Below are 57671 nucleotides of genomic sequence, written 5' to 3'. Positions count from 1 at the left end.
GCAGCAGGTCGGTGCCGATGATGGCGTACGACGTGGCGCCGAGCATGAACTGGAAGCGCCATACGATCTCGGCGCGAGGCACGTCGGGCAGGGCTGCGAACAACGCGTTGCGGTAGCGCTCCAGTACGTCCGCGTATTCCTCCGCGAACAGCGCGCGGATGAAATCCGAGGGGTCGGTCATGGTGCGTTCAAGCAGGGGCAGGAAGGTGCTGCCGGCCTGGGCGGGATCGGCCGCCAGGCGCAGCAACGTGCCGAAAAAAGCGTCCACGATCTGCGACGGCTTCAGGGGCTTGCCTTCGGCTTGCGCCTCCAGTTCATCCAAAAGGCGCAAACGCTCGCGATTCAGCACTTCCAGGCGCCGTTTGAGCACCGCCTGCACGAGTGACTCCTTGGAGCCGAAGTGGTAATTCACCGACGCCAGATTGACGCCGGCGGCCGTGGTGATCTGGCGCATCGAGGTGCCATCGTGTCCCTGCTGGGCAAACAAGGCCTCGGCGGTGTCCAGGATGGATTCACGGGTGAGGGATGGTCTGATTTCTTGCATAAGGTTGAATTCAAACGTTCGTTTAAAAACAATTATGCGTGAGAGATGGCTGAGACGCGAGCCTCGGCTATCCCCAATAGGGTTTACCACTAGCGGCACGCGCGTCGCACATTCTGGACCGGCCGGATTTTCGCCCGGCTCCACCAGAGGGATGACGAATCTCATGCGTAGGTAGTAGCGATTTCCTAGTGTATGCGCATGATTCTGAGCCATTCGTCCTCGGACTGCCGACCTAGGATGAATGTGGTCTGGAAGGGACGCGCAAAACCCCGCAGTATCAGCGCGAAGACAAGAATCTGTCGCGCCCCTGAATACGCACTGGCTAGCCCGTTCGCCGTACCGGACGGAAGGCCGATAAGCCCTGGCACAGGAGCAGGAGAAATGAAAACCTACAGAGTGGGACTGCTGGTTGACGGGTACGAGCAACCCGGCTGGATGCATGAGATGGTGGATTGGCTCACGCATAGCCAGGATTTTGAAGTCGCTGCTTTGCTGGTGATGAACCTGGAAGGCGGGGATAAGTCTCCTCGCCTGAGTACGCGCGCCCTGTTTGGCGTCTTGTCGCGCTTGGAAGCGCGGCTGTTGCCGGCCAAGCAGCGGCAGGCGCTGGCCTGCCGCGACATGCGCGCAAGCATGCCGCCGGATACGGCCGCCGTCCTGTCGCTGGCGCCTGGCATGCCAGCGGCCGAGGCGCAAAGCCAGGTCGCGGCGCAGGCCCTGGATCTGGTCATCACATTGGGCGCATCGCCGGCTACTCGCGAGCAAATGGCGGGTTGGGCGCGCCTGGGCGTGTGGCAACTGAGTTATTCCGATATTGCGGTGGCGACCAGCCGCTATGCCGGCTTCTGGGAGGTCTTCCAGCGCGAGGACCACACCACGGTGAAACTCTGGCGCGTGGGCGCGCGGGAGGATCAGGACGAACTGCTGGACCAGCGCAGTTTCAACACCGAAGTGTTCTGGTTGAAGAATCAGGCGCGCGCGTTCAGCCTGGGAAATTTCATGGTGTACGACGCGTTGCAGGCGCTGGCCCGCGTCAAGCAAGGCGTGGCGCCGCCCGCCATGCAGATCATGAGCGGCCTGCGGCGCGAGGATCCGGTGGAGTGGGATAGCGCCGCATATATTGCGCGCCAGGCATGGTTAATGTCGGATTTGGTTGTGCGGCGCATCATGAAGCGCAATGTGCGCTGGCGGATTGGTATGTTTCCGTCTGCCCGGCAGCAGGCGGTCGTGTCCGAGGCCATGGTGTTGCAGCCGCCCAAGGGCAGATTCTTCGCAGATCCGTTTGTATATACCCAGGATAAAAAGCCATATATATTTTTCGAGGATTACGATTTTACCTCCCGCAAGGGGACGATCTCGGTCGCGACCTACTCGGACGGGGCTTTCCGCCTGCTGGGGACGGCCTTGAACCTACCCTATCATTTGTCGTTTCCGTATATATTCGAGCACGAAGGCGTTACCTACATGGTGCCGGAAACCTGCGGAAATCGCAGTATAGAGCTATGGAAATGCACCGATTTCCCGCTTAAGTGGGAGCTTGATGTAAATCTCATGACTAATATATCCGCCGTCGATACCATTATTTTCAAGCACGGAGAATATTGGTGGTTATTAACAAATATCGACCGGACCGACGGCCAAAGCCATTGCGATGAGCTCTTCGCGTTTTTCTCGGATTCGCCGCGCTCGACCGAGTGGACGCCGCATGCCTGCAACCCCATCGTCCGCAACCCCATGCGGGCCCGCAACGCCGGAATCGTTGTGTCGCCTGGCGGAGAGGTGATCCGTTGCGCCCAATACCAAGGCTTCTGCCACTACGGCAAGGGCGTGTCGCTGAACCGGATCGAGGAGTTGTCGCCCTCCACCTACGTGGAAACGGACGGCGAAATCCACTACGCGAGCTTCCTGAGAAAACGCCATGCTTCAATGCACCATTGGCATCATCAGGGCGGCCATACGGTATTTGACTTCGCCTATATGGAGTAAATCGTGCCGGAAACGCAAAAATAAAAATGTTACCTATATTTCGATTACGAGAAAGACGCACGGGCTTGATGTGTCCGCGGAAACATATAGACAGTTGTTGCCTTGATTCCGGAACTTCCAGGCCGCGCCCGGCGGATGCCGCGGCGCGGCTTTTTTACGGCTGTAACAATGGCCTGCCTTAGCCGGAAGCCCGTGCCCGCACTGCATGTTCCATAGGGAAAGCGCAAGCTCCGTATGGGGAATTGCTGGTGAAAACCCTAGCGCCGGAACGGCTGAGGAGCGCGTCTCCTCCGTATTTACGATGATGATTAAGGCTAACGAATGATTTCTGTTTTTGTCGGATTATATCGAGCCGAAACGTCTTGATTTTGACAATTTCGAACCATAAGATGGGTCCATGCCATCCGTTATGTTGGCTACCAAAGTCTCCCAGCCCAAATGCCCCGGGCCAGCTTCATTAGATACTCCGGGATATTGCAGACTCGCACTGCGGGGCTGGAAAAAAAATAGTCTTCAGCACAGCGAAGATCCCTTCTAGGCCCGTCGAAAAACCGGGAGGACACCATGGCCAAGATGGTCCTGATTGAAGCCCATCCGCTCCTGCGGTTGGGGTTGTGGCAGATTCTGAGCAAGTTGGATGATGTGTGGGAAATCGAGGGGATGGGTTTGGCTGACATCTCCAAGGCGGACGGCGTGCACGCGGGCGCCGATCTGCTGATCTACGGATTGCCGGTGGATACCGACGAAGCATGGAGCGCGCTGCATGAAATCCAGCGCGTGCTCACGCCCAAGCGGATTCTGCTGCTGACGGACGTGATGCCCCTGCCCATGCCGGTACAGGGCCTGCCCGGGGCCAGCGTCTACGGTTGCCTGATGAAGACGGCTTCGGTGGAGATTCTTGAAGCTGCCATTCGCCTGGTCATGGCGGGCGGGCAGTGCTTCCCCAGCGAACAGGCGTTGCAGGCTCCGGCGCAAGCGGTCTGCGCCTTGCCGGCAAGGGAAGCCGACGATGCCGCCGCCAGCAAGGGCTCCATGCCCGTCAGCGCCGGCGCGCAGCTGTTGCAGATCACGCCGCGCCAATACGAAGTGCTGGTGCTGCTGGCGCGCGGTTATCCGATCAAGACCGTCAGCAGGATGTTGAACATTTCGGTGGCCACGGCCAAGACGCATGCGTGCACGCTCTACCAGCGCTTGCATGTCAAGAACAAGGGCGAAGCCGTATACGCGGCGCTGCAGCGTGGCGCGACCTTGGAATGGCATGAACCCAATGGCAGGGATGTGGACGCCGGGCAGCTCTATGGGCGCAAGCTCGGGTAACCGAGGCAGGTTGCGCTGCCTGCCCGGCAGCCTGGGACGTTCGCGTTCCATTGCTGCCGGGAATGCGCATAGCCATCCTGGCTAATTCATACACAGCAGTATCCGCGGTCGCAGTGCTGCTGCATTCCTCCACCAATCATCCTCCTGAACGAGATTCAGCGAACGTAGCCGCTGATAGCATGGGTTGTGTCCGCAAGTCTGGATCGAGAAGGCGAACCACTCCGCCTCGCCATCGCGATCCAGCGCCGCGGACGAGATTCCCGTGAGGTCGGTGACGCCAGCAGCCTGCCGTTGCAGCAATGATGCGCCAGCGTCATGGGAACCGTGTATGGGCCATGCGTCACAAGGTTCCCCCCGGGATGACAACCGTACTGATCGAAGACTACGCTCTGCTCCGTGTCGCGATCCAGCATGTGCTGGAGCGTGCGCGGAACACCGATGACATTCTGGCCATCTCGCCAGCCCAATTGCTCACCATGTCCAGTTCGATCAACCGCCCAGTCGAGTTGCTGGTGATGGGTTGCAGCGGCCTGGCCGAGCAGGACGTTGGCCTCCTGTCCCAGTCGATGGCGTTCTTCATGCCGCGGCTGGTGCTGGTGCTTTACTCGGTGCTGGACCCGGGCGTCATGGCGGCGTGTGCGCGGGCAGGGGTCGCGGGCTACATGCCCAAGGCTTCCAGCCCCGATGCGCTGGCGGCTGCGGTCAGCCTGGTGATGGCGGGCGGCGAATGCTATCCGCAGCCCGCGGCCCGACCTCAGGGCGCATCGCATCCGCCAACCCAGGAACTGAGGGAATTGACGCAACGGCAGGAAGAGATCCTGCAATTGCTGGTACAGGGCAAGACCATGCGGGAGATCGGCCAGCAGGTCGGCATTTCCGTGGCCACGGTAAAAAGCCATGCGCGCACCCTGTACTGGAAGCTCAATGCGCGCAACCAGGCGGAGGCGGCCTACATCGCGGTGCAGATGGGGTTGGTCAGAAGCGGCAATGGCTCGACGCCAGCCAAGCACGATCCCGACGCGTAGGATGGCGCAAGCGCGGAAGTTCCGATGCAGGAACTCCGCCTGCGGACGCTCGCAAGCCATCGACAAGCGCAGCCAGGAAATTGAGCCCCGCAGGGCGTCGATGGGTCAGGCGCGCGATCAGGCGCCTGTGTTTGCGTCGGATTGCGCCGCGCGGGCGGCACGTTTGCCCTTGGCGCCGATGAGGTTCTCGAATTCCTGTTCGGCCGCAGCGAGCACGCTGTCCACATGCAGGTGCGCCTGCGCATACTGGCGCGCCGCAGCGCCCAGCGTTTCGCGGATCTGCGCGTTGTAGCTGAGCTTGCGCACGGCCTCGGCCATGGCGGCGCCGTCTTCGGGCGGGGTCAGCAGGCCGCAGCGCGCCACCACGCCGGCCAGCTCGGTGCCGGGCGACGCGCCGCACACCACGGGCCGGCCGCTGGCCAGCATGCCGGTCAGTTTGGACGGCATCACCAGGTCGGCGGCGCCAGCGCGTTGCGGCAACAGATGGATGTCGGGGGTGTTCAACAGTTCACCGAGGCGTTCGGCTGGCTGCAGGTCCAGGAAGACGACGCGGGCCAGGCCCTCGCATTGCTGTTGCAACGGCGCGCGCTCGGGCCCCTGGCCGCAGAACACGAACCACAGGCGCGTCTCGCGGCCGAGCCTGCGGGCCACGTCGGCCAGGGTCTGCAAGCCTTGCTTGCCGCCCATGTTGCCCGAGTACAGCGCGACGATGGCGTCGTCCGGTATGCCCAGTTCGGCCCGATACCGGCCGCCGGCTTGCGGCGTGATCGCATCCACGTCGATCCAGTTCGGCAGCAGCACGGCGCGCCCTGGGTCCACGCCCTTGGCCCGTGCCAGGTCCAGCATGCGATTGGAGATGGTGGAGACGCGGTCGAAGCGGCGCATCAGCCAGCGTTCGGCCCTGAGCACCATGGCGCGCAAACGGGCGCCCTTGAGCAGCCCCAGTTCGAAGGCGGCGTCGACTTCGTAGTCCTGGATGTGCAGCCAGGCGCGGGCTCCGCAAAGCCGCGCGGCCAGCCAGGCGGCGGGCGCGCAGAAGAGCGCGGGTTCCACCACCAGGATGATGTCCGGCCGCCCGGCGGCGGCGCGCAACAGCGACGGCAGGCTGGACAGGGCGAAGCTGGCCAGGTGGATCAGGCGCTTGAGGCCGCCCGGCCGTCCCGGCACCCAGAGCGGGGCGCGGCGCACGGTGACGCCGCGCAGGATTTCCTTGCGGTAGCGGCCGGCGCGGTAGCCCTCATGCACCTGCCATTGCGGGTAGTAGGGCGGGGCCGTGACCACGCTGACCTCGTGGCCGCGCGCGGCCAGCCATTCGGCCAGCTCGGCGCTGTACTTGCCTATGCCGGTGAGTTCGGGCGCGTAGTTGATGCCGTAGATAAGGATTTTCATGCCGGGCCAGCCTGGCGCGGGCGGATGGGACGGCACGGGTTGCCGTGGCAAATCATGGCGGGCGGCATGTTGCGGAACACCGAACTGCGCGCGCCGATCACGGCTTCGCGTGCCACGGTCACGCCGGGGCCGATGAACACGTCGGTCGCCACCCAGGCGCCGTCCTCGATGCGCACCGCGCGCTCGCGCAAGGGGAATTCAGGCTGCCCCGCATCGTGGTCGGCGGCGCACAGGTAACTGCGCTGCGACACCACGGCGTGGGCGCCGATATGGATCGGGCCCAGGCTGTAGATGACCGCGTCGTCGCCGATCCAGGCGTAGTCGCCGATTTCGACTTTCCACGGATAGGTCACGGTGGCGGTAGGCCGGATCAGCACCTTGCGGCCGACCTGCGCGCCAAAGCAGCGCAACAGCCAGCGGCGAAAGCCATAGGCCACCTGCGGCGACCAGCGGAACAGCGTCGCCTGCACCGTCCACCAGAGCTGCACGGTCAGGGCGGAGCGGCCGCGCTGGCCAGGCGCCAGCGCGAAACGGTCCAGACGTTGTAGGGCGCTCATTTGGCGGCCCCCGCCACGGCGTCGTCGCGCGCGGCGGCAGCGCTGGCCTGCCGCGCCTTCTGGATTTCCTCGGTCTTGATGCGGATCTGCCAGTAGTACATGGCCCGCGCCACCGCGTAGTCATAGCCGGCCTTGCCGTCCAGGAAGCCCAGGCGGAAGACATAGGAATGCAGGAACGAGGTGAGCGCCTTGAACGGCATGGCCTGGAAGATGCGCTTGAGCAGGGCGCGCGCGCCCACATTGGCCTCGCGCGGATCGTTCATCAGGCCCTTGGTGCGCAGGTTCGCTTCCCAGTCGGAATAGCGGTTGTGCTTGTCGAAGTAGTGAAACAGCGAATCATGGTCGTTGTGCACCATGCGCTGGCGCAGGGCGAAGGTCTCGCCTTCCACCTGCGGCTGATAGTGGCCTTCCACTTCCCACATGTGAGCCACGTCCAGGTCATCGTAGTCCAGGAAGCGCGAGCGGTCGCGGGCCAGCAGCGCAAGCTTGTAGACGCGGTGTCCGTGCTCCAGCTTCTTGCCGCAGAACACGTAGTCGAACGGCACGAAGGCGCCGCCCGTGCCCGCCGCGAAGCGCGGCAGGACTTCGCGGATCTCGGCGGCCAGGCCCGGCGTCATCTCTTCGTCCGCGTCCACGTAGAGCACCACGGGATGCGAGAACGGCAGCTGCTCCAGGCACCACTGCTTCTTCTTGGGATACTTGCCGTTCCACTGGAAATTCGAGACCTTGGCGCCCAGCGCCGTCGCCATCGCGCAGGTGGCGTCGGTACTGTTGGAGTCCACCACGAAAACCTCGTCGAATTCGACCAGCGCCTTCAGGCATTTGTTGATGTTGCGTTCCTCGTTCTTCGTCATGACGACGACCGATACCGGTATCTTCTGCATGATGCTGTCCTGTTCAGGGCGTGCCGCGCTGCATCAGCGGGCGGAAGAGGGCGATGACGTTGCGGCAATGCCGTTCCAGGGAAAAGGCGTCGGCGCGTTCGGGCCCCTGGACCGCAAGCCTCTCGCGCATCTCCGCGTCGTAGGCCAGGCGGCGAACCGCCTCGGCCAGGGCGGCTGCGTCGCCCACCGGAACCAGCAAGCCATAGCGGCCGGAATCCAGGATTTCGGCGGGGCCATGCGGACAGTCGGTGGAAATGACCGGCACGCCCAGGCATAGCGCTTCCACCAGCACATTGCCGAAACTCTCGCGCAGGGAAGTCAGGGCGAAGGCGCCGGCGCCCGCGATCACCGGAAACGGGTTGTCGATATGGCCGGCCAGGGTGACCGGGGTGCGGGAGCCGCTTTCATCGATGCGTTTCTGCAGGGCGGCGTGCTCGGACCCTTCGCCCAGGATGGTGAAGCGGATCCCGGGGTCGTCCAGCAGCGTGGCCGCGTCTATCAGCGTCGCATAGTCCTTCACCGCTTCGAGCCGGCCCACGGCCACCACATGGTAGGGCGCGGGTTGCAAGGCTTCGTCCGCGCCGCGGCCGCCCTGCGCGCGGACATTGTCCAGCGGCACGCCGTTGTAGATGGTGTGGACCTTGCCGCGCAGCGGCGGAAACATGCTGACCAGGTCTTCCTTGACGCCGCGCGATACGCCGACCACCGCATCGTGGCGGCGGTAGGTCTGGCTGACCAGCCAGCATTTCAGGCGCCGCATGCGCGAGGCGCCGTAATGGATGGCGGGGCTGCTGTGCTCGAAGGCGACCGTGCTGAACTTGCCGCGCAGCAGCTTCTTGGCCACGATGACCAGCATGTTGCACAAGAGGCCGTGCGAGCAGACGATGGCCGGCTTGTCGCGCCGGATCTGCCGGAGCAGCTTGAAGAAGGCCACGGGCAGCATCAGCCGCAGGGCGGCGGGAGATTCGTTGACAGGGAGGGCTCGGGTGACCTTGGGGTTGGAGACGGGGTATTCGCGGATGCGCGAGCGCAGCAGGAACAAGGCGGAATCCACCCCTTGTTCCGGCAAGGCATCCACGATGAAAGCGACACATCTTCCTACGCCGCCGTGCAGGTCTGGCGCAACAAACAAGACATCAGGCATGTGGGATCACTCGAGTTGGCGTCCGGCGCGCAACGTCCGGACGGTGGCTGGGGGCGGATGTCGTTCCTTGTTCTGGCACGGGCATGAGCTGGGCATTGCGCATGAGCGACAGGCAATAGCACAGCAGGAAGCCGGTGAAGGCGGTCTTGGGCGCGTAGGCCAGGCCGCCGGAAAGCGAGTCGATGAAGATGTAGATGGGAGCGGTGGCCAGCAGGTAGCGCCGGTGCAGCTCCAGGCCCGGATGCGCATATCGTCGCAGCAGGGTCAGCAGCAGGATGAGCACGGGCGGCAGCATGATCATGATGGTCCCGACCACGCCGAACTTCATCAGATAAAAGGCCCAGGAGTTGTGGGCGAAGGTGCTTAGCTCGAAGCCGTTCTCGCCCATGACCCAGCTGCGAAAGCCCGCGCCCTTGCCGAACACCGGGCTTTCGGCGAAGAAGTCCATCTGCCCCTGCATTTCCTGGACGCGCGCGCCATAGCTGGAGTCTTCGTCCAGGCGCTCGACGCTGAAGATGCGGTTGGTCAAAACGTCCAGGTAGCCGATGCTGGCGAACACCAGCACGCCGGCGACCGCGGCGGGCGCGAAGACCAGGACGGCGCGCCGCCGGATTTCGGGGCCCGCGCCTAGCAGCACGGCGATGATTACCGAGATCGCCAGCTGCAGGTACTGGCTGCGGTTCAGCGAAAACACCAGGGCCAGCAGCATGTAGACGGTCAGCGCGTAGGCCTTGGGTCCGGAAACATTGAGGGTGCGCCGGAAGTACAGCAGCGACACCACGCCGAACGGAATGGCCCAGACGCCCAGCCGCACGTTGCGCAGCGGATTCGCCACGCTGAAGCCCTGCAGCTGCTCGGCCAGCATCAGGGTGGCGACGGCCAGGCAAGACGCCACGATGTATTTCTGCAGCACCGCATAGGCCGCCGGGCTGTCGATGTCCTTGTAGCAAAGAAAGGGCGTGCACAGGAAATAGAACACGATGCGCAGGTCGCGCGCCACGTCGCCGGTCTCGATGCCCGGGTGGTGTAGCGATACCAGCAGCAGGTAGATCACCGACAGGGCCTGGATACCCAGCAGCATGCCCAGCGGGCCGCGGGGAAGCGCGTAGGCCGCGGGGTCCGCGAGCCGCAGCGCCTTGACCACCAGCATGGCGACGAACAGGAAATCGAAGGGCGACAGCTTGAAGCTGCCGACCCCCAGGACGAAGCGGTCGTCGTTCAGGGCCAGCGCCGTGAAGGCGAACAGGCCCAACAGATGCAGGGTGGAAAGGCGGCGGTGCGTGCTCATTGCGGCTCTTCTCTGTTTGGACGGGCGCTAGTGCGAAGCCCAGTCGTCGCGTCCGAATATCTTGGTGGTCAGCTTTTCGAACAGATAGGACAGGTCTCCTTGGCGCGCATGCGCGGCCACCTTGGACGCGCGGCAGGACAGCTCGAACAGCTTGCCCAGGCCCGGTTCCGTGCGGCGGATGCGCGTGACGATCTGCTCGCGCTCCTCCAGCAGCACGTCCTGCATCAGCGCCGTCTTGGTTTCGTCATGGGCGGTGTACACGCCCATGGCGTCCGGCACGATCAGGTTCTTGCCTTCACGCAGTAACCGGCTCCAGAGTTCCAGGTCCATGCAGTAGCGCATGCTCTCCTGCAGCAGTCCGTACTTCTGCAGCAGGTCGCGGCGGAAGATCGCCGACTGGTTCGGGATGGACGCCTTCACTACTGTCAGCGTGCCGCGATTGACCGGGGTGTAATGGATCTTGCGGAAGATCTTGTTGTCGGCATCCGCGACGAACAGATTGCCGCTGACGATGGGCGCGCGTCCCTTTGACGCAGCCGCGCCCAGCTTGCGCAAGGCGCCGGGGAAGTACAGGTCGTCGGAGTTCTGCCAGCCCACGTAATCGCCGGTGGCGCGTTCGAAGCCCTTGTTGATGGCATGCGACTGGCCGCGGTCCGGCGTGCTTTCCCAGTAGGTCAGATAGCGCTCGTACTTGCGGATGATGTCCACGCTGCCGTCGGTGGAGCCGCCATCGATGATGATGTACTCCAGCCGCGGATAGCCCTGGTTCAGCACGGACAGGATGGTGCGTTCCAGGAAGCGGGCCTGGTTGAACGAGGGTGTCACGATGGTCACTTTCGGCAACAGGCTGCCGGCAATCGGCGCCGGCGGCCGCAACTCGCGGACGAAGTCGATGAGCTGACGTGAATACTCGTTATGACGCTTGCGCATGTAGGACCTCAGCATGTGAGTTAACGGGTGGCCGCAGGCAAGGCGCCCGGAAAGTCGGGCCGGGATTGACGGATGGCGAGGGCCACGCCGGCCAGCGTGATCGCCGCGTAGGCCATGCGGCCCCAGGCCGCGGCGTGCTCGCCCGCCGCGTGTACCAAGCCCGCCATGACGCACAGCATCGCCAGGCCGCCCAGGCCGTTCAGGATGGCGACCGCGCGGGAATTGCCGAGCCCGAGCAGCGAGAAGTGCGCGGCGGCGTTCAGGGACAGCAGCCCCGAGGCCACGATGAGCAATCGGAAGGTGCCCAGATGGCCGCTGGCGACGTTGTCCCCCAGCAGCAGGTTCAAGAGCGGATGGCTGACCGCCAGCACTGCCAGCGTGGCGCTGGCCGACAGCACCAGGTTCCACAGCATCATGCGGCGGATCTCGTGTTCGACCGCGCCAGGGTAGGGCGGCGAAACCGACAGGCGGGTGACGCGCGGCATGGCCTTCTGGAAGATGGCGACCGACGCGGTATGGATGATCTGGCCGACCTGCACGCCGACCGTGTAGATCGCGAGCGCCGCCGGCCCCATGAGGCTGCCGACCAGCACCCGGTCCACCGAGCCGAAGGCCAGGGCGCTCAGGCTGTTCAGCCAGGACCAGCGGGAGAACTTGAAGGCGTCCATCATGGCGCCGCGGTCGCGCACCGGGCGCACCAGGATGCGGCCATAGGCGCGCGCGAACACGCGCATCTTCACGCTGCCTGCCACCAGCAGCCCCAGCGCCTGCGCCAGTCCGGTCCAGGTCGGCGAGGCCGTCAGCCAGGCCGTGGCGCAGGCCAGCGCCATGGTGCCGGTGCGGCTGAAGACTTCGCATAGCGCCGTGGCGCGGAAGTCCTCGCGGCCCTTCAGGCAGCCTGAGAACAGCTGGTCATATTGCTGCGTCAGGTAGATGGCCAGCGCGGGCATGGCCAGCATGGTCACTGCCACGCCGCCGAAGGTCGCCTCTGGCCAGCCCAGGCCCACGACGCCCCACAGCAGCACCGCGGCCAGGGTCACGACCGCCAGCGCGCAGCCGATCAGCGACATGCTCACGCCGGCTGCGCGATAGGCGCCGCCCGGCTCGTGCATGCGCTCCGATACCAGCTTGGTCGCGGTCACGGCCGCGCCCAGGTTGGCGGCGTTGCCGAAGCCGGCCAGGGCGATGATCATGGAGTACTGGCCGAAGCCCACGGTCCCCAGCTGCCGGAACAGGATGGGCAGGGCCACCAGCGCCGCGACCGGGCCGATGCCATACTCCACCAGCCCCCAGAAGGAGGCATTGCCGGCGACATGTTTCCTGAGGAATCCGAGCATGGCTGGGGCCTGTAGGCATAAGGGTTCTGGCGAGGCCGTCAGGCCACGGGCAGCGCATGCTGGGTGCGTTCACGCAGGAAATGCCCGTAGGCCAGCGTGATGCCATGCGTCAGCGAGATCTCCGGTTTCCAGCCCAGCGCCTGCACGCGGGCCGAGTCCATCAGCTTGCGCGGCGTGCCGTCGGGCTTGCTGCTGTCGTAGACGATATTGCCTTCGTAGCCGACGACGCGGGCCACCAGCCTGGCCAGGTCGGCGATCGAGATGTCCTGCCCGGCGCCGATGTTGTACATGCCTTCGGCTTGCGGATGCTCCATCAGCATGACGCAGGCCTGGGCCAGGTCGTCCACGTACAGGAACTCGCGCAGCGGCGCGCCGGTGCCCCAGATCGACACGCTTTCCTGGCCGGCTTCCCGGCCTTCGTGGAACTTGCGGATCAGCGCGGGCAGCACATGGCTGCTTTGCAGGTCGTAGTTGTCATGCTGGCCATACAGATTGGTCGGCATGGCGCAGATGAAGCGCGCGCCGAATTCGCGCTGGTAAGCCTCGCACAGCTTCAAGCCCGCGATCTTGGCGATGGCGTAAGGTTCGTTGGTGGCTTCCAGCGGCCCCGTCAGCAAGGCGTCCTCGCGGATCGGTTGCGGAGCTTCGCGCGGGTAGATGCATGACGAACCCAGAAACAGCAGCTTGCGCACTCCGGCCGCATAGGCGGCGCGGATCACGTTGCACTGGATCATCAGGTTCTTGTACAGGAACTCCACCGGATGCGTCTGGTTGGCCAGGATGCCCCCGACCTTGGCCGCGGCCAGGTACACCACGTCGACCGGGGTGGTCGAGAAGAAGCGGTTGACCTGGTTCTGGTTCTCCAGATCCAGCTCGTCCCGGCCGCGGGTCAGCACGTTGCGGTAGCCGCGGCGCTGCAGTTCGCGGGTGATCGCGGCGCCCACCATGCCGCGATGGCCCGCGACGAAGACGCGTTGCTCCAGGTTCGTCATGTCGTGCTACTCCTTGTAGGCGTAGATTTCGTAGCCGTTCTGCTCGACCAGGGCATCGCGCCGCGCGTCGCGCAGATCGCTTTCGACCATTTCCTTGACCAGTTGCGCGAACGAGGTGCGGGGCGACCATCCCAGCTTTTCGCGCGCCTTGGTCGGGTCGCCCAGCAGGGTTTCCACTTCCGTCGGACGGAAGTAGCGCGGATCGACTCGGACGATGACCTGGCCCGGCTTGATGTCGTGGACTGGAGAGAACAGCACGGTGGCGGTCTCTTCCAGGCCTTCGCCTTCCCAGGCCAGCAGGATGCCCAGCTCGCGCGCCGCCGTATTGATGAATTCGCGCACGCTGTACTGCATGCCGGTGGCGATGACGTAGTCCTCGGGCGTGTCCTGTTGCAGCATCAGCCACTGCATTTCGACGTAGTCGCGGGCATGGCCCCAGTCGCGTAGCGCGGACAGGTTGCCCAGGTACAGGCATTCCTGCAGGCCGAGCACGATGCGGGCCAGGCCGCGGGTGATCTTGCGCGTGACGAAGGTCTCGCCGCGCTTGGGCGATTCGTGGTTGAACAGGATGCCGTTGCAGGCATACATGCCATAGGCTTCGCGGTAGTTCACGCTGATCCAGTAGGCGTACAGCTTGGCCGCCGCATACGGGCTGCGCGGGTAGAACGGCGTGGTTTCCTTCTGCGGCGTTTCCTGCACCAGGCCATACAGCTCGGAGGTGGAGGCCTGATAGAAACGGGCCTTGTTTTCCAGCTTCAGGATACGGATGGCTTCCAGCAGGCGCAGGGTGCCCAGGCCGTCGGCGTTGGCCGTGTATTCGGGTTCCTCGAACGAGACGCCGACATGGCTTTGGGCGGCCAGGTTGTAGATCTCGTCGGGCTGCACCGACTGCACGATGCGGATCAGGCTGCAAGAGTCGGTCATATCGCCGTGATGCAGCACGAAATTGCGGGGCTGGTCATGCGGATCCTGGTACAGATGGTCGATCCGCGCGGTATTGAACAGCGAAGCGCGCCGCTTGATGCCGTGGACCTCATAGCCCTTGGCCAGCAGAAACTCCGCCAGATAGGCCCCGTCTTGGCCAGTAACGCCGGTAATCAGTGCCCGTTTTGGCATGGTTGTATCCTTAAGACTTAGTGACTGCACGAAAGGAGCCGAAGGCTGCGGTACCAATGTGCAATGAGATTACTGTTGCACCAGCCGCGGAGATATCGGCCAAAAGGTCTAATAAATCAGCCTGTCGATACGGAAAAAAGGACTGGATTGCTTCATCCAAAGCGCCCAGGGCCGCCACCCCCAGCAGGGCCGTCAGTCCGGGACGCCGGTTGACCGAGAAATAGATCAAGGTGGTCAGGAAGGCGTAAGCCGCAAGATGCAGGCGCTTGTCCCCAAAGGCGTCCGACATCTCGGCGGCCAGGCCCGGCAGGTTGCCCACCGTGACCAGCACGGCGAAGAACAGGCCAGCAAAGGGCAGGCAGATCCGCGCCATGCCTGGCCTGAAGAAAGACTCCTTCTCGGAGGCAGGCAAGCGCGCGCGGCGTGGAGGCTCCTCACACTCGGCCATACATGTCCTGGAATCTGACGATGTCGTCCTCGCCCAGGTAGGCCCCCGATTGAACCTCGATGATTTCCAGCGGGATCTTTCCAGGGTTCTCCAGGCTGTGGATCTCGCCCAGGGGGATGTAAGTCGACTGGTTTTCGGTCAGCAGGTACTGCTTGTCGCCGTTGTAGATGCGCGCCGTGCCCGACACCACGATCCAGTGTTCCGCGCGGTGGTGGTGCATCTGCGAGGACAGGCGCGCCCCGGGCTTCACCGTGATGCGCTTGACCTGGTAGCGCGGACCCTGGCCCACCGAGTCATAGGATCCCCAGGGCCGCTGCACCTCGCGGTGATGGTTGAGCTCCGAGCGGTGCTGCGTCTTGAAGATCTCGACCAGCCGCTTGACGTCCTGCGAGCGCGATTTGTGCGCCACCAGTACGGCGTCGGCGGTTTCGATCACGACGATGTCGTCCAGGCCCACCGAGGCGACCAGCCGGCTGGTGGAGTGGATCAGGCAGTTGCGCGAATCCTCCACCATGACGTCGCCGGTGGTGGAGTTGCCTTCCTCCGTCTTCTGGGCGATACCCCAGACCGCGTCCCAGGCGCCGACGTCGCTCCACGAGGCGGCCAGGGGGATAACCACGGCGCTGTCGGTACGCTCCATGATGGCGTAGTCCATGGAATCGCTGGGGCAGGCTTCGAACGACGGTCCGTCCAGGTGGAACAGCGCATTCTCGCCATGGCCGATGGCCACCGCCGCCTGCACCTGTTCCAGCATCTTGGGCGCCAGGCGCGCCATTTCCGAAAGGAACACCGAGGCCTGGAAGGCGAACATGCCGCTGTTCCAGTAATAGCCGCCATCCTCGATGAAACGTTGAGCGACCTCGGGCGAGGGTTTTTCGACGAAGCGGCGTACCCGGCGCGCGGGCGCCATGACGCCGGGGTCGTCCGCCTGGATATAGCCATAGCCGCTAAGCGGCGCGGTGGGCTTGATCCCGAACGTCACCAGCGCGCCCTGCAGGGCGGCCCGGTAGGCTTCGGCGAAGGCGGCGCGCAGCACCTCGCCGTCTTCCAGCACGTGATCCGAGGGCATGATGAGCATGACCGGATCCTCGCCGTCGCGCATGGCGCGCAGGGTGGCAGCGGCGATGGCTGGCGCCGTGTTGCGGGCGAACGGCTCCAGGATCACTTCCACGTCCTTGATGTCCAGCTCCAGCGCCTGCTCCGCCGCGATGTAGCGGTGCGCGTCGTTGCATACCAGGGTAGGCCGGGCCTCGGCGCCGGCCGAGCCCAGCCGCAGCAGGGTGTTCTGCAGCAGGCTGCGGTCATCGGTCAAACGGATGAACTGCTTCGGCAGCAGTTCGCGCGACAGCGGCCACAGGCGCGAGCCTGAACCGCCGCAGAGTATGACTGCCCGGTACGGGGGAGGGGGGTTGGTCATGGCGCTCACTCCTTGAAGTAGGCCTGGGTGTAGGGGTGCACGCCGGGATCGGCGGCGATGGCCCGGGCAGGCTGCCAGCGGTAGCTGCGGTGCTGGGCCTGGGGCAGGCTGGAAATGTCCAAAGAAAGCTCGGCCTCGTAGGCGAGGACGACGTAATGGGTGGAGCGTCCGGCTTCACCCGCAAAATTGGTGCCGTAGAAGTGCTCGTACACGCCGCGCGGAGTCCAGGCCAGTTCGTTGACCGGGATGCCCAACTCTTCGCGGGCGATGCGGCGCAGCGCGTCGTGCAGGGTCTCGTTCTTGCGGATGCGCCCGCCCGGCACGAACCAGGCGCCCTGGGCCGGAGGATTGGCGCGCAGGCCGGTCAGGTAGCGGCCCGCGGCGTCGCGCAGCAGCAGGTCGATGGAAACCAGCGGCAACATTTCGACCGCCTGGCGGAATTCCGCCTGCGCCAGTACGCCGCCGGCGGCCGCGGCCCGTTGCCGCCCGGATCGTTCGGGCCATCCCAAGGGTCTAGTAGACATTGCGGCCCGTCCATCCCGATACCGCCGTGCGGGCGATGATCTGCAGGTCCATCCTGAACGTCCAGTGCTGGATGTAATAAATGTCGTACTCGATGCGGTCGCTCATCTTGCGCAGCGTGTCCGTCTGTCCGCGCAGGCCGTTGACCTGCGCCCAGCCGGTGATGCCGGGTTTGACGCGGTGGCGCATCATGTAGCGCTGGACCAGGTCCTTGTACATTTCGTTGTGCTCCAGCGCGTGCGGGCGCGGGCCCACCACCGACATGTCGCCCATCAGCACGTTCAGGAATTGGGGCAGCTCGTCCAGGCTGGTGCGCCTGAGGAAGCCGCCGATGCGCGTGATGCGCGCGTCGTTGCGGGTCGCCTGGGTGACCACGCCGTGCTCCTGGTGCACCGTCATGGTGCGGAACTTGTAGACGTGGAAGACCTTGCCGTCCACGCCCAGCCGCGGCTGGGTGAAGAACACCGGGCCGCGCGAGGTCGCCTTGACCAGGAAAGCCACCGTCAGCATGACCGGCGACAGCCCGATCAGCGCGCAGAAGGCAAAGCTGCGGTCGAAGATCTCCTTGGCCCAGCCTCGCACGCCAGCGGCGGGCAGGCTGTTGAGCTGTATCGCGGGCAGGCCCAGGAACTCCCCGATGCGATGCCCCAGTAGCTGGATCGACATGACGTCGGGAATCCAGCGGATATCCACCAGGTCGTTGCGCAGGTGATAGAGGACTTCGCGCAGTTCCTGGCCCGCCTCCATCGGCAGCACGATCCAGATCTCGCGGACGGTGTGCTCATGCACGAAGGCATGCAGTTCGTCCAGGTCATGCAGGCGGCGGACTTGCGGCGGCAGGTTTTCATGGGGTTCGGCGTAGATGCCCGCCACTTCGTAGCCCGCGCCGCGGTATTGCTCGACGCGGCGCCACAGGTCGTGGCCCAGCGCGCCGAAGCCCACCAGCAGCACGCGCTTGCGGTCCAGGCCGCGGTCGCGCGCGGCGCCCAGCACCGCGTAGACCGCAATGCGTAAGCCGGCCAAGGTCAGCGCCGACATGCCGAACCACGTAGCCGCCCATACGCGGGATATCGCCGCGGTCTGGTGCATGAGAAAACTGATGCAGATGCCCAGCGCGAACACCAGCGCCCACGCCGCCAGGCTGCGCACCACCAGGTCGGTGAGCAGGCGGCCGCGCCAGGAGACATACAGGCGGAAGGCCGGAAAGATGGCAACGACGCCGAGGCCGCACAGATATACAAGGAACAGATGGATTTGCGGAGGATCCGCCAAGGCATCGTCCGAGAATTTCAAGCCGGTGGCAGTCAGGCCGCAGGTGATGACGATCGCGGCATCGAGCAAGCGGTAGAGATAGCTTGCCCCGCTGAATCTAGACGACGTGTCCGTTTGGGACGGGTCCATCGCGCACTCCTGTTCGTGGGGAGCCGCTCTGCGTCGAGCAAAAACCGTGCACTGCCGCAAAGCTTGTGGCTACCGACAAAATCTTATTGAGTGCGCAACGCACCCGAAACCTCCAAACGATGTAGGAGAAGGCTTAGGACATCCGTCGAATGTGCGGGCCTAGGAAAAGAGAGTGGAATGTCGCAACCCGTTACGCATCGGGCTCACTCCAAGCAACGAAGTCATTCACAAGTGGATTTGCCATGACGACATTTTTCGGAACGTTGAGCCGAGGCATAGCAGCTATCGCGCTCGTGTCCTCGCTGGGCGCTTGCGCCTTGTCTCCCGGTATGACCTTTGACGCCAATCAGCTTGCGGATCCGCTGGATCCGAACTCCAAGGCAGTAATCAAGGAAATCACGCCGTCGCTGGTGCTGGAAGACCAGCGCGCGCGCCAGGCATTGCTCGACAACGAAGGCGTCGACAAGCTCTACGGCAAGTCCGGGCCGTACCTGATCGGGCCGGGCGACATCCTCTCGATCGTAGTGTGGGATCACCCTGAACTCGTCCTTCCGACGCAAACCTACGCCATCGGGACAGGGGTCACGGAATTAGCCATTGGGGATACTGCCTCGGGCATTCCGGGCTATACGGTTTCATCCACTGGATATATCCAATTTCCGTATGCGGGATTGCTGAAAGTGGCCGGGTTGACGGAACTTCAGGCGCGCAATCTCATAGTGAATAGTTCAGGCAAATACATCCAGGATCCGCAGATCACCGTACGCGTTCTGGGATATCGCAGCAAGCGTGTTTACGTGGATGGCGAGGTCAAGACGCCGGGCGCAATTGCGATCAACGATATTCCGATGACCCTGTTGGAAGCCATCAACAGGGCCGGCGGCATTCTGCCGACCGGAGACCGCAGCGCAGTCTATGTGATCCGGGATGGCCGCCGCACTCGCGTGAACGTGCCCGCGCTGATCGAGCGTGGCCAGGACTTGAATCAAGTGCTGCTGAAGTCGGGCGACATCGTGAGGGTCACGCCGCGCGACGACAGCAAGGTTTTCGTGATGGGCGAGGTGACCTTGCCCACCGCGGCAGTGATGCGTGACGGACGCATGTCATTGACCGAGGCGTTGGGCTTGGCCGGAGGACCGAACCAGCTGACCTCGAACCCGTCGCAAATATTCGTTGTGCGCAGCACTGAGCAAGCGACGCCGCTGGTGTTCCACCTGAACGCCGGCTCGCCGCAGACTCTTGCGGTGGCGGAGAAGTTCGAGTTGCAACCCAAAGATGTTGTGTTCGTGGACACGGCCGGCTTGGTGCGGTGGAACCGCTTCATCAGCAACCTGTTCCCGAGCGCCCAGACCGTACAGACCGTGAAAGCCATAGATTAGTCCGCCTTAAACCACGCCTGGGGACGCCGCGACCGCGGCGGCGTCTTCTCTTGGAGAGCTGCATGTCGTTGCCCATCGAATCGTTCGAGCCGTCCGTGCCGGCTCGCCAGCAGGAAACTCCGTTGTCGTCCCATGTGGACGCCATCTTCTCCAACCGGTGGATGATCATTGCGATCACTCTGCTCGCATTACTGGGGGCGCTCACTTACGTGATGATCACGCCCAAGGTGTATTCGGCCGACATCATCGTGCAGGTGGAAGAGGAAATGCCCCAGGGGCAGAGCCGCAGCCTGCTGGGGGATGTTTCCTCCATGTTCGATACCAAGGCGGAGACCTCGGGCGAAATGGAAGTGCTGCGCTCGCGCATGGTGGTCGGGCCCGCGGTCGACAAGTTCCTGCTGTACATCCAGGCCAAGCCGCGCTATTTCCCCGTGATCGGCGAATGGCTGGCGCAGCGCTATGAAAGCCTGCCGTACCCGTCGAGCTTTCCGCGCGGCGGCTACGCCTGGGGCGGCGAAGCCATCGCGATTTCGCAGCTGGACGTGCCCAACGAATGGCTGGGCAAGCCGTTTCGCGTGACCACGCTGGGCGAAGGACGCTACACGCTGAGCGACAAGTTCACCGGCGCCACGTTCAACGGCACGGTGGGCAAGCCCGAGCATTTCAGGCTGCCTGGCGGCGGCGCCATGGACGTGCATATCGATGCGCTGACGGGACGCCCCGGCACCGAGTTCACCGTGTCGCGCAGCTCGCGCCTGGCCGCCATCGAGGACGTGCAGGGGCGCCTGGGCATCTTCGAGCGCGGCCGCACCTCGGGTGTGATCGGCGTCACGCTGGAAGGCAATGATCCCGCGCTGACCACCGCCGTGCTCAACCAGATCGGCCAGGAGTACGTGCAGCAAAACGTCAACCGCAAGTCGGCGCAGGCCGAGAAGTCGCTGGTGTTCCTCGAACAGCAGCTGCCGGTGCTCAAGGGCGAGCTGGACGCGGCCGAGACCAAGTACAACTCCTTGCGCAACAAGCGCGGCACCATCGACCTGAGCGAAGAGGCCAAGCTGATCCTCGCGCAGTCGGTGGACGCGCAGACCAAGGTGATGGAGCTGCGCTCCAAGCGCCAGGAAATGATCACGCGCTTTGCGCCGACCCACCCCAGCATCGTGGCATTGGACCGCCAGATCGCCGGCCTGACCGGGGACGTGAACCGCATCGGCAACAACATCCGCCAACTGCCCGACCTGGAACAGGACGTGGTGCGCCTGGTGCGCGACGTGCGCGTCAACACCGAGCTCTACACGGCGCTGCTCAACAACGCCCAGCAGCTGCGCCTGATCCGCGCCGGCAAGGTGGGCAACGTGCGCATCTTGGACTCGGCGGTGCAGCCCGACAAGCCGGTGCGTCCCAAGGCCGCCATCATCATCGGCGTCGCAACCGCCTTCGGCCTGATCTTCGGCATGCTGTGCGCCTTTGTGCGCAACGCCTTGTTCGGCGGCCTGTCCGAACCCGACGACGTCGAGCGCCATACCGGCCTGCCGGTGCTGGCCGCCATTCCGTACAGCGACATACAGGACAAGCTGTGGCGGCGCAGCCGGCGCAAGAATGCCAGCGTGCCCGCGCTGCTGGCCCAGAGCCAGGGCAATGCGCCGCCCATCGAAAGCCTGAGGTCGTTCCGCAACGTGCTGCAGGCGTCGCTGCGCCAGTCGGCCAACAACATGGTCATGTTCACCGGGCCGGTGGCGGGCGTGGGAAAGTCCTTCCTGTCGGCCAACTTCGCCTTCATCCAGGGCGGCGTGGGCAAGCGCGTGCTGCTGATCGACGCTGACTTCCGCAAGGGCCAGCTCAACCGCTACTTCGGCGTGCCCAAGGAAGACGGCCTGTTCGAGGTCCTGTCGGGAACGATCCCGCTGACCCAGGTGCGCAAGCACAGCGTGTCCGAAGGCGTGGACTTCATCGCCACCGGTGCGGTCACCTTCGATCCTTCCGAACTGCTGGCCTCGCCGGTGTTCGGCGAAACCCTGCGCGAACTGGCATCGCAGTACGACATGGTGATCCTGGACACGGCGCCCGTGCTGTCGTCGCCGGACGCGGCCGTGGTCGGCACGCATGCGGCCGCGGTGATGGTGGTGGTGCGCTCGGGCATGAACACGGTAGGTGAAATCCGCGAGACGGCCAAGCGCCTGATCCAGGCCGGCGCGCCCGTGGATGGCGTGCTTTTCAACGGTCTCAAGCTCATGCCGGAACGCTTCGGCTTCCGGTCCAAGTACGGTAGTTATCGCTACTCCCGTGCGGCGTATTACGGCGATTTCAAACAGAACGGCCCTAAATAACGCCACCCGGAGAAACTGGCATGCACGGAACTTTTGGCTGGGATACCCCGCAAATTCTGGATGCGGTTTTCAAGGCTTATGACATACGCGGCACGGTGCCGGAAGAGATCGACGCGCGGTTCGCGCACAGCCTGGGCATGGCGGCGGGGACCCAGGCCCGCGAACTGGGGGCGCGGTCCATCGTGGTGGGCAGGGATGGCAGGCTGAGCAGCGTCGAGCTGGCGGCCGCCTTGCAGGCCGGCTTGCGTTCGGCGGGCATGCACGTCATCGATATCGGCATGGCGACCACGCCGATGGTGTATTTCGCGACCCGCCTGATGGACACCGGCGCGGGCATCGCGGTCACGGGCAGCCACAATCCGCCCGCGCACAACGGCTTCAAGATCGTGCTGGACGGCGCCTCGCTGTACGGCGAGGGCATCACCGCGCTGCGCGACGCGATGCGGCTGCCGATCGAGTCGGCCAGCGCCTCGGGCGGACGCACGCAGATGCAGATCATGCCCTGCTACACGGCGCGCCTGATGGGCGACATCCGCATGGCGCGGCCGATGAAGATCGCCATCGATTGCGGTAACGGCGTGGCCGGCGCGGCGGCGCCGGCGCTGTTCCGCGCCCTGGGCTGCGAAGTGGTCGAACTGTTCTGCGAAGTCGACGGTTCGTTCCCGGGCCATCATCCGGACCCGGCCGATCCGCAGAACCTGCAGGACCTGATCTATTGCCTGCGCTATTCCGACTGCGAGGTCGGCCTGGCGTTCGACGGCGACGGCGACCGCCTCGGCGTGGTGACCAAGACGGGGCAGATCATCTGGCCGGATCGCCTGCTGATCCTGCTGGCGCGCGATGTGTTGGCGCGCAACCCGGGCGCCGAGATCCTGTACGACGTCAAATGCAGCCGCCATGTGGCGCGCGCGATCACGGAAGCCGGCGGCAAGGCCACCATGTGCAGGACCGGGCATTCGCTGATCAAGGCCAAGATGCGCGAGACCGGCGCGCAGCTGGCGGGCGAGATGAGCGGCCACATCTTTTTCAAGGAGCGCTGGTACGGCTTCGACGATGGCATCTACGCGGCCGCCCGGCTGCTGGAGATCCTGTCCGGGGCGCCGGATCCGTCGGCCCTGCTGGAGAGCCTGCCGCAGTCTTGCGCCACGCCTGAAATCAAGCTGGAAACCGCCGAAGGCGAACAGTTCGACCTGGTGGAAGCGCTGCGCGCGCAGGGGCAGTTTCCCGGCGCGCAGTCCATCAACGATCTGGACGGCATCCGGGTGGATTACGCCGACGGCTTCGGCCTGGCGCGTCCGTCCAACACCACGCCGACGGTGGTATTGCGTTTTGAAGGGGACACCGTGGCCGCTCTGGCCCGTATCGAGGAGGATTTCCGCAACGCGTTCCGGCGCATTGCCCCTCATGTTCGTTTACCGTTTTAAGGAGCATCACGCGATGGGAAAGGCCAAGTATGCGGTTGAGGCGCTAAGGGCGAATTCCGGCCTGGCGGACAGCCCTGAGTGGCAGGCGTTCGCGCAAGCCGCGCACGGCGCGGAACTGGACGGCGCGGCGCTGAAGGTCATTGAGGCGGCGGGTCTGTGCGTGGACCTGAGCATGCAACGGCAGTCGCCGGCGCTGGAAGCCGCCGCCATGGCGCTGCTGCAGGCGCGCGGGGTGGCGGACGCGCGCCAGGCGCTGTTCGCGGGCGAGCCGGTCAACTGGACCGAGGGCAAGCCGGCATGGCATACGGCGCTGCGCGCCGGACGCACGCGGGAACAACCCGATGGGCAGGATGCGGACTCCGTTTGCGAGCACTCGCGCATGACTGACTTCGTGCGCCGCGTCGACCAGACGGCCGACTTCAACACGGTGCTGCACATCGGCATCGGCGGCAGCGATTGGGGGCCGCGCCTGGCGGTGCAGGCGTTCGGCGGCGCGTCGCAGCGCCGGCAGATCCGCTTCGTTTCCAACATCGACGGCCACGCGTTCCATGACGCGGTGGCAGGACTGGATCCGCGCCGCTGCCTGGTGGTGGTGTCGTCCAAGTCCTTCACCACCGCCGAGACGCTGCACAATGCACGCGCCGCCATCGCCTGGCTCAAGCAGGGCGGCGTGGCGGATGTGTCCGAGCATCTGGCCGCGGTCACCGCCAATGTGTCGGCGGCGCGGGCGCTGGGCGTGCCGTCCAGCCAGATCTTCAAGATGTGCGACTGGGTCGGCGGGCGTTATTCGGTCTGGTCGGTAGCCGGCTTGTCGATTGCGCTGACGGTAGGCGCGGACGTGCTGATCGGCATGCGGGCGGGCGCCGAGGCCATGGACCAGCATTTCCAGCAGGCGCCGTTCGCCTCGAATGCGCCGATCCAGCTGGCGCTGGCGGGGCTGGTCAACTGCAGCGTGCTGGGACAAAACTCCCTGAACATCGCGGCCTACAGCGCGCGGCTGTTGCACCTGGTGACCTACCTGCAGCAGCTGGAAATGGAATCGCTGGGCAAGCGGGTCGCGGGCGACGGCGCGGCGGTCGGCGTGCCGACCGCGCCCATCATCTGGGGCATGCCGGGCACCGACGGCCAGCACACTTTTTTCCAGTGGCTGCATCAGAGCGAGGACGGCGCGCCGGTGGACTTCATCGCCAGCCTGCAAGGCCATGCCGACAGTCCGGATGCGCACCGCATGCTGCTGGCCAACTGCCTGGCGCAGCGCCAGGCGCTGCTGCGCGGCAAGTGCCTGGAGCAGGCGCTGATGGACGTGGCGCACATCGACGACCAGGAACGGGCGCTGAGCCTGGCGCAGCACATGGTCCATCCGGGCGGACGGCCTTCCACCTTGATCGTGCTGCGCCAGCTGGATCCGCGCGGGCTGGGCGCGTTGCTGGCCCTGTACGAGCACAAGGTGTTCGTGCAGAGCGTGGTCTGGGGCATCAACCCCTTTGACCAATGGGGCGTGGAACTGGGCAAGCGCCTGGCCACCGGCATCGAGCGCGAGCTGGCGGTGCCGGTGTCGGCCGGCGTGGTGGACTGGGGCCACGACGCGTCCACCTCGTACTGGATCGACCGCTACCGCAGCCATGCGCAGGCGCCGCGGCCGCGCCATGCCTGGGTGCCCGGCGTGGCGGCGCATCTGTGAAGGAGGCCGGGCCATGCCGGACCTGCATGTATTGGTGACCGGCGGCGCCGGCTACATCGGCACGCACACGCTGGTGGCGATGCTGGCGGCGGGCCAGCGGCCGCTGGTGCTGGACGACTTCAGCAACGGCAGCCGCGAGGCCGTGCGCCGCGTCGAGCGCCTGTGCGGCGTGGAGATCCCGCTGGTGGAAGGGGATATCCGCAGCCCCGGCCTGGTCGAGTCGGTGCTGGCCGGATCGGCTGCGCGCGGCGCACCGGTGCGGGCGGTGCTGCACCTGGCCGGCAGCAAGGCGGTGGGCGAGTCGGTCGCCGATCCGCTCAAGTACTACGACAACAATGTCGGCGGTTCAGTGGCGCTGCTGCGCGCCATGCGCGAGGCGGGCGTGACGCGCATGGTCTTCAGTTCATCGGCCACGGTCTATGGCGAGCCGCAGTACCTGCCGTTCACCGAAGCGCACCCGCTGGCGCCGACCAATCCCTATGGCCGCACCAAGCTGATGGTGGAAGAGGTGCTGCGCGACGTTTGCAGGGCCGACCCGGCCTTCAGCGCGGTCACGCTGCGCTACTTCAATCCCATCGGCGCGCACCATAGCGGGCAGATCGGCGAAAGCCCGCGCGACATTCCGAACAACCTGTTCCCCTTCATCACCCAGGTGGCGGTGGGGCGTCAGCCCTACCTGCGGGTGTTCGGCGACGACTACGACACGGCCGACGGCACCGGCGTGCGCGACTATCTGCACGTCATGGACCTGGCGCAAGGGCATGTGCAGGCGCTCGCATACTCGGAGAGCCATCCTGGGTTCGTGGCGGTCAACCTGGGCACGGGGCAGGGCACCAGCGTGCTGGAGCTGGTGCATGCGTTCGAGCGGGTCAACGGCTGCCGGATTCCCGTGCGCGCGCAAGCCCGTCGTCCCGGCGATATCGAGCGCATGTGGGCCGATCCCGCATTGGCGGCCAGCTTGCTCGGCTGGCGCAGCACGCATGGCGTGGATGCGATGTGCGCGGACGGCTGGCGCTGGCAGCAGGGCAATCCTCAAGGCTACGATCAGGACGTGGGGACATAACCCCTGCGCCGTGTCGGATGGATTCCGCGAAACCGGCGCGAGCGGTTACAGTTGACGGAAATATTGCGAAGCAGCATTGCCCGGCGGCCAAGCCGCCGCGGCCATGCACCGTCAACGAGGCGCACCCATGTTTGAATTCAATCCGTCTACTGGCTCCCAGCAGGAGCCGCGGTCATGAGCGGGCCGACCTACAACGCGCCGGCCCATTGGAACCTGGACAGCATCGTGTCCGGCCTGCACGAGGCGCGCGTGGCCTGGCGCGGTCCGCGCGGCCGTCTGCGCGAAGACGCGGGCCTGCGCGAGTTCCCCTCGCAGGAAAGCCTGCGCCAGATCGTCAAGAACCTCTGTGGCGCCCTGTTCCCGATGCGCCTGGGGCCGATCGACCTGCGCGAGGAGGTCGAGGACTTCTATGTCGGGCATACCATCGGCGCGGCGCTGGACGCACTGCTGCACCAGGTCTGTCTTGAGCTGCAATACGTGGGCCGGCCCGAACAGGCGGAACCCGCGGATACGCGCCAGCGCGCCATCGAGATCGTGCGGCAGTTCGGCGCGGAGTTGCCGCGCGTGCGCGCCGCGCTGGACTTGGACGTGACCGCCGCCTACCAGGGCGATCCGGCCGCGCACAACGTGGACGAAGTGCTGCTGTGCTATCCGGGCGTGGCGGCGATGATCCATCACCGCCTGGCCAACGTGCTGTATCGCCTGGGCGCGCCGATGCTGGCGCGCATCGTGGCGGAGATCGCGCATGCGGACACGGGCATCGACATCCACCCGGGCGCCACCATCGGCCGCAGCTTCTTCATCGACCACGGCACCGGCGTCGTGATCGGCGAGACCGCCATCATCGGCGACCGCGTGCGCCTCTATCAAATGGTCACCCTGGGCGCCAAGCGCTTCCCGCCTGGCGAAAACGGCGAACTCAAGAAGGGCCTGGCGCGCCACCCCTTGATCGAGGACGACGTGGTGATCTACGCTGGCGCGACGATTCTCGGCCGCGTCACCATCGGCAAGGGCTCGACCATCGGCGGCAACGTCTGGCTGACCCGCAGCGTGCCGCCCGGCAGCAACGTGACCCAGGCCAGCCTGGTCAGCGACATGCCCGACTGCGGCCTGGGCGGCTGAGCGGTGTTCGCGGCGGCCGCCGTTTTGCGGTGGCCGCCATTTTGCGGTGGCCGCCATTTTGCGGTGGCCGCCATGTTGCGGTGGCCGACATTTGTAGTGGCCGGCACTGAGGAGCCTGGATGGACACACGAGTCTCTGATCTGGCCGCGCTGCGCGGCTTTGTCGACCGCCATCCGCGGCTGTTCGTGCTGACGGGAGCGGGCGTCAGCACCGACTCCGGCATCCCCGACTACCGCGACACCGAAGGCGAATGGAAGCGCAAGCCGCCCATGACGCTGCAGACCTTCATGGGCGGCGAACTGGCGCGGGCGCGCTACTGGGCGCGCAGCATGGTGGGCTGGCGCCGCTTTGGCCACGTGCAGCCCAATACCTCGCACCGGGCGCTGGCGCGGCTGGAATCGCGCGGCCGCGTCTCGGTGTTGGTGACGCAGAACGTCGATGGCCTGCACGAGGCCGCCGGCAGCCGCGAGGTCGTGGACCTACACGGCCGGTTGGACGAGGTGCGCTGCATGGCCTGCGATTGGCGCGGCGGCCGCCAGGCCTGGCAGGAGGCGCTGCAGGACGGCAATCCGGACTGGATGCTGCTGGATGCTTCCGATGCGCCTGATGGCGACGCCGATCTGGAAGGCGAAGACTTCGCGCGCTTCAAGGTGCCGCCCTGTCCCCGCTGCAGCGGCGTGGTCAAGCCCGACGTGGTGTTCTTTGGCGAAACCGTGCCGCGCGAGCGGGTGGATCGCGCCAATGCCGGCCTCATGAACGCTGACGCGGTGTTGGTGGTGGGCTCTTCATTGATGGTGTATTCGGGCTACCGTTTCGTCTCCGCGGCCTCGCGCAATGGCATGCCGATAGCGGCCATCAATCTGGGACGCACCCGCGCCGACAGCATGCTTACCCTCAAGGTGGAACTGCCTTGCGCCGAGGCGCTGGACGCGTTGTAAAGCGGCCTGCGGCCGGCCGGTTTTTGACCGGTCTAAGCAAGTGCTTGGCCTGAAAAGGTTTTTTTCCGCTGTTACAGACCTTTCCATAGGGTTGTCCACAGGAACTGTGGATAATTCCTAGGGATAACCCCGAGTTTTTGAACGTTCCCGGGGGCGATCTGTCAAGTCTCGCTGACTTCCGCCATGTCCCCCATTAGCGCTTTTCGAGCCGCGTGCCAGCTGCCGGCGTCCGGCGCGTACAGCAGGCCGCCCGTGCGGTGCGTGGGCTTGTAGGGGGAGCCGTCGAAGTGCGCGGCGTAGCCGCCGGCTTCGCGGTGCAACAGCCAGCCGGCCGCGTGATCCCAGGCGGTCAACTGGTTGTACAGCGCGACATGGCAGTGGCCCGCGGCCAGCATGCGGTATTCATGCGCGGCGCAGCGCAGCGAGCCGGTGCTGCCCAGCCGCGACAGATTGCTGTTGACGGTCGTGCGCAGTGGCTCGGGCAAGGCGCCGGTCGAGATCAGGCCGTCCATGTCGTCGGGGGGCGCGGGGCTGGCCACCGCGAGCGGGACCTGCTTGCCGTTTTCATATTCCATCCAGGCGCCTTCGCCGCGCACGGCCAACGCGCTGTCGCGGCTGACCGGGTCGTAGATGACGCCCGCGATCACGTCGCCGCGGTGGCAGGCGGCGATCATCATGCCGAACAAGGGCAGTCCCGCCACGTAGTTGCGGGTGCCGTCGATGGGGTCGATCAGGAACGCCAGGTCGGCGTCGACCAGCATGTTCAGCAGGGCGGGATTGCGCGCCGAGGCTTCCTCGCCGATCAGCACGGCGCCCGGATGCAGCTTGGCCAGGCGCGCCGCGATCAGGCGCTCGGCGGCTTCGTCCGCGTCGGTCACCAGGTCCCGGGCGGAGCTTTTGCCGCGCACCGCCCCTTCCGGCAGATTGCGAAAGCGCGGCATGACTTCCGTCTGCGCCGTTTCGGCCAGGATGGCGGCAAGCCGGCGGGTGTCCTCGCGGGTAAAGGTTCTGCTCATACGGGCTCGTTCGTTCGGGGAACGCGCAAATCTACCACGCCGGACGCGGGGCGGGATGCAACATATCGGACTCCCGGAAACCCGCGCGAGGGGCCGTTCAGGCGCCCAGGTCCACGCAGAGGTACTTGATCTCCAGGTACTCTTCGATGCCGTACTTGGAGCCTTCGCGGCCCAGGCCGGATTGCTTGACGCCGCCGAAGGGGCCGACTTCGTTGGAGATGATGCCGGTGTTGATGCCGACGATGCCGTACTCCAGCGCTTCGGACACGCGCCAGATGCGGGCGTAGTCGCGGGTGAAGAAGTAGGCGGCCAGGCCGAAGATGGTGTCGTTGGCCATGCCGATGACTTCCTGTTCCGTTTCGAAGCGGAACAGCGGGGCCACCGGACCGAAGGTTTCCTCGGTCGCGAAACGCATGGACTGGGTCACGTCGCGCACCACGGTCGGTTCGAAGAAGGTGCCGCCCAACGCATGCGGCTTGCCGCCGGCGATCACCTTGGCGCCATGCGACGTCGCGTCGGCGATGTGCTCCTGCACCTTTTCCACGGCGCTGCTGTCGATCAGCGGGCCCTGGGTCACGCCGTCGGCGAAGCCGTCGCCGACCTTCATGGCTTCGACCTTGGCGACCAGGCGCTTGGCGATCTCTTCGTAGACGCCGGCCTGCACGTAGATGCGGTTGGCGCAGACGCAGGTCTGGCCGGCGTTGCGGTACTTGGAGGCCAGGATGCCGTCGACGGCGCGGTCCAGGTCGGCGTCGTCGAACACGATGAAGGGCGCGTTGCCGCCCAGTTCCAGCGACAGCTTCTTGATGGTGGGCGCGCATTGTTCCATCAGCGTGCGGCCGACTTCGGTGGAGCCGGTGAAGCTCAGCTTGCGCACCACGTCGCTTTCGCACAGGGCCGCGCCGATTTCGCGCGAGCTGCCGGTGATGACGTGGAACACGCCCGCGGGCACGCCGGCTTCTTCAGCCAGCACGGCCAGCGCCAGCGCGGTCAGCGGCGTCTGTTGGGCGGGCTTGACCACCATGGTGCAGCCGGCGGCCAGGGCCGGGCCGACCTTGCGCGTGATCATCGCGGCCGGGAAGTTCCACGGCGTGATGGCGGCGGTGACGCCGATGGGCTGCTTGAGCGCCATCAGGCGCTGGCCGGCCTTGGGGCTTTGCAGGATGTCGCCGTCGATGCGCTTGGCCTCTTCGCCGAACCATTCCAGGAACGAGGCGGCATAGGCGATTTCGCCGGCGGCTTCGGTCACGGGCTTGCCCTGCTCGGAGGTCATGATGGCGGCCAGGTCCTGCTGGTGCTGCATCATGAGCTGGGCCCACTTCAGCAGGATCGCGGCGCGTTCCTTGCCGGTCTTGGCGCTCCAGGCGGGCAGGGCGGCTTCGGCGCTGGCGATGGCCTGTTCGGCTTCCTTGCGGCCCAGCTTGGGCACGGACACGATGGTCTTGCCGGTGGAGGGATTGTCCACGGGGATGGACGGGCCGTTGCCGGCGGCTACCCATTTGCCGTCGATGTAGCAGGCGTCGCGCAGCAGGTCGGGGCGCGCCAGGGGATGAGTCAGTGCGGTCATTGTTGCAGTCTCCTTGAAGGGAAGCGGTGGGCCAGGAAACGTTTACGGGCGTGGCGGATAACCCGCTACGCCCGCAAAACTTGTGCCTGCCCGCCGAAATACCGGTAGTTCAGGCCCTGTGCGTCAGGCGGCAAGCGCCTCGGACAGGATGGCCAGCGCGCGATCGAACTGGGCGTCGGGGATGGTCAAGGGGTACAGGAAGCGCAGGACGTTGCCGTACACACCGCAGCTTAGCAAAATCAGACCCTTTTCGATGGCACGGGCTTGCACGCGCTTGACCGCTTCCGCGTCCGGCTTGCCGGTGGCGGGATCGTTCAGTTCCAGGGCGACCATGGAACCCAGGCCGCGCACGTCGGCGATGCCCGGAACCTTGGCGCGCAGGCCTTCCAGATGCGCGCGCAGCTTGTCGCCCAGGGCGTCGGCGCGTTCGCACAGCTTTTCCTCGGCGATCACGTCCAGCACGGCATGCGCCGCGGCGACCGCCAGCGGGTTGCCGGCGTAGGTGCCGCCCAGGCCGCCGGCGGCGGGTGCGTCCATGACGTCGGCGCGGCCGACCACGCCCGATATCGGGAAGCCGCCGCCCAGGCTCTTGGCCATGGTGATCAGGTCGGCCTGGACCGAGTGGTGCTCCATGGCGAACAGCTTGCCGGTGCGGCCGAAGCCGGTCTGGACTTCGTCGGCGATCAGCAGGATGCCGTGCTCGTCGCAGACCTTGCGCAGCGCCGTCATCAGCTCGGGCGGGGTGATGTTGAAGCCGCCTTCACCCTGCACCGGTTCGATGATGATGGCCGCAACGCGCTTGGGATCGATGTCGCACTTGAACAGCAGGTCCAGCGCCTTGAGCGAGTCCGCCACGCTGATGGACTGGGTGGCGTTGGGGAAGGGCACGTGATAGATGTCGCCGGGCATCGGGCCGAACGACAGCTTGTACGGGGCGACCTTGCCGGTCAGCGCCATGCCCAGCATGGTGCGGCCGTGGAACGAGCCCGAGAAGGCGATGACGCCCGAGCGGCCGGTGGCCGAACGCGCGATCTTGACGGCGTTTTCGACGGCTTCCACGCCGGTGGTGAAGAAGGCGCTCTTCTTCAGGCCGTCGATGGGGGCGAGGCGGTTGATGCGCTCGGCCAGCGAGACATAGCCTTCGTACGGCACGATCTGGTAGGCCGTGTGCGTGAAGTTGTCCAGCTGCGCGGCAACGGCGGCCTTGATCTTCGGGTGCAGGTGGCCCGTGTTCAGGACGGCGATGCCGCCTGCGAAATCGATGTATTCCTTGCCATTGGCGTCCCACAGGGTGGCGTTTTCGGCGCGCACCGCGTAGAAGTCGCACATGACGCCGACGCCGCGCGGCGTGGCCAGGGAACGGCGGGTATTCAGGTCCTGATTCTTCATCTCAGCCTCTGCGAGCATGATGGGCGGGAAAACCTTATTTAATGCTACGATGGCCCCACTTGTGGGAACCACTTTTATAAATCAGGTAGAACCAATTGCGGTCCATCGTCGGTGACTTGCTGCAGCTGCGGCTGGCGGACGGCTCCAGCGAGCCCATGAACAAGCGGCTGTACCGCGGCATCCGGGAAGCCATCCTGGACGGAGCCATTGCCGCGGACTCGCGCCTGCCCGCCTCGCGCGACCTGGCGGCCGAGCTCGGCATCGCCCGCAACACGGTGGTCCATGTCTACAGCCAGCTGCTGGCCGAAGGCTATACCCGCAGCCGCCAGGGCAACGGCACCTTCGTCAACGCCTCGGTCCCGGATTCCTACCTGGCCAGCGGCCGGCGCAAAAGCCAGCCGCCGCCGGCGCAAGCGCGCCCGGCATTGTCGCCGCGCGGCGCCGCCATCGTCGACGGCGTTTCGGCCTCGCCCTACCAATGGGGCGCCTTCATGCCCGGCGTGCCGGACCTGACCGAGTTCCCGCACAAGAAGTTCGGCCGCATTTTCAGCGCCTTGTGGCGCAATCCCTCGCCCGACCTGCTGACCTACGCTTACGGCGGCGGGCTGCCCGCCTTGCGCGAGGCGCTGGCGCAGCATCTGGCGCTGACCCGCTCGATCGATTGCGATCCCGAGCAGATCATCATCACCGAGGGCTCGCACCAGGCCATCGACCTGACCACCCGCATCCTGGGCGAGGCCGGCGAGACCGCCTGGGTCGAGGATCCGGGCTACTGGGGCGCGCGCACCGTGCTGCAGGCCAATGGCCTGCATACCGTGCACCTGCCGGTGGACGAGGAGGGCATGCGCCTGCCGGAGACCGTCGGCACGCCGCCGCGCTTCATCTTCGTCACGCCCTCGCACCAGTATCCGCTGGGCCCGGTCATGTCGCTGACGCGCCGGCGCCAATTGCTGGCGGTGGCGCGGCAAAGCGGCAGCTGGATCATCGAAGACGATTACGACAGCGAATTCCGCTTCTCCGGTCGGCCCATCGCCTCGCTGCTGGGGCTGGAGCCGGACGCGCCCGTGATCTATATGGGCACCTTCAGCAAGACCCTGTACCCGGGCTTGCGCGTGGGCTATCTGGTGCTGCCCAAGACCCTGACCGCGGCGTTCCAGGCGGCGCACGCCGAGCTGTACCGCGAAGGGCATCTGATGACGCACGCGGCCCTGGCCACGTTCATCTCGGAAGGCCACTACGCCGCCCACATCCGCCGCATGCGCATGCTGTACGGGCGCCGTCGCGCCATGCTGGTCAACCTGATCGAACGGCGGCTGGGACCCGACTGGCTACATCGCGACGCCAGCATGGCGGGGCTGCACCTGGTGTTGACGCTGCCCGAGGACATGGACGACCTGCGGGTGGTGGACGTCGCGCGCGGCAAGGGGGTGCTGACGCGCGCGCTGTCGCGCTATTACGTCAACGACGAGGGCCGCCGGCCCGGTCTGCTGTTGGGCTACGCCTGCGTGCCCGAGCACGACATCGCGCGCAAATTCGAAGTGCTGCTGGAAAGCCTGAACGAAGTGGCGCGCGCGCCCGCGGCGCTGGCGGTGTCAGGCGGGCGCTAGCGCCGCCGCGAAGGCCGCAGCGTTGCGCATGCCCTGATCTTCAAAGTTGGTGTTGAAGACCGCGTGCGCCTGTGCGCTTTGCGCCGCCAGCCGGGAGAAGCGCTCGGCCAGTTCGGCCAGTTCCTGTTCCGAGTATTCATATTGGAAGCGCCCCGAGGAGGCGGCGCCGGACACGTTCCAGGTGGCCGTGTTGCGCCCATGCAGGCGCAGCAGTGTCAGTTCCGGGTGAGTGCATTCCCAGACTGCGGGCACGGTGTTCTCAAAGCCTTGCGGGCTGTCCACCACGGTATGCGCCACCCCCAGCTCGCGCTCAAAGGCCAGCGTGTCCGCGGTCGCCGAGGGCGACTCGAACCAGCTGCGGTGGCGGAACTCTACCGAGACCAGATGGTCCTCCATACGCCGGGCGCAGTCGGCGACCCGTGTCCGGCCGCGCGCGTCGCGGCGGATCCAGGGCGGAAACTGGAAATGCACCGCACCCAGCTTGTCCGCCATGCGCAAGGGTTCCAGCGCAAGCTGGTAGCGGCGCCAGAGTTCGTCGCGCAGGTCCGCAGGCATCCGGTCGTGGTAGATGACGGGCTCGGGCCAGTCCGGCAGCTCGCGCCGGATGTCCGCCGGCAGAGAGGAAAGCGGCGTCTGATGGCCGGTGAACAGCCGGAAGGCCTTGATATTGAAGACGAAATCTTCAGGCGTGCGCTGTGTCCAGAGATAGGCGTTTTCGGCCGTGGGCATGGCGTAGTAGCTGGAATCGACCTCGGCCATGGGGAAGCGCGAGGCATAGAAGCGCAGCCGCGCTTCGGCGCTGCGGACCTCCGGCGGGTAGAAGCGGCCGCAGGCCAGCAGGGTGGGGTCGGTCCAGGAGGCGGTGCCGGTCAAGAGGCGCATGGCCACAGGTGAATCAGACTTTATTGAAAAAATTCTGTATAAATATACAGTGTTCATCCGAAGCCCGGCAATGTCCGGGCTCGCCGTTTTCAGCGGCTGCCATGCTGCGGCCCCGCCCCATGTCCGACCAAACCGATACGTCCTCCCCGTCCGCCGAACGCCCCGATCCCCTGGCCGATCTCAATCCCGCCCAACGCGAGGCCGCCGAGTTCGGCGTGGCTGGCGCGCCGGGGGACGACGGCCCTTTGCTGGTGATCGCCGGGGCCGGCTCGGGCAAGACCAATACGCTGGCCCACCGGGTGGCGCACCTGATTCTCAACGGCGCCGATCCGCAGCGCATGCTGCTCCTGACCTTTTCGCGCCGCGCGGCGTTGGAAATGGAGCGGCGCGTGGGCTCGGTGCTGCAGCGGGTGATGCGGCTGCGCGCCACGCAGCAGGCGCCGTCGCTGCCCTGGGCCGGCACCTTCCATGCCATCGGCGCGCGCCTGCTGCGCGATTGCGCGCAACGCATCGGGCTGTCCGAAGCCTTCACCATCCATGACCGCGGCGACGCCGAGGACCTGATGGGCATGGTGCGCCACGAGCTGGGGCTGTCGTCCACCAAGTCGCGCTTTCCGCTCAAAGGCACCTGCCTGGCCATCTATTCGCGCGTGGTCAACAGCCAGACGCCGGTGGCCGACGTGCTGAAGACGGCCTTCCCCTGGTGCGCGCAATGGGAGGACGAACTCAAGAACCTGTTCCGCGCCTACGTCGCGGCCAAGCAGGACCAGCAGGTGCTGGACTACGACGATCTGCTGCTTTACTGGGCCGAAATGATGGGCGATCCCGGCATCGCGGCCGACGTGGGGGCGCGCTTCGACCACGTGCTGGTCGATGAGTACCAGGACACCAACCGCCTGCAGTCCGCCATCCTGATGGCAATGAAGCCCGATGGCCGGGGCCTGACGGTGGTGGGCGACGACGCCCAGTCGATTTATTCGTTCCGCGCGGCCACGGTGCGCAACATCCTGGATTTTCCAGGGCAGTTCCCCACGCCGGCGCGCGTCATCACGCTGGACCGCAACTACCGCTCGACGCAGCCCATCCTGAACGCGTCCAACGCCGTGATCGGCCTGGCCTCGGAGCGCTACGCCAAGGATCTGTGGACCGACCGCAAGTCGTCCCAGTTGCCCGAACTGGTGACGGTCAGCGACGAAGCCGGCCAGGCGCGCTGGGTGGCCGACCAGGTGCTGGCGCAGCGCGAAGGCGGGGCCACGCTCAAGTCGCAGGCGGCGCTGTTCCGCACCGCCAGCCACAGCGCCGCGCTGGAACTGGAGCTGACCCGCCGCAACATCCCCTTCGTGAAGTTTGGTGGCCTGCGCTTCCTGGAGGCCGCGCACGTCAAGGACCTGCTGTCGCTGCTGCGCTGGGCGGAGAATCCGCGCGGCCGCATGGCGGGCTTTCGCGTGGCGCAATTGCTGCCCGGCATCGGCCCGGCCACTGCCGGCAAGCTGATGGACGCCATGTCGGCCTCCGCCGAACCCCTGCGCGCCTTGCGCGAGTTCAAGCCGGGCGCGGCGGCGCAGGGCGAGTGGGGCGCTTTCGCCGACACCTACGCGGCGCTGTGCGATCCCGCGCTTAAATGGCCTGCCGACGTGGACCTGGCTCTGCGCTGGTACGGCGCGCAGCTGGAGCGCCTGTACGACGATGCGCGCGTGCGCCGCGCGGACCTGGACCAGTTGGCGCGCATCGCCGCGGGTTACGGCACGCGCGAACGCTTCCTCACCGAACTGACGCTGGACCCGCCGGACGCCACCAGCGACGAGTCCGGCGCGCCGCATCGCGACGAGGACTACATGATCCTGTCCACCATCCATTCCGCCAAGGGCCAGGAATGGAAGGCGGTCTACGTTTTGAACGTGGTCGACGGCTGCATCCCGTCCGACATGAGCACCGGCACCGCCGAGGAAATCGAGGAAGAACGCCGCCTGCTGTACGTGGCCATGACGCGCGCCAAGGAACGCCTGCAGCTGATCGTGCCGCAGCGCTTCTACGTGCACCAGCAGACCGGCATGGGCGACCGGCACGTCTACGGATCGCGCACGCGCTACATCACCAATGCGATGCTGCCGCTGTTCGATCACTTGCCGAAGCCGCCGGATTTGCCCGAAGGGCGCGGCGTGCCCAAGGAACCGCAGGCGCCCAGCGTGGACGTGGCCAAGCGGGTGCGCAACCTGTTCTCCTAGGCTGGGCTATCATCGCCCGATATATAAGCTGTCCGGCAGGGATCGCATTGCTAAAGGGTGTTTATGGCTACTGAAGAACATGCCGCCGACGACTCGAAGAGGGAAGTCGTCGCATCGATCGCCTACGTGAACGGACGGCGGGACCGCGAGGTCCCGATCGACGAAGTCGCCCAGTACGTCAGCCAGGACCACGGCATGCTGTGGATCGGCTTGCGCAATCCGCGCCCGGAAATGCTGGCCAAGGTGGCCAGCGAACTCGGCGCCTGCGATAAGAACCAGGAAGAAATGCTGGAGTCCCACCGGCGGCCGAAGATCATCGACTACGGCAACATGATCCTCATCGTCGCCATCACGGTGGAGGTCGAGGCCGAGCGCCCCATCTTCGGCGAGACCCAGTTCCTCATCGGCGACGGCTTCCTGGTCACGGTGCGACGCGGCGCCACCGCCGGCCACAGCCCCTTGCGCGAACGGCTGGAAGCCTCGCCCGACCTGCTCAAGCGCGGCAGCGACTATGTGGCTTCGGAACTGCTGGACTGGCTGGTGGACCGCTATGTCGCGGCGGCCGGCAAGATCGAATCCGTGGTCGAGGGCGCCGAGCAGAAGCTGCTGATCCGCGGCGCCAAGGACTCGGACATCCGCAGGCTGTACCGCCAGCGCCGCGACCTGCTGCGCATCCACACCGTGGTGTCGCCGCTGGCCGAGATCTGCCGCCGCCTGGCGCGGGTCGAGATGTCGGCGGTGGACGAGCATGCCCGTCCGTATTTTGGCGAAGTGGCCGACCGCGTGCTGCGCGTGGACGAACTGTTCAACTCGCTGCGCGAATCCCTGGCCTTCGCCTTTGAAGCCAGCCTGATGATAGGCCAGGCGGCGCAGAACGACACCACCCGCAAGCTGGCCTCCTGGGCCGCCATCCTGGCGGTGCCCACCGCCATCGCCGGCATCTACGGCATGAACTTCGAATTCATGCCCGAACTGAAATCGCCCTGGGGCTATCCCGTCACGCTGGGCGTCATTATCTCGATCTGTTCGGTCCTGTATTGGCGCTTCCGCAAGTCGGGCTGGTTGTAGCACGGCTTTGCGCGCTGCCTTTATGGCAAACTGCCTGCGTTTTCCTACCTGGAGCGCTGGCGGTGCGTGGCAAACCTAACTTTCGCGGCGGCAGCAAGCTGACCGCCCTGATCGTCGCCCTGATACTTGCGGCGGCGGGCGCCATCGTCAATTGGCTGCAGCCTTCGGGGAAGCAGGGCCAGGACCGGACCGAACGTCCGACTTCCTCAACCCAGGGCCGGCCGGGCGCGACGCTGGCTGGCGACATCCCGCAGGGCAGCTACACGCTCACGGGCACGATCGTGAACGTGGCCGATGGCGATACCGTGACCCTGCGCGCGCCCGACGGCCAGCACCGTATCCGCATGGACAGCATCGACGCGCCCGAGGAAGGCCATGGATCCGACCAGCCCGGGCAGCCCTATGCCGAGGCCGCGCGCAAGAACCTGGCCAGCCTGGTCGCCGGCAAGACGCTCACCGCGCAGTGCTACGAGAAGGACCAGTACGGCCGGGAAGTCTGCGCCCTGATCCTGGACGACGGCCTCTCGGCCAACCGCCTGCAAGTGGAAGCCGGCTACGCCTGGGCCTACACCGCGCGCCAGGGCGACTACCTGCGCGACAAGGCCATGCCGGACCTGCAGCGCCAGGCCAAGGCGGCCGGGCGCGGCCTGTGGGCGCAGCCCGGCGCCATGCAACCCTGGAAGTGGCGCTACGACTGCTGGCGGCAGCGCCAGTGCGGCTGAGGCCGCGGGGGCTGGGCCGCGCAGCCGCTCGTGCGCGCAAGCGGCCCTGGGGGATGCCTGGGTATGGACCCCGGCCCGTGTTTGCTATCCTCTGTCGCAACGATTCGAAGGGAAGGTTTCCATGCGTGCATTGAAGCGGCTCTGGGCGGCGGCCATGCTGCTGTCGCTGGCGTTGGCGGGCTGCTCGCGAGAAAGCCCCATCAACAGCCCGTATCCGTCCGGCGCCGAAAGCCAGAACACGCTGTTTTCCGCCTTCGTCAAGCGTTCGCCGAAGTATCTGGACCCGGCCAGCTCTTATTCCGGCGACGAAACCCCTTATACGTACAACATCTATGAGACGCTGTACGGCTACCACTATCTGAAGCGGCCCTACGAACTGGTGCCGCGGGCGGCGGCGTCCATCGACCCACCCGTCTACCTCGACGCGCAGGGCAACACGCTGCCCGCCGACACCCCGGGCGAGCAGATCGCGCAAAGCGTCTACGACATCAAGATCCGGCCCGGCGCGCGCTACGCGCCGCATCCGGCCTTCGCCCGCAAGACCGACGGCAGCTACGACTACTTCCCACTGGCCGCGGGCGAACTGGACGACAAGTTCTACATTCCCGACTTCCCCCGCACAGGCACGCGCGAGTTGACGGCCGACGATTACGTCTACGCTTTCCGGCGCCTGGTCAGCCCGCGCGTGGTGTCGCCGATTTCCAGCCTGATGACCGAGCATGTGGCTGGCCTGAAGGAATACGCCGACCGGCTGCGCCAGCGCGACCAGGCGCTGCGGCGCGACATGCCGGGCGGGGCCGGCGCGCCGCCCTGGCTGGACCTGCGCGAGGCCGACGGCTTCACGGGCGTGCAGGCGCTGGATCCGCACACGCTGCGCATCCGCGTCAACGGCAAGTATCCGCAGTTCAAGTACTGGCTGGCCATGACCTTCACCGCGCCGATTCCTTGGGAAGCCGACCGCTTCTACAGCCAGCCGGGCATGGGGGCGCACGACCTGTCGTTCAACACCTGGCCGGTGGGCACTGGTCCGTACATGCTGGTGGAGTCGCTGCAGAACCGCCGCCACGTGCTGGGCCGCAATCCCAATTTCCATGGCGAGCCCTATCCCTGCGAAGGCGAGCCCGGCGACGCGGCCGCCGGCCTGCTGGCCGACTGCGGCAAGCCCACGCCTTTCATCGACCGCGCGGAATTCAGCGTTGAAAAGGAAGCCATTCCGCTGACCGGCAAGTTCTTGCAGGGCTATTACGACGTGCCGCAGATCGAGCGCGGCGAGTATGGCGTGGCCATGCTGGTTGCGGCCGGCGACAGCCAGGACAAAGCACGCCTGTACAGCGAGCATGGCATCAAGCTGCCGACGACCGTCGAAACCGCCAACTGGTACATGGGCTTCAACTGGCTGGACCCGGTGGTGGGCAAGGGCGACACGCCGGAACAGGAAGCAAAGAACCGCAAGCTGCGCCAGGCCATCAGCATCGCGTTCGACTGGGAAGAGTACGTCGCCGTGTTCGAGAACAGCCAGGCCTCGGTGGCTTACGGTCCGGTGCCGCCGGGCGTTCTCGGCTACCGTGAACCGCCCGAAGGCGTGAACCCCGTGGTCTACGACCTGGTGGACGGCAAGCCCGTGCGCAAGTCCGTGGACGTGGCCCGCCGCCTGCTGGCCGAGGCCGGCTACCCCGATGGCCGCAACGCCAAGACGGGCGCGCCGCTGGTGCTCTATTACGATTCGATGCAGGGTGGCGGCTCCAATCCGCAGTTCGACTGGATGCGGCGCCAACTGGCCAAGATCGGCGTGCAGCTGGACGTGCGCGCCACCGACTACAACCGCTTCCAGGACAAGATGATGCGAGGGTCGGCGCAGATCTTCCTGTGGGGCTGGAACGCCGACTATCCCGACGCCGAGAACTTCCTGTTCCTGCTCTACGGCCCCAATGCCAAGGCCAAGGGCGGCGGCGAGAACGCGGCCAACTACGCCAGCCCCGAGTTCGACCGCCTCTTCGAGCAGATGAAGTTCCTGGACGACGGTCCCGAAAAGGCACAGCTCATCGCCAGAATGATCGCCATTGTGCAGCGCGACGCGCCCTGGATGTTCGGCTACTTCCCGATGTCGGGCGGCGCCTACCAGCAGTGGGTCGGCAACGCCAAGCCGACCCAGATGGTCCGCAACACGCTGCAGTACATGAAGATCGATGCCGCCCTGCGGCAGCAGAAGATCGATGAGTGGAACTATCCGCGGTGGTGGCCGATCGGCCTGTTCGCGCTGTTGCTGGCGCTGGCGATCTGGCCTTCGTATGTGGCGCTGAAGCGGCGCGAACGCCAGACGGCATTCACGCCGGCCCTGGGCAAGGAGCATCAATCATGATCGGCTACGTGATCCGCCGGTTGCTGTACGGCGTGCTGATCCTGATCGGCGTGAACCTCTTCACCTTCGTCCTGTTTTTCGCGGTCAACACGCCCGACGACATGGCGCGGCTGGCCATCGGCGGGCAGCGCGTCAATCAGGACGCGGTGGAAAAATGGAAGGCCGAGCGCGGCTACGACAAGCCGCTGTTCTTCAATGCCAAGGCGGAAGGCGCGGCCCAGCTGACCGACACGGTGTTCTACCAGCGCTCGGTGCCCTTGCTGGTCATGGACTTCGGCGCGTCCGACGGCGGCCGCGACATCGGCCGCGAGATCAAGACGCGCATGGGTCCCAGCCTGGCCCTGGCAGTGCCTACCTTTTTCCTGGGACTCTTCGTCAGCATCGTCTTTTCGCTGACGCTGGTGTATTTCCGCGCCACCCGACTCGACTTCTGGGGCGTGGTGGTCTGCGTGCTGCTGCTGTCCATATCCAGCCTGTTCTACATCATCGCCGGCCAATGGGTCTTCGCCAAGCTGCTGCGGCTGGTGCCGTTCTCGGGTTTTTCGGGCGGGCTGGACGTGGTCAAGTTCCTGGCGCTGCCGGTGCTGGTCGCAATCGTGTCGCGGCTGGGGCCGGAGGCGCGCTTCTACCGCACCCTGTTCCTGGAAGAGATCAGCAAGGACTATGTGCGCACCGCGCGCTCCAAGGGGCTGGCCGAACGCATCGTGCTGTTCCGCCACGTGCTGCGCAACGCCATGCTGCCCATCCTGACCAGCACGGTGGCGGCCTTGCCGCTGCTGTTCATGGGCAGCCTGATCGCGGAGTCCTTCTTCGGCATTCCGGGCCTGGGCAGCTACACCATCGACGCCATCAACGCGCAGGACTTCTCCATCGTGCGGGCCATGGTGTTCCTGGGCGCCGCGCTCTATATCGTGGGGCTGATCCTGGCCGACATTTCCTACACGCTGGCCGACCCCCGCGTCCGATTCGAGTAGCCGCCATGCCCATGTTCGTCTTCCTCTGGACCGATATCGCGCTTTGGCTCATGGTGCTGGGCGCGCTGGCCTATGTCTGGCACGTGCGCCGCAGCCCGAACCTGCGCGCAACCTGGGCGCGCGTGGCGCGCGACACGCCGGCCATGTGTTCGGCCGTGATTCTGGCCGCCTTCGTGGTGGTGGGCCTGCTGGACTCGGTGCATTACCGGCCGCTGCTGCCGCCGGCGCCCGGCGCCGCCGCCGACGCGCCGCCGGCCTATGCGCCCGCGGTGCGCTCGGCGCTGGACGGCCTGCTCACGGGGTCCGTGCTGACCACGCCGGAAAAAACCTATTCCGAGCCCTTGGCGATACGGCAGTTCACCAAGGAAACCATGCTAGTCAATGACAAGCCGGTGCGCGACTTTCCCCGCCTGCGGGGCGCGGGCGTCCACCTGCAGGATCCCGACCGCGATCACCTGGGCGATGTAGGCAAGCGGGTCGGGCTGGGCCTGGCCGCGGGGCTGGCGGTGTCCGCCGCCGTGATCGGGCTGATGTACGCCGGCCTGGCCAGGCGGCGCGCGGCCCGGCTTGCCGCCGGGGATCCGCAGGGCGGGTATTCGGAAGTGCCCTGGCGCGCCATGGCCGTCACCTTCACGCTGCTGTGCCTGACCGCGGGCGCCTTGGCCGGCCTGTCCAGCGGGTATCACGCGCTGGGTACCGACCGCATCGGCAACGACGTCCTGTGGCAGGCGCTCAAGAGCATCCGCACCGCGCTGGTCATCGGCAGCCTCACCACCATTGCGATGCTGCCGCCGGCCATCGTCTTCGGCATCGCCGCCGGCTACTTCAAGGGCAAGGTCGACGACGGCATCCAGTATCTCTACACCACCATCACCTCGATTCCGGGCGTGCTGCTGGTGGCCGCCTGCGCGCTGATGATGCAGGTGTACATCGACAATCACGCGGACCTGTTCGACACCTCGGCCGCGCGCGCCGACCTGCGGCTGTTCCTGCTCTGCATGATTCTGGGCTTCACCGGCTGGGCTGGACTGTGCCGCCTGCTGCGCGCCGAAACCCTCAAGCTGCGCGAACTGGAATACGTGCAGGCGGCGCGGGCCTTCGGCGTGTCGCACTGGCGCATCATGACCCGCCATCTGCTGCCCAACGTGGCGCACCTGGTCCTGATCACCGTGGTGCTGGAGTTCTCGGGCCTGGTCCTGTACGAGGCAGTGTTGTCCTATCTGGGCATAGGGGTGGATCCCAGCATGAATTCCTTCGGTTCCATGATCGACGGCGCCCGGCTGGAAATGTCCCGCGACCCCATGATCTGGTGGAACCTGATGACCGCATTCGTCTTCATGCTGGCGCTGGTGCTGGCGGCCAACCTGTTCGCCGACGCGGTGCGCGACGCCTTCGACCCGCGCACGCGCCGCTACAAGCCCGGCCGCATGGCGCGCTTCGGCCTGTTCGGCCGCGCGCCGCGCACGGCGCTGGCCACCGATACGCGCCAGTCCCGTCCGGGAGATGCGCCATGAGCCAGGCTCCCTTGCTTGAAGTGCACGGCCTGGATGTCGATATCGCCAGCGAAAGCGGCATGACGCATGCGGTCAAGCGCCTGCAGTTGGCGATCTCCAGGCGGCAGACCTTCGCGTTGGTTGGCGAATCGGGTTGCGGCAAGAGCATGACGGCGCTGGCGCTGTTGCGCCTGCTGCCCGACGCCGGACGCATCGTCGGCGGCCAGATCGACCTGGACGGAGAAGACCTGAACCGCCTGCCGGAAAGCGCCATGCGCGGCGTGCGCGGCGGGCGCATCGGCATCATCTTCCAGGAACCGTCCACCAGCCTGAATCCGGTCATGCGGGTGGGCGACCAGATCATCGAGACCCTGATCGCCCACACGCCCCTGCGCGGCGCCGCGGCGCGCGCCCGCGCCGTGGACTGGCTGCGGCGGGTCGGCATCCCGGAACCCGAGCGGCGCATCGACGACTATCCCTTCCAGTTCTCGGGCGGGCAGAAGCAGCGCGTCATGATCGCCATCGCGCTGGCGGCCGAACCCGTCCTGCTCATCGCGGACGAGCCCACCACGGCGCTGGACGTCACGGTGCAGGCGCAGGTGCTGGACCTGCTGGCCGACATCCAGCGGGAAATGGGCATGGCGGTGCTGCTGATCACGCACGACCTCGCGGTGGTGAAGAACGTCGCCCATCACGTGGCGCTGATGCGCGGCGGCGAGATCGTTGAAAGCGCCGACGCCGAGGAGTTCTTCCGCGCGCCCAAGCACCCCTATGCGCGGCAGCTGTTCGAAGCGATTCCCACGTTTGAAAAGCGCGGCACGCCGTTGACCGAAAGCGGCCGCGAGGCCATGGCGCGCGACGACGACCGCATGGCCGGGAGCCCCAAGACGCGCGACGCCGGCGTGGTGCTGGACGTGCAAGACCTGAAGGTCCATTACCCCGTGCGCAAGGGGCCGCTGCGCCGTATCGCGTCCTGGGTCAAGGCCGTGGACGGCGTGGCCTTTACGCTGAAGGCAGGTGAAACGCTGGCCCTGCTGGGCGAGTCCGGCTGCGGCAAGACCACCACGGGCAAGGCGCTGCTGCGCCTGATCGATGGCGCGCACGTATCGGGCCGCGCGATGCTGCAGGGGCACGATTTGTTGTCCGCGGACCGGCGCACGCTGCAGCGCCTGAGACAGGACATTCAGATCATCTTCCAGGACCCATATGCCTCGCTCGACCCGCGCATGCGCGTGGGCGACATCCTGGACGAAGGATTGGCCTCCCTGCGCGCCGGCATGGACAAAGAGTCGCGCCGCGCCCACGCCGCGCGGCTGATCGAACGCGTGGGCCTGCCGTCCAATACCCTGGCGCGCTATCCGCACGAATTCTCCGGCGGCCAGCGCCAGCGGATCGCGATCGCGCGGGCGCTGGCGGTCGAACCCAAAGTGCTGATCTGCGATGAGCCCACGTCGGCGCTGGACGTTTCCGTGCAGGCCCAGATCCTGGACCTGCTGCGCGAGCTGCAGCACGAGCTCGGCATCGCCTACCTGTTCATCACGCACAACTTCGGCGTGGTCGAGTATCTGGCGGACCGCATCGCGGTCATGGACGCAGGCCGCATCATCGAATTGGGACCGGCCGACGCGGTGCTGCACCAGCCGCGTCAGGACATGACGCGCAGGCTGCTGGCCGCCGTGCCGCGCCTGCACTTCGGGCCGCCCGAGGCGGCCTGATCCGGTTGGAAGCGGCGGCGGGGGTGATGCTCCCGCCGCCGTTTTTCTACCCGGGCTGATGCGCGCTGCCTGCCTCCAGCCAGGCCTGAGTGTCGCGCTTCACGCCGCGGCCGCAACGCATCAGGAAGGCATGCACCGTTTCCAGCTCCGCGGTGTCATAGCCGCGCGCGGTCGTGGCGATGGCCTCGGCGATCCACCGCCGTTCCTGGGCCAGCGCCTGGCACTGCTCCTCGACCGGCCGGATCACGATCATCCGGCGATCCAGCGGGTGGCGGCCGCGCTGGACATAACCGGCGGCTTCCAGCCGGTTGATCAAGGCGGTCGCGCCGCCGGAGCTGACGCCCAGCAACTGGGCCAGATGCCCGGTGGGCAGGGCATCGAACTCCATGACCAGCTCCAGCGCCTTCAGGTCCGCCGGGGGCATGCCCAGCTTTTCCGCCAGGGCCGACTGGCATGCCGCGTTGTAGGCGGCGAACTGCCGACCCAGCAGCAGGACGATCTCGTCCAGCATGCCGGACCGCCGGTTGCTTCCCGTTGATTCAGCCATGCCGGTCACATGCTCGTGGTGAAAGTAGGTCTGTTGTTGCAGCATGATGTGGATTCCTGGCGGTTGCGATGGATCACTTCTTCCCGGCCAGGCCGCCGAGCAGTCCGCCCAGCAGGCCGCCGTTGGCAGTCCCGCCGGACGATCCGCCCGCCGCCGCGCCGCCCGTCAGGCTGCCCGTCACGCCACCCAGCAGTCCGCCGAGCAGGCCGCCATTGGCGGAGGCGCCGCCGGCCGTGCCGCCTGATCCTCCCGAACTGGCGGGAGCGCCGGCAGAGCCGCCAGCACCCGCGCCTGTTCCCGCGCCCGCCGCAACGTTCACGCCTCCCACCAGCCCGCCCAGCAGTCCGCCGCCGTTCGTCCCGGCCGAGGCGCCGGCGCCTGCCGCAGCGCCGCCAGCCCCCGTCAACCCACCGACCAGTCCGCCCAGCAATCCGCCGCCGGCAGCGCCGCCGGCCGTGCCGCCCACGCCATTGGCGCCGCCGGCCGCACCGCCCACCGCTCCCGTCACGCCGCCCAGCAGGCCGGTCACCGGGGCCAGCAGGCCGCCCGTGCCGTTGGCGCCGCCCGTCAATCCGCCCGTCACGCCGCCCAGGCCCAGGCCGCCGGTGAGAGAGGCCACTGCGCTCGTCGCGTTCGCCAGCGTCGAACCCAGGGGATTGGCGTTGCCCGGCGTGGCATGCAGCAGGCCGCCCGCGCTGGCGACCGCGCCGCCCAGCCCTTGCAGTACGCCGTTCAAGCCCGGCGTCCCACCCGGCAACGCGCCGCCCAGATTGGTGACCGTGCCGCCCAGGCTGCTCAACAGGCCGGCTACCGGCGCGCCCAGCTTGGTGGTATCGCCGACTTGCTGCGTCAGGCCGACGACCTTGCCGGCCAGTGGGCTGGCGGTCGGATCCAGCGCGCCGCCCACGCCGGCCAGCACGGGCTGCAAGCCCAGCGGCAGCACGTTGTCGACCGTCTTGCCGACGTTGCCGAGCGCAGGCTCAAGCAGCGGCGTGTTGGGGCCGCTGAGTACGCCGCCAGTCACGCCGCCGACTACCTGGGTGATCGGCTGCAGCAGCCCGCCCTGGCCCGACAGTGCCCCCGTCAAGGCGCCCACCGCGCCGGTGGCGTTGCCCAGCACGGTCGTCAAGGGATTCGGATTGTTGGCGTTCGCATTCAGCAGGCCGCCAGTGCTGGCCACGGTCTTGCCCAGGCCGTCCACCAGGCCGCCCACGCCCGCGCCCAGGCCCCCGGGCAGTCCCGATCCTTTGACGCTGGTGCCCAGGTCGCTGACCAGGCCGCCTACCTGCCTGACGACGCCGTCGGTGGGTTGTCCCAAACCGGTAGTCGCGCCGATCTGTTGAGTCAGTCCGACCACGGTGTCGGCTACCGGCTTGATCGTCGGATCCAGCGCCTTGCCCACGCCGGCCAAGGTCGAGTCCAGGTTCAGGGGCAGGGTGTTGTCGAGCGCCGCGCCGGTATTGCCCAGCGTGGTTTCCAGCAGGCCGCTCACGCGCGGCGGATTGGTGCCGCCGCCAGGGTCGGTGCCGCCACCGGGGTTGGTGCCGCCACCAGGGTTGGTTCCACCGCCGGGGTTGGTACCGCCACCGGGATTGGTACCGCCACCGGGATTGGTACCGCCGCCAGGGTTGAGGCCGCCGCCAGGATCAAGGCCGCCACCACCGGGGTTGGTCGGGATGTCGGTCCCGGGCAGTCCCGCGGTTTTCTTCCCGCCGCCACCGCCGCCGCAGGCGGCCAGGGCGCTTACCAATGCGGTGGCCAGGATGGTGGCGGTCAGGACGCGTTGCAGGCGGCGCGTGTCGGAATGGGTATGCATGGCGAACTCCTTTGGTTGGAAGAGTCAGGCGTCGAAACAACCCGATACGCTTCCTCATGCACAAACCGTGCCAAGATTTTTCGCCATGCCCGCAAAGCGGCATTTTCGGCAATTTTCGGTGAATTAAATCGCCTTGTTATCAATGGGATAGGAATGAAAACAAGGGTTTTCCTTAAATCTGGAAAATCCTCATCTTTGCGATCGCCCGGAGCCTGCGAATGTTACGGAAAGCCGCCCATCCGACGTAACGTTACGGCGGACGTTACGTAACGCTGGCAGCACTGCCCAAGAAAAAACGCCCGTCGCAACGGGCGTTCATCGATCTGCCGGCCGCCTCGTCCCGAGCGGCTAGAACGCGTCGTAGAACAGGGAATAGTTGGCGTTGAAACGCACGTTCCGGTCGTCGTTGACCGTGGCCGATCCCACCGGTTTGGCCACGTTGAAATCGAACAGGTAATACTTGTCGTCGGTAAAGCGCAAGCCCAGGGCCACGGAGGACAGGTGCCGCTGATTCAGGGTCTGCAGGTCCTTGTTGTTGTACCAAGTGCGTGCGTAGTCGACCAGGGCGTAAGGCTGCACGCTGGAAAGGTATTCCCAGCCCACGCCGAAGCGGCGATTGATTTCCGCCGACACGCCCACGCCCTTGTCGCCGCTTTGCTCGCCCTGCGGATAGCCCATGGCGTAGCGCCAGCTGCCGTACGAGACCTGTTCGGAAGAAGGCAGGATGTTGCTGGAGTACTGCGCCGCGCCAGAGAAAACCAGGCCGATCTGGGCGGGCAGCACAAAGGTCTGCCTGGCGTTCAGGTTGTAGCGGGTGAAATCCAGGTCCAGCAGCGGGGTGGCAGAGTAGCCATAGTTGGTCGCGATGTCCTTTTTTGCGCCCGCGGCGTCAAACCCCTTGGCCACGCTCAGCGTGACATCGGTGGCCTTGGTCTCGGACACCTGGATGTAGCGCATCTCGGCGGTCGCCGCGCGCACCTGGGCATCCTGCTGCAGCCAGCGGTCGGTGTTGCGGGCCTCGTAGCGGTCCTTGGAATTGGCTGCATAGACGCCCACGGTGCCGGTCAGCGAGCGGGTGTTGTTCAACAGGAACGGATAGCTCACACCGATGCCAATGCGGTCGTTCTTCACGCGGCGCTCGAAACCCAACATTTCGATGGCGTCATCCTGGGGCCGCGCATCGTAGTGATAGCCATCGATCTTGACGGCCAGGCCGTCCGCCCCGATCGGCACGCGGATCTCGCCCGACACGTACTTCACGTCATCGGTATTGAAGGGCACCGAGGCGGTCAGCTTCACTTGCTCGCCCAGAGGCGTGAGGCTGTTGGTCGCGAGATTCACGATGGGCTGCATGCCGGTACCCAGGTCCGCGATGCCGCCGGTCAGGCTGACGGGCTGGCGGCTGGCCGCCAGTACCAGTTCGGTGGCGCCATCGGCGCGACGGGGCAGGTCCAGGCTGGGCGTGAATTTGACGCCCGGCACGGTACGCATCAGGTTCAGTTGGCGTTCCAGCGTGGCCTGCTTGAGCGGCCTTTCCTCCTGCATGGGCGCGGCCAGCGCTTCCAGTCTGTCCTGCGCGTTGCCGATATCGCCTTCGATCCGCACGTTGGCGATGTAGCCCTCGACCACCGTCACCACCACCAGGCCATTGGCGAAGGTCTGATTCTGCAGCAGCGCGAACGACAGGGGAAAGCCTTTGTCGCGGTAGAGCTGGGTGATCTTGTCGACTTCCTGGACAAGTTCGCCCAGGCTGATTTCCTTGCCCGCAAGCGGGGTGAGCAGCCCGGACACTTCCTCGAACGGGATGGCGCGCACGCCGCTGACGTCGAAATTGCGCGGCACGATGCGCTGCGCCAGGCGAGCCTGCAAGGCCAGCTGTTCCGGCGTGGCGGTCTGGACGTAGGGCGGAGGCTGCGTCGCCGAGGGCGGACGCTCAATGCGCGGCATGGCGTCCACCGGATTGCCGCGTAGCGGACCTTCGGCCCGGGCCTGAGTGCCGGCTGCCACCATGCACAAGAGGGCGAGACAAAGCGGACTCGCCGGGGATCTGCTGCTCTTGCCTTTTTCGTCTCTCATTTCCGCTGGCGCTTCTGAACGGATACCCGGACCCGATCGAGTATTGGATTGAAAAGGGTAGCAACAGTGTTAAGACAAAGTTGCAGTTAGCGGTGGACGTATGGTGCCAGTATTTCTGGTTGAATGACAATTCATTTCAAATTCCGCCTCCGTAAAGTGGCTGCATTTACATTATTTCGGAATATTCTTTTGTTGCGTAATATATTTTCAGGCAAAGATAAGCGAGCTTTGGCGGTTTTTATTAATGTTTTCGAAAACTTAGGTCCATCCGTTACACATCTTCTGTCGCAATATCGCGAAATTCAGTGAAAACCCTGATGTGTATGATTTGGCAATATATAAACTAAAGATACGTATCAAAAATACGCAAAATGTGTGGACCCGCCCGGAGGCGAAGATGGCTGGGGATTACCGCAAGAAGCACTGCAACAGCTTGCCGGCCGCGCGCTGCCGCAGCCGCTTGCCACACCGGGAGCGCACATGAGCCCGGGTGATGTCGTTCCGCTCTCCTTCAATGGCAGTCTGGTGGCGCTTTCATTCCTGATTGCGGCGTTGGGTTCGTATGTGGCCCTGTTGGCCGCCGCGGGTATCCGCGCGGAAACCCAGGATGGTGAAATCCGCATCGGCTATATCGTCATCGGCGCGGTGGCGATGGGCGGCGTGGGTATCTGGAGCATGCATTTCATCGGCATGCTGGCGCAGAACCTGCCTTTTGAAGTTGGTTACCAGGTCGGCCTGACGATACTCAGTTTCATGGTTGCGGCCGGGTTTTCCGGTTGGGCATTCTGGTATGTCGGCCGCGACCGATTCACTTTCCTGCGCTGCCTGGTCGGGGGCTGCGCCGCGGGGTTCGGCGTCGCTTCCATGCATTATGTGGGCATGAGCGCCGCGCGCATGCCGGCGGTATTGCTCTGGAATCTGCCGCTGGTGGTTTTGTCGGTGTTGATCGCCGTCGTCGCGGCCACTGCCGCGCTCTGGCTCGCCTTCAATACCCAGAATGAACGCCAGCGCATCGGCGCGGCCATTTTGATGGCCGTCGCGGTCTGCGGCATGCATTACACCGGCGCGGCGGCAGGCGCGGTCATCTGCACGACCACGAATGACGCGGTCGGCCTGCATATCGGCGGGGCCATGCTGCCGTACATCGCCTTCGCGCTGTCGGCTGTCACCTTGCTCCTCATGCGCTGGCATTTGCAGCGCGCCTCCGAACGCTTTCGCGCGCGCACGGCGCAGCGCATCGACTCGATCATTGAATCGGCCCCAGCCGCGGCTACGGACAGATTGCCCGGAGCCACGCCGGGGCCGGGTTAGCTGGACCCTGGACGCGCGCCGCGGCAATGAGCGCGGCGCGTGGGCGGTTCCAGGCTTTAGGGGGCTGGCTCTGCTGCTTGAAGAACAGCCCCGGTCATCAATCGAGACCCATGGAGCTCGACATGAAAGCAACACTTGCGCAGTTCTGGAATGACGAAGACGGCATCACGGCCCTGGAGTACGGGCTGATCGCGGGAATGGTGGCGGTAGCCCTCATCGTCGCGGTGGGGGCATTTACCGGGTCCTTGAAAGGCATGTTCGAGGAACTGGGCACCAAGCTGGACAACGCCAAGACCGGTACCGGCACCACGCCTCCCGCAGGCGGCGGCTAAGCCGCGAACCTGTTCGCGTCGTGGCGGCAGTGTGTCGCTAGCCGCCGCGGCGCGTACCCGCAACATGGCATCACTTGATTGAAGGAGTCCGCGTCAGTCCCGACGCGTCCATCGTTGAAGTCGTTTTCTTGAAGGTCTTGCCTTGTATCCAGGGGAAGTGCTGTGGTGGCTGTTGTTTGCATGCTGGATTGTGGCGCTGATCCACGCCGATCTGCGCTATCGCCGCGTCCCCAACCGGCTGGTCGTCGCGGGACTCGCGGGCCAATTGCTATGGCTGCTGGCGGCCTGGCTGGCGCCGGGCTGGGCCTATCCGCCGCGCTGGTCGGGATGGTTGATGGCGCTGGCCGGATTTCTGGTCGCGCTACCCTTTGTGCCGCTCTGGGGCAGGCGCCTGATGGGCGCGGGCGATATCAAGGCCATCGCGGTGCTCGGCCTGTTGCTGGGCTTCGCGCCGCTGATGATGACGCTGGCGCTGGCCAGCGTGCTGGCCGGCCTGCATGGGCTGCTGTACCTGGCGGTGTCGCGGGTCTGGGCGCTGAGCAACCGCGCGCGCCAGATTCCGTATGCCGCCTATCTGGGCCTGGCCGCATTCAGCGCGGTTCTTATTCCGTGGAGTTCGCCCTGGTATTCGTGGTGTTCTTCCTGGTGTTTTACGGGATCCTGACGTACTCCCTGGTGGTCGCCGCGCAGCATTCCGTGACGCTGGCCGCGCAGGACGGCGCGCGCAAGGTCTTGCAGTGGCAGGCCGGTACCGCGTCGCTGACGGCGCGGGCCAATGCCGGACGCGATTCGGCGCTGTACCAGGCGGAGTGGATCAGCACCCTGTCCGCGGCGCCGGTGCAGGTGGCGGTCTGCGGCAGCGCGGGCGCGCTGAGCAGCGCGGCCGGCGGCGCCTGCAGCGGTTTGCCGTTGGCGCAGGACCAGATCGAAGTCAACGTGTCCTATGCGTATGGCGCCCATCCGCTCATTCCGTCGGTGCCGCTGTTGCAGGCGGCGCTGATGCCGGCCTCCAGTGTGCTGAGCGCGCGCGCGACCGTGCATCTGGGCAATGCCCTGGGCGGGGGAGGCTGAGATGCGAGCCTATGCGCAACGCCTCGGGAGCGCCCCACGCAAACGCCAGCGCGGCATTGCGGCGCTGGAGTTTTCGCTGACGCTCACTCTGCTGTTGCTCTTCATTTGCGGCGTGGTCGGGTTCGGCGCGCTGTTCTGGATGCAGCAGCAACTGGCTGCGGCCGCCGCGGATGGCGCGCGCGCCGCGGTCTACGCCCGATTCAATGGCCAGGCCGATGTGCCGGCAGCGGCTTGTTTCGCGGCGATGGGCTCGTTCTCCGCCGGTTCGGCAGTGCTGTGCAGCGCCACGCGCGCGCCCTGCGCCTGGACCGGGGCAGGCGGCAGGCAGGCCGATTGCGCCACCGTCGCCATGACCTACAACACCCAGTCCTGGCCGCTGCTGGAGACCGTGCGCGGGCTGATCACCGCCTTGCCGGGCGCGAACCGGAACTGGATCCCGGGCAGGTTGCAATCGCAGGCCGTTGTGCAGATATCGCAGGGGGCGCCATGAGCAGTCTGAGCAAGATCGTCGCGGGTATGTTGCTGGTGGCGGGCCTGGTGCTGGCCTTCGTGGCCTGGCGCCTGGCCTCGGCGCCGGCCAGTCCTCCGCCCGGCGTGGCGCCCGCGCCTGTCGCGGCGGCGCCGGCGGAACCGCTCAAGCTCCATCCGGTGGTGGTGGCCCGGCAACCGATTCCCGCGGGTTCGCGCATCGACAGCGCAAGCATGCTGACGGTGGCCCAGTGGCAGGTCGCGCTGTCCGGCGGCTTTGCCGACATCGCGCCGCTGGAAGGCGCGGTGGCGAAAGTCGACATCGCCGCAGGCGATCCGATCGTGCCCAGTCTGTTGACGCAAGGCTTGGCACGCCAGCTCAAGCCAGGCGAGCGCGCCGTCGCCATCGCGGTGGACGAAGTGATAGGCGGCGGCAATCGCATCGTCCCCGGCGACATGGTGGACGTGTTCTTCATGATCGAAAAAAGCGCCGAAGTGGCGGTAGGCCAGGCCCGCCTGTTGCAGTCCCAGGTGCGGGTGCTGGCCTACGGCAGAGCCTCGGTGGAAGGGCCGGACGAAAAGTCGGCCCTGCAGCAGGGCGGCCCGGGCCAGCCGGCGCGCACCGCGGTGCTGGCCGTGCCGGTCGACCGGGTCAACGAACTGATGCTGGCCGGCCGCGCGGGCCGCCTGCAGCTGGCGCTGCGCCCCGTGGGCGACGACAGCATGCCGGACGCGCAGTTGTTCGCCCGACGCGGCACGGTGTTGCCGGTCCGCGCCGATTTGACGGTCGCGCAGCGCGAGTCGCTGCAGTCGGGCCCCAACCGCGCCTATGCCGGCGAGAGCCTGGTGCAACTGGACGGCACCACGTCCGCGGCGCTGGCGCCGGCCGCCCGCGCCGCGAGCCGGCCCCAGGGTTCTGGCGGCGGCCGGACGGTGGAAATCATCCGAGGAGATAAATCCGAGCGCGTGCGCTATTGAACGGGGCTGCGGGCGGACCAGGCGCTGGCCGCAGCCGGACTCTTTCCATCATCAGGTCCTGCACATGAAGAAACATCAGCGCACCACCATGATCTGCCTCCTGTCGGCCGCGGCAGCGATGACACTGGGGGGCCTCAGCCTGGCACAGACCGCGGCGCCGGCGGCTGGCGCGAATGCGCCGGTCCGCGACATCTCGATGGCGGTGAAGGGGCAGCAGAGCCTCGTGCTGGATGGCGGCGCGCCCGCGCGCATCGCCATCGGCGACCCCGACGTGGCGGACGTGAAGGTCTTGCCCGCTACCGGCAAGCGCGCGGGCTCCGTGCTGCTATATGGCAAGAAGCCCGGCACCACGCAATTGCAGATCTGGACCGGCAACAACGCCGCGCCGCAGATATGGAACGTCCGCGTCGGCGGCAGCGTGCAGGGCGCGCTGGCGAGCCGGGGCCTGGGCGGGGGCGCCAACGTCGACATCGCCGACGGCCACGCCGTCGTGTCGGGCCATGCCGAGTCGCAGTTGGGGCAGATCGCGTCGGCCACCATGGCGGCGTCCGCCGTGGGCGGGGAAAAGAACGTGGTGGACATGTCGACCGCGGGCACCGGCGGCGTGGTGCAGGTTGAGGTGAAGGTCGTGGAAGTGTCGCGTTCGGTGATGAAGGCGGCCGGCATCAGCTTCACGGCCAGCAACGGCCCCTGGAGCGGCGGCAGCTCCACTATGCCTGCCAGCCTGGGCGGCGCGCTGGCGTCCGGTTTTTCGCTGTTCTATGACTCCAACAACTTCTCGGCGCGGCTGCGCCTGCTGCAGACCAACGGCATGGCGCGCGTCCTGGCCGAGCCGACCCTGGTGGCCTTGACGGGGCAGAGCGCAAGCTTCCTGGCCGGCGGCGAATTGCCGATTCCGCAGGCGGGCGGCCTGGGTACGGTCAACGTGACCTTCAAGCCATTCGGCATCGGCCTGACCGTGACTCCCACCGTGCTGTCGCGCGACCGCATTTCGCTGAAGGTGGCGCCAGAGGCCAGCGAGCTGGATTACACCAACGGCATCGCCATCAACACCAGCGCGGACACCAGCACCATCATCCCGGCCTTGCGCACGCGCCGCGCCGACACCACGGTGGAACTGGGCGATGGCGAAAGCTTCGTGATCAGCGGCCTGGTGTCGCGCCAGACCAAGGCCATGGTCAACAAGGTGCCCATGCTGGGCGACCTGCCCATCATCGGCTCCTTCTTCCGCAGCGTCGATTACTCCCAGGAGGATACCGAGCTGGTCATCGTCGTGACGCCGCGCCTGGTGCGCCCCATCGCGCGCGGCGTGGCCCTGCCGCTGCCGGGAGCGAAGCAGGAGCAGACGGATACGGCATTCAACGCTTGGGGCTATTACCTGACCGGCCCGATGGGCGGCCAGCAGATGCCGGGCTTTTCACGGTGAGCAATATGAAGACACATGCCAGCGAATGGGTGGGCCTGCAAAACGGCACGCGGTTCCTGTTCTGCTCCCAAGGCAACGCGGTCGCCGCGCAGCTGGGGCAGGCTCTGGGCGACCTGGGGATGCTGACCCAGGAATCGCCGCGCATCGAAGAGTTGGCGCGGCGCCTGACGGAGATCGCGCCGCAGGTGGTATTCCTGGATTTCACCCTGAGCGACGAGGAACCCGGCAAGCTGTTCAAGTCCGCCGAACTGGCGCGCTTGCTGGCGCGCATTGCGCCGACGGTGCCGCGCGTGGCGGTCGGCTTCCTGAGCCAGCCGGAGGGGGCGATCGCCGCCTTGCGGGCGGGCGTCAGCGATTTCGTCGATCCCTCGGTGGCGCCGCAGGAGATCAAGGAAGTAGTGCTGCGCCTGCTCGACCGGCCGTCGGGCGGCCGCATGGACGGCACGCGCCGCAGCGTCGTGCTGCTGGGTGCGCGTCCCGGCGTGGGCACCAGCACCCTGGCGGTGCATCTGGCGGGCATGCTGCAGGACCGCCTGGCGCTTGCGCACGGCCAGCGCGCCGCTTCCGGCGCCAAGGCGCCCAAGCCTGCCGGCGAACCGCTACCCCTGTCCAGCCGGGTTGCGCTGATGGACCTGGGCTGGCCCGTCGGCGACTGCCAGCTCTACCTGAACATAGGCGGCGACTTCGACTTCGCCGAGGCTGCGCGCAATTTGCGCCGTCTCGATTCCACGTTGCTGGGATCCGCCATGGCGCACACGGCCAATGGCCTGAGCGTGCTGTCGCTGCCGCGCGACCTGGGCCAGATGCGCGACGTGTCGCAGTCGGATTCGCTGCTGGTATTCGAACGCATGCGCCAGCATTTTTCGGTCGTGGTGGCCGATTCGGGCGGCTTCACCAACCCCGAGTTCGTGTCGGGCCTGGCGCGCGCTTCGCAGCTCAACTGGATCGTGACCGATCAGAGCGTGGGCGCGCTGGTGTCGCTGGCCGGCCTGCTGCAGGAGCTGGAGCAGCTGCACGTGGAGCGGCGCAGCCTGGGCCTCATCGTCAACCGCTATGACGAGCGCTACGGCATGACCGCGCAGCAGATCGCCGAACGCTTCCAGCTGGAACTGGTGGGCACGCTGCCGGACCGCACGCTGCCTCTGATGGTGTGCACGAACCGCGGGCATTTGTTGCACGAAGAGGCCGAACGCGATGTCTATGTGCGCGCGGTGCAGGCGCTGGCGGAACGCCTCTGCACGGAGGAGAACACGCCCGGCGGGCGGGCAGGCTGGCTGGCCACCTGGCTGCCCGGCGTGCACCGCCGCATGGTGGTCGGTTGACGGACAGACAGACGGACGGTAACGGGACCCGACATGATCATGACAGCGACGATAGAGTTCGGCGGCGACGGCGATAAAGGCTTTGTGGCGTCGGACCGCTACCAGGAAGTGAAGACGGCGGCCTACGAGCACCTGCTGTCCCGCATCGAAGAGCTGGGCGCGGAGTTCGGCCGCTGGGCCAGGTCGGCGATCCAGGAGTTCGTGGACATCGAGGTCGCGAGCTTCGTGCGCCTGCGCCGAGTGCCCATCAATGAAGGCGAAATGCGCGCCATCGCCGAGGCGCTGACGAAGGAACTGGCCGGCCTGGGACCCCTGGAGGACCTGCTGGCGGACCCGGCCGTGGAAGACATCCTGATCAACGGCTACGACAACGTTTTCGTCTCGCGCCGCGGCGTGCTGGCCCGCGAGACGCTGCGCTTCACCGACAACCAGCACGTGCTGCGCATCGTGCGCCGCATCCTGGCCCCGATCGGCCGCCGGCTGGACGAATCCAGCCCCATGGTGGATGCGCGCCTGCCCGACGGCGGCCGCCTGAACGTGGTGATCGAGCCGCTGGCGGTGGACGGCCCCATGGTGTCGATCCGCAAATTCCGCCAGGACCCGCTCAAGCCGGCGGACCTGCTGACGCTGGGCAGCTTCGACGAAGAGATCTACCGGCTGCTGAACGAGGCGGTGAAGAACCGCTGCAATATCCTGGTGTCCGGCGGCACCAGCTCGGGCAAGACTTCGCTGCTGAACGCGCTGGCGTTCTTCATCCCCGAAACGGAACGCGTGGTGACGGTGGAGGACACCGCCGAACTGTCGCTCAACCATCCGCATGTGGTGCGGCTGGAATCGCGTCAGGGGGGCTTTGACGGCAGCGGCGCCGTCACCATCCGCGAGCTGATCCGCAACAGCCTGCGGATGCGGCCGGACCGGGTGGTGGTGGGGGAAGTGCGCGGCGCCGAGGTCATGGACATGCTGCAAGCCATGAACACCGGGCACGAAGGTTCGATGGCGACGATCCACGCGAACTCTCCGCGCGAATGCCTGTACCGCATCGAGATGCTGGCCGGCTTCGCCGGTTTCCAGGGCAGCGA

General features: G+C 66.2%; 48 protein-coding genes (2 of these 48 only partly in view). 27 read left to right on the top strand and 21 right to left on the bottom strand.

Annotated features, from left to right (window positions below):
- Window positions 1-544: the 5' portion of a TetR/AcrR family transcriptional regulator gene (locus tag AC3WOB_RS23190; protein ID WP_492276298.1), read on the bottom strand. Its footprint begins 122 nt before the window's first position; 544 of the gene's 666 nt are visible here — the first part of the coding sequence; it begins with the start codon at window positions 542-544; the stop codon falls past the left edge of the window.
- A gap of 381 nt (window positions 545-925) precedes the next feature.
- Between AC3WOB_RS23190 and AC3WOB_RS23185 the strand changes: the two genes are divergently transcribed.
- The 3 genes from AC3WOB_RS23185 (at window position 926) to AC3WOB_RS23175 (ending at window position 4872) form a co-directional block, all read left to right on the top strand.
- Window positions 926-2530 (top strand): glucosamine inositolphosphorylceramide transferase family protein, encoded by a 1605-nt coding sequence (locus AC3WOB_RS23185; protein WP_492276297.1) that lies wholly within the window; start codon window positions 926-928, stop codon window positions 2528-2530.
- Between the two features lie 564 nt (window positions 2531-3094).
- Window positions 3095-3847: a response regulator transcription factor gene (locus tag AC3WOB_RS23180; RefSeq protein WP_492276296.1), complete on the top strand. Its 753-nt coding sequence runs from the start codon at window positions 3095-3097 to the stop codon at window positions 3845-3847.
- Between the two features lie 359 nt (window positions 3848-4206).
- Window positions 4207-4872 (top strand): response regulator transcription factor, encoded by a 666-nt coding sequence (locus tag AC3WOB_RS23175; RefSeq protein ID WP_013395119.1) that lies wholly within the window; start codon window positions 4207-4209, stop codon window positions 4870-4872.
- 117 nt (window positions 4873-4989) lie between these two features.
- Here the strand turns inward: AC3WOB_RS23175 and AC3WOB_RS23170 are convergent, their stop codons facing one another.
- From AC3WOB_RS23170 to AC3WOB_RS23110, 13 genes are all read right to left on the bottom strand, one after another.
- Window positions 4990-6261, bottom strand: a complete 1272-nt coding sequence (locus tag AC3WOB_RS23170) for a glycosyltransferase WbuB (protein ID WP_492276295.1) — start codon at window positions 6259-6261, stop codon at window positions 4990-4992.
- On the bottom strand, window positions 6258-6818 hold the full coding sequence (locus AC3WOB_RS23165) for a putative colanic acid biosynthesis acetyltransferase (RefSeq protein WP_492276294.1): 561 nt from the start codon (window positions 6816-6818) through the stop codon (window positions 6258-6260). Before AC3WOB_RS23165 ends, AC3WOB_RS23170 begins: the two co-directional genes overlap by 4 nt.
- Window positions 6815-7702 (bottom strand): glycosyltransferase family 2 protein, encoded by an 888-nt coding sequence (locus AC3WOB_RS23160; protein ID WP_013395116.1) that lies wholly within the window; start codon window positions 7700-7702, stop codon window positions 6815-6817. The genes AC3WOB_RS23165 and AC3WOB_RS23160 overlap by 4 nt, the downstream gene beginning before the upstream one ends.
- A 13-nt stretch (window positions 7703-7715) precedes the next feature.
- Complete coding sequence (locus tag AC3WOB_RS23155) at window positions 7716-8846, bottom strand: glycosyltransferase (RefSeq protein WP_492276293.1); 1131 nt, start codon at window positions 8844-8846, stop codon at window positions 7716-7718.
- Window positions 8839-10134 (bottom strand): O-antigen ligase family protein, encoded by a 1296-nt coding sequence (locus AC3WOB_RS23150; RefSeq protein ID WP_013395114.1) that lies wholly within the window; start codon window positions 10132-10134, stop codon window positions 8839-8841. Before AC3WOB_RS23150 ends, AC3WOB_RS23155 begins: the two co-directional genes overlap by 8 nt.
- Window positions 10135-10161: 27 nt before the next feature.
- The gene (locus tag AC3WOB_RS23145) at window positions 10162-11064 is read right to left on the bottom strand and encodes a glycosyltransferase family 2 protein (protein ID WP_013395113.1); all 903 of its coding nucleotides are present in this window, start codon (window positions 11062-11064) and stop codon (window positions 10162-10164) included.
- Between the two features lie 20 nt (window positions 11065-11084).
- Window positions 11085-12401, bottom strand: a complete 1317-nt coding sequence (locus tag AC3WOB_RS23140; RefSeq protein WP_013395112.1) for a lipopolysaccharide biosynthesis protein — start codon at window positions 12399-12401, stop codon at window positions 11085-11087.
- 38 nt (window positions 12402-12439) lie between these two features.
- Window positions 12440-13393 (bottom strand): GDP-L-fucose synthase family protein, encoded by a 954-nt coding sequence (locus AC3WOB_RS23135; protein ID WP_013395111.1) that lies wholly within the window; start codon window positions 13391-13393, stop codon window positions 12440-12442.
- 6 nt (window positions 13394-13399) lie between these two features.
- Window positions 13400-14509 (bottom strand): GDP-mannose 4,6-dehydratase, encoded by a 1110-nt coding sequence (gene gmd / locus AC3WOB_RS23130; protein ID WP_013395110.1) that lies wholly within the window; start codon window positions 14507-14509, stop codon window positions 13400-13402.
- A gap of 10 nt (window positions 14510-14519) precedes the next feature.
- Window positions 14520-14882 carry a VanZ family protein gene (locus tag AC3WOB_RS23125; protein WP_013395109.1) on the bottom strand — a complete coding sequence of 121 codons (363 nt, stop codon included), beginning with the start codon at window positions 14880-14882 and terminating at the stop codon, window positions 14520-14522.
- A gap of 61 nt (window positions 14883-14943) precedes the next feature.
- Window positions 14944-16374, bottom strand: coding sequence for a mannose-1-phosphate guanylyltransferase/mannose-6-phosphate isomerase (locus AC3WOB_RS23120; protein WP_492276292.1), 1431 nt, complete (start codon window positions 16372-16374; stop codon window positions 14944-14946).
- Between the two features lie 5 nt (window positions 16375-16379).
- Complete coding sequence (locus tag AC3WOB_RS23115) at window positions 16380-16898, bottom strand: GDP-mannose mannosyl hydrolase (protein ID WP_080551086.1); 519 nt, start codon at window positions 16896-16898, stop codon at window positions 16380-16382.
- Window positions 16888-18297 carry an undecaprenyl-phosphate glucose phosphotransferase gene (locus AC3WOB_RS23110; RefSeq protein ID WP_013395106.1) on the bottom strand — a complete coding sequence of 470 codons (1410 nt, stop codon included), beginning with the start codon at window positions 18295-18297 and terminating at the stop codon, window positions 16888-16890. The genes AC3WOB_RS23115 and AC3WOB_RS23110 overlap by 11 nt, the downstream gene beginning before the upstream one ends.
- Before the next feature lie 242 nt (window positions 18298-18539).
- Between AC3WOB_RS23110 and AC3WOB_RS23105 the strand changes: the two genes are divergently transcribed.
- The 7 genes from AC3WOB_RS23105 (at window position 18540) to AC3WOB_RS23075 (ending at window position 28228) form a co-directional block, all read left to right on the top strand.
- Window positions 18540-19676, top strand: a complete 1137-nt coding sequence (locus tag AC3WOB_RS23105; protein WP_041654095.1) for a polysaccharide biosynthesis/export family protein — start codon at window positions 18540-18542, stop codon at window positions 19674-19676.
- Between the two features lie 62 nt (window positions 19677-19738).
- On the top strand, window positions 19739-22000 hold the full coding sequence (locus AC3WOB_RS23100; RefSeq protein ID WP_013395104.1) for a GNVR domain-containing protein: 2262 nt from the start codon (window positions 19739-19741) through the stop codon (window positions 21998-22000).
- Between the two features lie 20 nt (window positions 22001-22020).
- Window positions 22021-23424 (top strand): phosphomannomutase/phosphoglucomutase, encoded by a 1404-nt coding sequence (locus tag AC3WOB_RS23095; protein ID WP_013395103.1) that lies wholly within the window; start codon window positions 22021-22023, stop codon window positions 23422-23424.
- A gap of 13 nt (window positions 23425-23437) precedes the next feature.
- Window positions 23438-25105 carry a glucose-6-phosphate isomerase gene (gene pgi / locus AC3WOB_RS23090; RefSeq protein WP_013395102.1) on the top strand — a complete coding sequence of 556 codons (1668 nt, stop codon included), beginning with the start codon at window positions 23438-23440 and terminating at the stop codon, window positions 25103-25105.
- Between the two features lie 13 nt (window positions 25106-25118).
- Window positions 25119-26168, top strand: coding sequence for a UDP-glucose 4-epimerase GalE (gene galE / locus AC3WOB_RS23085; protein ID WP_492276291.1), 1050 nt, complete (start codon window positions 25119-25121; stop codon window positions 26166-26168).
- Window positions 26169-26342: 174 nt separating this feature from the next.
- Window positions 26343-27290 carry a serine O-acetyltransferase EpsC gene (gene epsC, locus AC3WOB_RS23080; RefSeq protein WP_013395100.1) on the top strand — a complete coding sequence of 316 codons (948 nt, stop codon included), beginning with the start codon at window positions 26343-26345 and terminating at the stop codon, window positions 27288-27290.
- A 119-nt stretch (window positions 27291-27409) separates the two neighbouring features.
- On the top strand, window positions 27410-28228 hold the full coding sequence (locus AC3WOB_RS23075) for an NAD-dependent protein deacetylase (RefSeq protein WP_013395099.1): 819 nt from the start codon (window positions 27410-27412) through the stop codon (window positions 28226-28228).
- 161 nt (window positions 28229-28389) lie between these two features.
- Here AC3WOB_RS23075 and AC3WOB_RS23070 read toward each other — a convergent pair whose 3' ends face one another.
- From AC3WOB_RS23070 to AC3WOB_RS23060, 3 genes are all read right to left on the bottom strand, one after another.
- Window positions 28390-29244, bottom strand: coding sequence for an inositol monophosphatase family protein (locus AC3WOB_RS23070; protein ID WP_492276290.1), 855 nt, complete (start codon window positions 29242-29244; stop codon window positions 28390-28392).
- A gap of 97 nt (window positions 29245-29341) precedes the next feature.
- Window positions 29342-30811: an NAD-dependent succinate-semialdehyde dehydrogenase gene (locus AC3WOB_RS23065; protein WP_013395097.1), complete on the bottom strand. Its 1470-nt coding sequence runs from the start codon at window positions 30809-30811 to the stop codon at window positions 29342-29344.
- 123 nt (window positions 30812-30934) lie between these two features.
- Window positions 30935-32200, bottom strand: a complete 1266-nt coding sequence (locus AC3WOB_RS23060; protein ID WP_013395096.1) for a 4-aminobutyrate--2-oxoglutarate transaminase — start codon at window positions 32198-32200, stop codon at window positions 30935-30937.
- Between the two features lie 95 nt (window positions 32201-32295).
- Here AC3WOB_RS23060 and pdxR point away from each other — a divergent pair, with 95 nt between their 5' ends.
- Window positions 32296-33807, top strand: coding sequence for a MocR-like pyridoxine biosynthesis transcription factor PdxR (pdxR, locus tag AC3WOB_RS23055; RefSeq protein ID WP_371818950.1), 1512 nt, complete (start codon window positions 32296-32298; stop codon window positions 33805-33807).
- Here pdxR and AC3WOB_RS23050 read toward each other — a convergent pair.
- Entirely contained in the window at window positions 33793-34689 is an 897-nt protein-coding gene (locus AC3WOB_RS23050; RefSeq protein WP_492276289.1) for a DUF72 domain-containing protein, read from the bottom strand. The two genes, pdxR and AC3WOB_RS23050, sit on opposite strands and share 15 nt — an antisense overlap.
- A 119-nt stretch (window positions 34690-34808) precedes the next feature.
- Here AC3WOB_RS23050 and AC3WOB_RS23045 point away from each other — a divergent pair, with 119 nt between their 5' ends.
- The 7 genes from AC3WOB_RS23045 (at window position 34809) to AC3WOB_RS23015 (ending at window position 45245) form a co-directional block, all read left to right on the top strand.
- Window positions 34809-36914 (top strand): ATP-dependent helicase, encoded by a 2106-nt coding sequence (locus AC3WOB_RS23045; RefSeq protein WP_492276288.1) that lies wholly within the window; start codon window positions 34809-34811, stop codon window positions 36912-36914.
- A gap of 63 nt (window positions 36915-36977) precedes the next feature.
- Complete coding sequence (locus tag AC3WOB_RS23040; RefSeq protein WP_013395092.1) at window positions 36978-37982, top strand: magnesium and cobalt transport protein CorA; 1005 nt, start codon at window positions 36978-36980, stop codon at window positions 37980-37982.
- 62 nt (window positions 37983-38044) lie between these two features.
- Window positions 38045-38704, top strand: coding sequence for a thermonuclease family protein (locus AC3WOB_RS23035; protein WP_013395091.1), 660 nt, complete (start codon window positions 38045-38047; stop codon window positions 38702-38704).
- Between the two features lie 121 nt (window positions 38705-38825).
- Window positions 38826-41063 (top strand): ABC transporter substrate-binding protein, encoded by a 2238-nt coding sequence (locus AC3WOB_RS23030; RefSeq protein ID WP_492276287.1) that lies wholly within the window; start codon window positions 38826-38828, stop codon window positions 41061-41063.
- Window positions 41060-42037, top strand: a complete 978-nt coding sequence (locus AC3WOB_RS23025; protein ID WP_492276286.1) for an ABC transporter permease — start codon at window positions 41060-41062, stop codon at window positions 42035-42037. The genes AC3WOB_RS23030 and AC3WOB_RS23025 overlap by 4 nt, the downstream gene beginning before the upstream one ends.
- 5 nt (window positions 42038-42042) lie before the next feature.
- Window positions 42043-43551, top strand: a complete 1509-nt coding sequence (locus AC3WOB_RS23020; RefSeq protein ID WP_492276285.1) for an ABC transporter permease — start codon at window positions 42043-42045, stop codon at window positions 43549-43551.
- Window positions 43548-45245, top strand: a complete 1698-nt coding sequence (locus AC3WOB_RS23015) for an ABC transporter ATP-binding protein (protein ID WP_492276284.1) — start codon at window positions 43548-43550, stop codon at window positions 45243-45245. The genes AC3WOB_RS23020 and AC3WOB_RS23015 overlap by 4 nt, the downstream gene beginning before the upstream one ends.
- 46 nt (window positions 45246-45291) lie before the next feature.
- Here AC3WOB_RS23015 and AC3WOB_RS23010 read toward each other — a convergent pair whose 3' ends face one another.
- The 3 genes from AC3WOB_RS23010 to AC3WOB_RS23000 all read right to left on the bottom strand — a co-directional run bounded on the left by AC3WOB_RS23010 (window position 45292) and on the right by AC3WOB_RS23000 (window position 49618).
- Window positions 45292-45837, bottom strand: a complete 546-nt coding sequence (locus tag AC3WOB_RS23010) for a MarR family winged helix-turn-helix transcriptional regulator (RefSeq protein ID WP_492276283.1) — start codon at window positions 45835-45837, stop codon at window positions 45292-45294.
- A gap of 28 nt (window positions 45838-45865) precedes the next feature.
- Window positions 45866-47608, bottom strand: coding sequence for a collagen-like triple helix repeat-containing protein (locus AC3WOB_RS23005; RefSeq protein WP_492276282.1), 1743 nt, complete (start codon window positions 47606-47608; stop codon window positions 45866-45868).
- Window positions 47609-47956: 348 nt separating this feature from the next.
- The gene (locus AC3WOB_RS23000; protein ID WP_013395084.1) at window positions 47957-49618 is read right to left on the bottom strand and encodes a ShlB/FhaC/HecB family hemolysin secretion/activation protein; all 1662 of its coding nucleotides are present in this window, start codon (window positions 49616-49618) and stop codon (window positions 47957-47959) included.
- A gap of 546 nt (window positions 49619-50164) precedes the next feature.
- On the opposite strand from AC3WOB_RS23000, the gene AC3WOB_RS22995 reads away from it, so the two are divergent.
- From AC3WOB_RS22995 to AC3WOB_RS22955, 9 genes are all read left to right on the top strand, one after another.
- Window positions 50165-50995 (top strand): MHYT domain-containing protein, encoded by an 831-nt coding sequence (locus AC3WOB_RS22995; protein WP_492276326.1) that lies wholly within the window; start codon window positions 50165-50167, stop codon window positions 50993-50995.
- Window positions 50996-51117: 122 nt separating this feature from the next.
- On the top strand, window positions 51118-51327 hold the full coding sequence (locus AC3WOB_RS22990; RefSeq protein ID WP_207468202.1) for a Flp family type IVb pilin: 210 nt from the start codon (window positions 51118-51120) through the stop codon (window positions 51325-51327).
- Window positions 51328-51469: 142 nt separating this feature from the next.
- Window positions 51470-51991 carry an A24 family peptidase gene (locus tag AC3WOB_RS22985; RefSeq protein WP_492276281.1) on the top strand — a complete coding sequence of 174 codons (522 nt, stop codon included), beginning with the start codon at window positions 51470-51472 and terminating at the stop codon, window positions 51989-51991.
- Window positions 51937-52398, top strand: a complete 462-nt coding sequence (locus AC3WOB_RS22980) for a TadE/TadG family type IV pilus assembly protein (protein WP_013395080.1) — start codon at window positions 51937-51939, stop codon at window positions 52396-52398. The genes AC3WOB_RS22985 and AC3WOB_RS22980 overlap by 55 nt, the downstream gene beginning before the upstream one ends.
- A gap of 1 nt (window position 52399) precedes the next feature.
- A complete protein-coding gene (locus AC3WOB_RS22975) occupies window positions 52400-52888 on the top strand; it encodes a TadE/TadG family type IV pilus assembly protein (RefSeq protein WP_492276280.1) in 489 nt (162 codons plus the stop codon).
- Complete coding sequence (gene cpaB / locus AC3WOB_RS22970; RefSeq protein WP_013395078.1) at window positions 52885-53844, top strand: Flp pilus assembly protein CpaB; 960 nt, start codon at window positions 52885-52887, stop codon at window positions 53842-53844. The genes AC3WOB_RS22975 and cpaB overlap by 4 nt, the downstream gene beginning before the upstream one ends.
- A gap of 64 nt (window positions 53845-53908) precedes the next feature.
- Window positions 53909-55270, top strand: coding sequence for a type II and III secretion system protein family protein (locus AC3WOB_RS22965; RefSeq protein WP_492276279.1), 1362 nt, complete (start codon window positions 53909-53911; stop codon window positions 55268-55270).
- On the top strand, window positions 55267-56592 hold the full coding sequence (locus AC3WOB_RS22960) for a pilus assembly protein CpaE (RefSeq protein ID WP_041654070.1): 1326 nt from the start codon (window positions 55267-55269) through the stop codon (window positions 56590-56592). The genes AC3WOB_RS22965 and AC3WOB_RS22960 overlap by 4 nt, the downstream gene beginning before the upstream one ends.
- Before the next feature lie 33 nt (window positions 56593-56625).
- A protein-coding gene (locus AC3WOB_RS22955; RefSeq protein ID WP_013395075.1) for a TadA family conjugal transfer-associated ATPase crosses the window boundary here: on the top strand, window positions 56626-57671 show its 5' portion. The gene runs 316 nt beyond the window's last position; 1046 of the gene's 1362 nt are visible here — the first part of the coding sequence; it begins with the start codon at window positions 56626-56628; its stop codon lies beyond the right edge, outside the window.

This window comes from Achromobacter sp. FW305-C-30-7, assembly GCF_058783105.1.
Note: the sequence above shows the minus strand (reverse complement) of the source record. Positions and strands in the feature narration are given on the sequence as shown.

What these genes read in the sequence shown, in the direction of transcription:
- AC3WOB_RS23185 (WP_492276297.1), top strand. Translation starts at nt 926, where the DNA reads ATGAAAACCTACAGAGTGGGACTGCTGGTTGACGGGTACGAGCAACCC.
- AC3WOB_RS23180 (WP_492276296.1), top strand. Translation starts at nt 3,095, where the DNA reads ATGGCCAAGATGGTCCTGATTGAAGCCCATCCGCTCCTGCGGTTGGGG.
- AC3WOB_RS23175 (WP_013395119.1), top strand. Translation starts at nt 4,207, where the DNA reads ATGACAACCGTACTGATCGAAGACTACGCTCTGCTCCGTGTCGCGATC.
- AC3WOB_RS23170 (WP_492276295.1), bottom strand. Translation starts at nt 6,261, where the DNA reads ATGAAAATCCTTATCTACGGCATCAACTACGCGCCCGAACTCACCGGC.
- AC3WOB_RS23165 (WP_492276294.1), bottom strand. Translation starts at nt 6,818, where the DNA reads ATGAGCGCCCTACAACGTCTGGACCGTTTCGCGCTGGCGCCTGGCCAG.
- AC3WOB_RS23160 (WP_013395116.1), bottom strand. Translation starts at nt 7,702, where the DNA reads ATGCAGAAGATACCGGTATCGGTCGTCGTCATGACGAAGAACGAGGAA.
- AC3WOB_RS23155 (WP_492276293.1), bottom strand. Translation starts at nt 8,846, where the DNA reads ATGCCTGATGTCTTGTTTGTTGCGCCAGACCTGCACGGCGGCGTAGGA.
- AC3WOB_RS23150 (WP_013395114.1), bottom strand. Translation starts at nt 10,134, where the DNA reads ATGAGCACGCACCGCCGCCTTTCCACCCTGCATCTGTTGGGCCTGTTC.
- AC3WOB_RS23145 (WP_013395113.1), bottom strand. Translation starts at nt 11,064, where the DNA reads ATGCGCAAGCGTCATAACGAGTATTCACGTCAGCTCATCGACTTCGTC.
- AC3WOB_RS23140 (WP_013395112.1), bottom strand. Translation starts at nt 12,401, where the DNA reads ATGCTCGGATTCCTCAGGAAACATGTCGCCGGCAATGCCTCCTTCTGG.
- AC3WOB_RS23135 (WP_013395111.1), bottom strand. Translation starts at nt 13,393, where the DNA reads ATGACGAACCTGGAGCAACGCGTCTTCGTCGCGGGCCATCGCGGCATG.
- gmd (WP_013395110.1), bottom strand. Translation starts at nt 14,509, where the DNA reads ATGCCAAAACGGGCACTGATTACCGGCGTTACTGGCCAAGACGGGGCC.
- AC3WOB_RS23125 (WP_013395109.1), bottom strand. Translation starts at nt 14,882, where the DNA reads ATGGCGCGGATCTGCCTGCCCTTTGCTGGCCTGTTCTTCGCCGTGCTG.
- AC3WOB_RS23120 (WP_492276292.1), bottom strand. Translation starts at nt 16,374, where the DNA reads ATGACCAACCCCCCTCCCCCGTACCGGGCAGTCATACTCTGCGGCGGT.
- AC3WOB_RS23115 (WP_080551086.1), bottom strand. Translation starts at nt 16,898, where the DNA reads ATGTCTACTAGACCCTTGGGATGGCCCGAACGATCCGGGCGGCAACGG.
- AC3WOB_RS23110 (WP_013395106.1), bottom strand. Translation starts at nt 18,297, where the DNA reads ATGGACCCGTCCCAAACGGACACGTCGTCTAGATTCAGCGGGGCAAGC.
- AC3WOB_RS23105 (WP_041654095.1), top strand. Translation starts at nt 18,540, where the DNA reads ATGACGACATTTTTCGGAACGTTGAGCCGAGGCATAGCAGCTATCGCG.
- AC3WOB_RS23100 (WP_013395104.1), top strand. Translation starts at nt 19,739, where the DNA reads ATGTCGTTGCCCATCGAATCGTTCGAGCCGTCCGTGCCGGCTCGCCAG.
- AC3WOB_RS23095 (WP_013395103.1), top strand. Translation starts at nt 22,021, where the DNA reads ATGCACGGAACTTTTGGCTGGGATACCCCGCAAATTCTGGATGCGGTT.
- pgi (WP_013395102.1), top strand. Translation starts at nt 23,438, where the DNA reads ATGGGAAAGGCCAAGTATGCGGTTGAGGCGCTAAGGGCGAATTCCGGC.
- galE (WP_492276291.1), top strand. Translation starts at nt 25,119, where the DNA reads ATGCCGGACCTGCATGTATTGGTGACCGGCGGCGCCGGCTACATCGGC.
- epsC (WP_013395100.1), top strand. Translation starts at nt 26,343, where the DNA reads ATGAGCGGGCCGACCTACAACGCGCCGGCCCATTGGAACCTGGACAGC.
- AC3WOB_RS23075 (WP_013395099.1), top strand. Translation starts at nt 27,410, where the DNA reads ATGGACACACGAGTCTCTGATCTGGCCGCGCTGCGCGGCTTTGTCGAC.
- AC3WOB_RS23070 (WP_492276290.1), bottom strand. Translation starts at nt 29,244, where the DNA reads ATGAGCAGAACCTTTACCCGCGAGGACACCCGCCGGCTTGCCGCCATC.
- AC3WOB_RS23065 (WP_013395097.1), bottom strand. Translation starts at nt 30,811, where the DNA reads ATGACCGCACTGACTCATCCCCTGGCGCGCCCCGACCTGCTGCGCGAC.
- AC3WOB_RS23060 (WP_013395096.1), bottom strand. Translation starts at nt 32,200, where the DNA reads ATGAAGAATCAGGACCTGAATACCCGCCGTTCCCTGGCCACGCCGCGC.
- AC3WOB_RS23050 (WP_492276289.1), bottom strand. Translation starts at nt 34,689, where the DNA reads ATGCGCCTCTTGACCGGCACCGCCTCCTGGACCGACCCCACCCTGCTG.
- AC3WOB_RS23045 (WP_492276288.1), top strand. Translation starts at nt 34,809, where the DNA reads ATGTCCGACCAAACCGATACGTCCTCCCCGTCCGCCGAACGCCCCGAT.
- AC3WOB_RS23040 (WP_013395092.1), top strand. Translation starts at nt 36,978, where the DNA reads ATGGCTACTGAAGAACATGCCGCCGACGACTCGAAGAGGGAAGTCGTC.
- AC3WOB_RS23030 (WP_492276287.1), top strand. Translation starts at nt 38,826, where the DNA reads ATGCGTGCATTGAAGCGGCTCTGGGCGGCGGCCATGCTGCTGTCGCTG.
- AC3WOB_RS23025 (WP_492276286.1), top strand. Translation starts at nt 41,060, where the DNA reads ATGATCGGCTACGTGATCCGCCGGTTGCTGTACGGCGTGCTGATCCTG.
- AC3WOB_RS23020 (WP_492276285.1), top strand. Translation starts at nt 42,043, where the DNA reads ATGCCCATGTTCGTCTTCCTCTGGACCGATATCGCGCTTTGGCTCATG.
- AC3WOB_RS23015 (WP_492276284.1), top strand. Translation starts at nt 43,548, where the DNA reads ATGAGCCAGGCTCCCTTGCTTGAAGTGCACGGCCTGGATGTCGATATC.
- AC3WOB_RS23010 (WP_492276283.1), bottom strand. Translation starts at nt 45,837, where the DNA reads ATGCTGCAACAACAGACCTACTTTCACCACGAGCATGTGACCGGCATG.
- AC3WOB_RS23005 (WP_492276282.1), bottom strand. Translation starts at nt 47,608, where the DNA reads ATGCATACCCATTCCGACACGCGCCGCCTGCAACGCGTCCTGACCGCC.
- AC3WOB_RS23000 (WP_013395084.1), bottom strand. Translation starts at nt 49,618, where the DNA reads ATGGTGGCAGCCGGCACTCAGGCCCGGGCCGAAGGTCCGCTACGCGGC.
- AC3WOB_RS22995 (WP_492276326.1), top strand. Translation starts at nt 50,165, where the DNA reads ATGAGCCCGGGTGATGTCGTTCCGCTCTCCTTCAATGGCAGTCTGGTG.
- AC3WOB_RS22990 (WP_207468202.1), top strand. Translation starts at nt 51,118, where the DNA reads ATGAAAGCAACACTTGCGCAGTTCTGGAATGACGAAGACGGCATCACG.
- AC3WOB_RS22975 (WP_492276280.1), top strand. Translation starts at nt 52,400, where the DNA reads ATGCGAGCCTATGCGCAACGCCTCGGGAGCGCCCCACGCAAACGCCAG.
- cpaB (WP_013395078.1), top strand. Translation starts at nt 52,885, where the DNA reads ATGAGCAGTCTGAGCAAGATCGTCGCGGGTATGTTGCTGGTGGCGGGC.
- AC3WOB_RS22965 (WP_492276279.1), top strand. Translation starts at nt 53,909, where the DNA reads ATGAAGAAACATCAGCGCACCACCATGATCTGCCTCCTGTCGGCCGCG.